The 57,671-nt window shown below is 34.0% G+C and carries 52 protein-coding genes, 1 tRNA gene and 5 pseudogenes (2 of these 58 running past the window's edge); 47 read left to right on the forward strand and 11 right to left on the reverse strand.

What is annotated here, in order from left to right:
* The 4 genes from STRUR_RS02045 to STRUR_RS02055 all read right to left on the reverse strand — a co-directional run.
* On the reverse strand, positions 1-314 hold the beginning of the coding sequence (locus tag STRUR_RS02045; RefSeq protein WP_006738958.1) for a glutaminyl-peptide cyclotransferase. The gene continues 406 nt to the left of window position 1, outside the view; 314 of the gene's 720 nt are visible here — the first part of the coding sequence; its start codon is at positions 312-314; its stop codon lies off the left edge, out of view.
* 151 nt (positions 315-465) lie between these two features.
* On the reverse strand, positions 466-618 hold the full coding sequence (locus STRUR_RS12080; protein ID WP_006739663.1) for a helix-turn-helix domain-containing protein: 153 nt from the start codon (positions 616-618) through the stop codon (positions 466-468).
* Positions 615-1,400: a CdaR family protein gene (locus STRUR_RS02050; protein WP_006740467.1), complete on the reverse strand. Its 786-nt coding sequence runs from the start codon at positions 1,398-1,400 to the stop codon at positions 615-617. Before STRUR_RS02050 ends, STRUR_RS12080 begins: the two co-directional genes overlap by 4 nt.
* A 177-nt stretch (positions 1,401-1,577) precedes the next feature.
* The gene (locus STRUR_RS02055; RefSeq protein WP_006738678.1) at positions 1,578-2,132 is read right to left on the reverse strand and encodes a PucR family transcriptional regulator ligand-binding domain-containing protein; all 555 of its coding nucleotides are present in this window, start codon (positions 2,130-2,132) and stop codon (positions 1,578-1,580) included.
* 119 nt (positions 2,133-2,251) lie between these two features.
* On the opposite strand from STRUR_RS02055, the pseudogene argF reads away from it, so the two are divergent.
* The 7 genes and pseudogenes from argF (at position 2,252) to STRUR_RS11185 (ending at position 9,307) form a co-directional block, all read left to right on the forward strand.
* Positions 2,252-3,190, forward strand: a pseudogene (gene argF, locus STRUR_RS12170) (ornithine carbamoyltransferase).
* Positions 3,191-3,254: 64 nt separating this feature from the next.
* Positions 3,255-4,760, forward strand: a complete 1,506-nt coding sequence (locus tag STRUR_RS02065; protein ID WP_006739624.1) for a YfcC family protein — start codon at positions 3,255-3,257, stop codon at positions 4,758-4,760.
* Positions 4,761-4,771: 11 nt separating this feature from the next.
* Positions 4,772-5,629, forward strand: a complete 858-nt coding sequence (locus STRUR_RS02070) for a dimethylarginine dimethylaminohydrolase family protein (RefSeq protein WP_006740214.1) — start codon at positions 4,772-4,774, stop codon at positions 5,627-5,629.
* A 19-nt stretch (positions 5,630-5,648) separates the two neighbouring features.
* A complete protein-coding gene (locus tag STRUR_RS02075) occupies positions 5,649-6,629 on the forward strand; it encodes an NAD(P)-dependent oxidoreductase (RefSeq protein WP_006738880.1) in 981 nt (326 codons plus the stop codon).
* A 152-nt stretch (positions 6,630-6,781) separates the two neighbouring features.
* Positions 6,782-7,909: a low temperature requirement protein A gene (locus STRUR_RS02080; protein WP_006739365.1), complete on the forward strand. Its 1,128-nt coding sequence runs from the start codon at positions 6,782-6,784 to the stop codon at positions 7,907-7,909.
* Positions 7,910-8,012: 103 nt separating this feature from the next.
* Positions 8,013-8,085, forward strand: a tRNA-Thr gene (locus tag STRUR_RS02085).
* Positions 8,086-8,215: 130 nt separating this feature from the next.
* Positions 8,216-9,307 (forward strand): annotated as a pseudogene (locus tag STRUR_RS11185) (NADH-dependent flavin oxidoreductase).
* Between the two features lie 27 nt (positions 9,308-9,334).
* Here STRUR_RS11185 and STRUR_RS02100 read toward each other — a convergent pair.
* Positions 9,335-11,847: pseudogene (locus STRUR_RS02100) on the reverse strand (YhgE/Pip family protein).
* Between the two features lie 129 nt (positions 11,848-11,976).
* On the opposite strand from STRUR_RS02100, the gene STRUR_RS02105 reads away from it, so the two are divergent.
* From STRUR_RS02105 to rbfA, 7 genes are all read left to right on the forward strand, one after another.
* Positions 11,977-12,531, forward strand: coding sequence for a TetR/AcrR family transcriptional regulator (locus STRUR_RS02105; RefSeq protein ID WP_006740659.1), 555 nt, complete (start codon positions 11,977-11,979; stop codon positions 12,529-12,531).
* A gap of 162 nt (positions 12,532-12,693) precedes the next feature.
* The gene (gene rimP / locus STRUR_RS02110) at positions 12,694-13,191 is read left to right on the forward strand and encodes a ribosome maturation factor RimP (protein ID WP_006739440.1); all 498 of its coding nucleotides are present in this window, start codon (positions 12,694-12,696) and stop codon (positions 13,189-13,191) included.
* 70 nt (positions 13,192-13,261) lie between these two features.
* Positions 13,262-14,419: a transcription termination factor NusA gene (gene nusA, locus STRUR_RS02115; protein ID WP_006738873.1), complete on the forward strand. Its 1,158-nt coding sequence runs from the start codon at positions 13,262-13,264 to the stop codon at positions 14,417-14,419.
* 20 nt (positions 14,420-14,439) lie between these two features.
* Positions 14,440-14,736, forward strand: a complete 297-nt coding sequence (gene rnpM / locus STRUR_RS02120) for an RNase P modulator RnpM (protein ID WP_006738503.1) — start codon at positions 14,440-14,442, stop codon at positions 14,734-14,736.
* On the forward strand, positions 14,729-15,031 hold the full coding sequence (locus STRUR_RS02125; protein ID WP_006740391.1) for a YlxQ-related RNA-binding protein: 303 nt from the start codon (positions 14,729-14,731) through the stop codon (positions 15,029-15,031). The genes rnpM and STRUR_RS02125 overlap by 8 nt, the downstream gene beginning before the upstream one ends.
* Positions 15,032-15,050: 19 nt before the next feature.
* Positions 15,051-17,882: a translation initiation factor IF-2 gene (gene infB / locus STRUR_RS02130; RefSeq protein WP_006739827.1), complete on the forward strand. Its 2,832-nt coding sequence runs from the start codon at positions 15,051-15,053 to the stop codon at positions 17,880-17,882.
* Positions 17,883-17,919: 37 nt separating this feature from the next.
* A complete protein-coding gene (gene rbfA, locus STRUR_RS02135) occupies positions 17,920-18,267 on the forward strand; it encodes a 30S ribosome-binding factor RbfA (RefSeq protein WP_006738673.1) in 348 nt (115 codons plus the stop codon).
* Positions 18,268-18,290: 23 nt separating this feature from the next.
* Here the strand turns inward: rbfA and STRUR_RS02140 are convergent, their stop codons facing one another.
* Positions 18,291-19,295 carry an alpha/beta hydrolase fold domain-containing protein gene (locus STRUR_RS02140; RefSeq protein WP_006739271.1) on the reverse strand — a complete coding sequence of 335 codons (1,005 nt, stop codon included), beginning with the start codon at positions 19,293-19,295 and terminating at the stop codon, positions 18,291-18,293.
* Between the two features lie 143 nt (positions 19,296-19,438).
* Here STRUR_RS02140 and STRUR_RS02145 point away from each other — a divergent pair, with 143 nt between their 5' ends.
* Positions 19,439-19,864: a CopY/TcrY family copper transport repressor gene (locus STRUR_RS02145; RefSeq protein ID WP_006739034.1), complete on the forward strand. Its 426-nt coding sequence runs from the start codon at positions 19,439-19,441 to the stop codon at positions 19,862-19,864.
* A gap of 32 nt (positions 19,865-19,896) precedes the next feature.
* Here the strand turns inward: STRUR_RS02145 and STRUR_RS02150 are convergent, their stop codons facing one another.
* Both STRUR_RS02150 and STRUR_RS02155 read right to left on the reverse strand, forming a co-directional pair.
* Positions 19,897-20,082: a hypothetical protein gene (locus STRUR_RS02150; protein WP_006740661.1), complete on the reverse strand. Its 186-nt coding sequence runs from the start codon at positions 20,080-20,082 to the stop codon at positions 19,897-19,899.
* A gap of 87 nt (positions 20,083-20,169) precedes the next feature.
* Positions 20,170-20,349 (reverse strand): hypothetical protein, encoded by a 180-nt coding sequence (locus tag STRUR_RS02155; protein ID WP_006740453.1) that lies wholly within the window; start codon positions 20,347-20,349, stop codon positions 20,170-20,172.
* A 161-nt stretch (positions 20,350-20,510) separates the two neighbouring features.
* Here STRUR_RS02155 and STRUR_RS02160 point away from each other — a divergent pair, with 161 nt between their 5' ends.
* Positions 20,511-21,137, forward strand: a complete 627-nt coding sequence (locus tag STRUR_RS02160) for a trimeric intracellular cation channel family protein (RefSeq protein ID WP_006738398.1) — start codon at positions 20,511-20,513, stop codon at positions 21,135-21,137.
* Positions 21,134-21,955, forward strand: a complete 822-nt coding sequence (locus STRUR_RS02165) for a Cof-type HAD-IIB family hydrolase (RefSeq protein WP_006739404.1) — start codon at positions 21,134-21,136, stop codon at positions 21,953-21,955. Before STRUR_RS02160 ends, STRUR_RS02165 begins: the two co-directional genes overlap by 4 nt.
* A gap of 27 nt (positions 21,956-21,982) precedes the next feature.
* Here the strand turns inward: STRUR_RS02165 and STRUR_RS02170 are convergent, their stop codons facing one another.
* On the reverse strand, positions 21,983-22,540 hold the full coding sequence (locus STRUR_RS02170) for a TetR/AcrR family transcriptional regulator (RefSeq protein WP_006739849.1): 558 nt from the start codon (positions 22,538-22,540) through the stop codon (positions 21,983-21,985).
* A 130-nt stretch (positions 22,541-22,670) separates the two neighbouring features.
* Between STRUR_RS02170 and STRUR_RS02175 the strand changes: the two genes are divergently transcribed.
* Positions 22,671-23,513, forward strand: coding sequence for a DegV family protein (locus STRUR_RS02175; protein WP_006740219.1), 843 nt, complete (start codon positions 22,671-22,673; stop codon positions 23,511-23,513).
* A 47-nt stretch (positions 23,514-23,560) separates the two neighbouring features.
* Here the strand turns inward: STRUR_RS02175 and STRUR_RS02180 are convergent, their stop codons facing one another.
* Complete coding sequence (locus tag STRUR_RS02180) at positions 23,561-24,259, reverse strand: RodZ family helix-turn-helix domain-containing protein (RefSeq protein ID WP_006740286.1); 699 nt, start codon at positions 24,257-24,259, stop codon at positions 23,561-23,563.
* Positions 24,260-24,467: 208 nt separating this feature from the next.
* Between STRUR_RS02180 and STRUR_RS02185 the strand changes: the two genes are divergently transcribed.
* The 13 genes and pseudogenes from STRUR_RS02185 to tkt all read left to right on the forward strand — a co-directional run bounded on the left by STRUR_RS02185 (position 24,468) and on the right by tkt (position 41,681).
* Entirely contained in the window at positions 24,468-26,099 is a 1,632-nt protein-coding gene (locus STRUR_RS02185) for a Na/Pi cotransporter family protein (RefSeq protein WP_006740257.1), read from the forward strand.
* Positions 26,100-26,200: 101 nt separating this feature from the next.
* Complete coding sequence (gene nagA / locus STRUR_RS02190) at positions 26,201-27,349, forward strand: N-acetylglucosamine-6-phosphate deacetylase (protein ID WP_006739508.1); 1,149 nt, start codon at positions 26,201-26,203, stop codon at positions 27,347-27,349.
* 118 nt (positions 27,350-27,467) lie between these two features.
* Positions 27,468-27,998: an isoprenylcysteine carboxyl methyltransferase family protein gene (locus tag STRUR_RS02195; RefSeq protein ID WP_006738987.1), complete on the forward strand. Its 531-nt coding sequence runs from the start codon at positions 27,468-27,470 to the stop codon at positions 27,996-27,998.
* A gap of 321 nt (positions 27,999-28,319) precedes the next feature.
* A complete protein-coding gene (gene glyQ / locus STRUR_RS02200; RefSeq protein ID WP_006739360.1) occupies positions 28,320-29,237 on the forward strand; it encodes a glycine--tRNA ligase subunit alpha in 918 nt (305 codons plus the stop codon).
* Positions 29,237-31,273 carry a glycine--tRNA ligase subunit beta gene (gene glyS, locus STRUR_RS02205; protein WP_006740483.1) on the forward strand — a complete coding sequence of 679 codons (2,037 nt, stop codon included), beginning with the start codon at positions 29,237-29,239 and terminating at the stop codon, positions 31,271-31,273. The genes glyQ and glyS overlap by 1 nt, the downstream gene beginning before the upstream one ends.
* A gap of 78 nt (positions 31,274-31,351) precedes the next feature.
* The gene (locus STRUR_RS02210) at positions 31,352-31,609 is read left to right on the forward strand and encodes a DUF896 family protein (RefSeq protein ID WP_006739771.1); all 258 of its coding nucleotides are present in this window, start codon (positions 31,352-31,354) and stop codon (positions 31,607-31,609) included.
* A 153-nt stretch (positions 31,610-31,762) separates the two neighbouring features.
* Positions 31,763-33,277, forward strand: a complete 1,515-nt coding sequence (gene glpK / locus STRUR_RS02215) for a glycerol kinase GlpK (protein ID WP_006739142.1) — start codon at positions 31,763-31,765, stop codon at positions 33,275-33,277.
* 26 nt (positions 33,278-33,303) lie between these two features.
* Positions 33,304-35,148, forward strand: a complete 1,845-nt coding sequence (glpO, locus tag STRUR_RS02220) for a type 1 glycerol-3-phosphate oxidase (protein WP_006738539.1) — start codon at positions 33,304-33,306, stop codon at positions 35,146-35,148.
* Positions 35,148-35,849: an MIP/aquaporin family protein gene (locus STRUR_RS02225; protein WP_006738548.1), complete on the forward strand. Its 702-nt coding sequence runs from the start codon at positions 35,148-35,150 to the stop codon at positions 35,847-35,849. The genes glpO and STRUR_RS02225 overlap by 1 nt, the downstream gene beginning before the upstream one ends.
* A gap of 97 nt (positions 35,850-35,946) precedes the next feature.
* Positions 35,947-37,283: pseudogene (locus STRUR_RS12035) on the forward strand (FAD-dependent oxidoreductase).
* Positions 37,277-38,758 (forward strand): AcpB/EbpR/MafR family transcriptional regulator, encoded by a 1,482-nt coding sequence (locus STRUR_RS02240; protein WP_006739561.1) that lies wholly within the window; start codon positions 37,277-37,279, stop codon positions 38,756-38,758. The pseudogene STRUR_RS12035 and the gene STRUR_RS02240 overlap by 7 nt, the downstream one beginning before the upstream one ends.
* A gap of 131 nt (positions 38,759-38,889) precedes the next feature.
* Positions 38,890-39,534, forward strand: a complete 645-nt coding sequence (fsa, locus tag STRUR_RS02245; protein WP_006739422.1) for a fructose-6-phosphate aldolase — start codon at positions 38,890-38,892, stop codon at positions 39,532-39,534.
* Positions 39,535-39,695: 161 nt separating this feature from the next.
* Complete coding sequence (gene tkt / locus STRUR_RS02250; RefSeq protein WP_006738811.1) at positions 39,696-41,681, forward strand: transketolase; 1,986 nt, start codon at positions 39,696-39,698, stop codon at positions 41,679-41,681.
* Positions 41,682-41,717: 36 nt separating this feature from the next.
* Here the strand turns inward: tkt and STRUR_RS02255 are convergent, their stop codons facing one another.
* On the reverse strand, positions 41,718-42,449 hold the full coding sequence (locus tag STRUR_RS02255; protein WP_006738830.1) for a DUF554 domain-containing protein: 732 nt from the start codon (positions 42,447-42,449) through the stop codon (positions 41,718-41,720).
* A gap of 262 nt (positions 42,450-42,711) precedes the next feature.
* Between STRUR_RS02255 and STRUR_RS11840 the strand changes: the two are divergent.
* The 16 genes and pseudogenes from STRUR_RS11840 to STRUR_RS02335 all read left to right on the forward strand — a co-directional run.
* Positions 42,712-43,452, forward strand: a pseudogene (locus STRUR_RS11840) (ABC transporter ATP-binding protein).
* Entirely contained in the window at positions 43,452-44,741 is a 1,290-nt protein-coding gene (locus STRUR_RS02270; RefSeq protein WP_006738648.1) for a permease-like membrane multi-spanning protein, read from the forward strand. The pseudogene STRUR_RS11840 and the gene STRUR_RS02270 overlap by 1 nt, the downstream one beginning before the upstream one ends.
* 50 nt (positions 44,742-44,791) lie before the next feature.
* Positions 44,792-45,055, forward strand: a complete 264-nt coding sequence (locus STRUR_RS11095; protein ID WP_006738509.1) for a hypothetical protein — start codon at positions 44,792-44,794, stop codon at positions 45,053-45,055.
* 61 nt (positions 45,056-45,116) lie between these two features.
* Complete coding sequence (gene proB, locus STRUR_RS02275; RefSeq protein ID WP_006740148.1) at positions 45,117-45,923, forward strand: glutamate 5-kinase; 807 nt, start codon at positions 45,117-45,119, stop codon at positions 45,921-45,923.
* A gap of 9 nt (positions 45,924-45,932) precedes the next feature.
* A complete protein-coding gene (locus STRUR_RS02280; RefSeq protein ID WP_006739648.1) occupies positions 45,933-47,183 on the forward strand; it encodes a glutamate-5-semialdehyde dehydrogenase in 1,251 nt (416 codons plus the stop codon).
* Between the two features lie 95 nt (positions 47,184-47,278).
* On the forward strand, positions 47,279-48,229 hold the full coding sequence (gene rsmH / locus STRUR_RS02285; RefSeq protein WP_006739281.1) for a 16S rRNA (cytosine(1402)-N(4))-methyltransferase RsmH: 951 nt from the start codon (positions 47,279-47,281) through the stop codon (positions 48,227-48,229).
* A 4-nt stretch (positions 48,230-48,233) separates the two neighbouring features.
* Positions 48,234-48,557 carry a cell division protein FtsL gene (gene ftsL / locus STRUR_RS02290; RefSeq protein ID WP_006738461.1) on the forward strand — a complete coding sequence of 108 codons (324 nt, stop codon included), beginning with the start codon at positions 48,234-48,236 and terminating at the stop codon, positions 48,555-48,557.
* Between the two features lie 3 nt (positions 48,558-48,560).
* Positions 48,561-50,810 carry a penicillin-binding protein PBP2X gene (gene pbp2x, locus STRUR_RS02295; protein WP_006740245.1) on the forward strand — a complete coding sequence of 750 codons (2,250 nt, stop codon included), beginning with the start codon at positions 48,561-48,563 and terminating at the stop codon, positions 50,808-50,810.
* 1 nt (position 50,811) lies between these two features.
* The gene (mraY, locus tag STRUR_RS02300; RefSeq protein ID WP_006740425.1) at positions 50,812-51,822 is read left to right on the forward strand and encodes a phospho-N-acetylmuramoyl-pentapeptide-transferase; all 1,011 of its coding nucleotides are present in this window, start codon (positions 50,812-50,814) and stop codon (positions 51,820-51,822) included.
* Between the two features lie 84 nt (positions 51,823-51,906).
* Positions 51,907-53,250: a DEAD/DEAH box helicase gene (locus STRUR_RS02305; protein WP_006739044.1), complete on the forward strand. Its 1,344-nt coding sequence runs from the start codon at positions 51,907-51,909 to the stop codon at positions 53,248-53,250.
* A gap of 118 nt (positions 53,251-53,368) precedes the next feature.
* Complete coding sequence (locus STRUR_RS02310; RefSeq protein WP_006739234.1) at positions 53,369-54,169, forward strand: transporter substrate-binding domain-containing protein; 801 nt, start codon at positions 53,369-53,371, stop codon at positions 54,167-54,169.
* A gap of 137 nt (positions 54,170-54,306) precedes the next feature.
* A complete protein-coding gene (locus STRUR_RS02315) occupies positions 54,307-55,110 on the forward strand; it encodes an amino acid ABC transporter permease (RefSeq protein ID WP_006738894.1) in 804 nt (267 codons plus the stop codon).
* A complete protein-coding gene (locus STRUR_RS02320; protein ID WP_006738969.1) occupies positions 55,110-55,853 on the forward strand; it encodes an amino acid ABC transporter ATP-binding protein in 744 nt (247 codons plus the stop codon). Before STRUR_RS02315 ends, STRUR_RS02320 begins: the two co-directional genes overlap by 1 nt.
* Positions 55,854-55,945: 92 nt before the next feature.
* Positions 55,946-56,170 (forward strand): DUF4059 family protein, encoded by a 225-nt coding sequence (locus tag STRUR_RS02325; protein WP_006740666.1) that lies wholly within the window; start codon positions 55,946-55,948, stop codon positions 56,168-56,170.
* Between the two features lie 25 nt (positions 56,171-56,195).
* The gene (gene trxB / locus STRUR_RS02330; RefSeq protein WP_006739091.1) at positions 56,196-57,110 is read left to right on the forward strand and encodes a thioredoxin-disulfide reductase; all 915 of its coding nucleotides are present in this window, start codon (positions 56,196-56,198) and stop codon (positions 57,108-57,110) included.
* A 112-nt stretch (positions 57,111-57,222) separates the two neighbouring features.
* Positions 57,223-57,671, forward strand: partial view of an amino acid permease gene (locus STRUR_RS02335; RefSeq protein ID WP_006738658.1) — the 5' portion only. Its footprint extends 934 nt past the window's final position; the window shows 449 of its 1,383 coding nt (coding positions 1-449); its start codon is at positions 57,223-57,225; its stop codon lies beyond the right edge, outside the window.

The following is a 57,671-nucleotide window of genomic DNA, read 5'->3' on the forward strand; positions in this document are numbered from 1 at the left end:
TGCCCTTGGTAAGAGACTTCTTTTATTTTTTGGAAAAGATCAATACTGTAAAGTGTTGCCAACTCTTCTTTGAATGAGAGTAGCCAGAAACAGTGATTAACAATTGTCAATCCTTCAGCAAAATAATCGTCATTAAAGGAAAGCATGTTTTTGTAACTTTTTTGATTTAACTGGTAAATACCAACTTTAGAATATCCATAACGTCCAGATGAAATCAGTATCTGATTATCATCGATATTTTCAATCCCTTGAGTGTATAGTGTATCATTGTAAGGGTATATTTTTTTTAATACAACTTGTCCTTCTGGAATCATTTTTCCTCCTGAATAGTAAATTATTCTAGAATATAAACAATCACTACAAGTCTATCAAAAAATAACTGTAATTTCTAATAGAATAACTAAGATATCTTGGAAACATTATCTTCTACTCTATCATCAAGTGTAATCTTAAAGTGTAATCTTATTATTTCTTATGATTGTAAACATGGTTTTTGTTAGCCATTTTGTTTTGATGAAGTCTAAGTGCTAAATGGATATTCATTAAGTGGTCGGTGTTTTTTAGACTAATTGATAAAATAGCTTCAATTTTTGCTAGTCTTGCTCGAAATGTATTCACGTGAATGAAGAGTGTTTGACTACTTGAGGTGTAAGAAAAATGATTATCAAAAAAAAAACAGATAAGGTTTTGTATAATTGTGTCTTGTTAGCGGCATCATATTGTATGACTGGTAATAGAAATTGTTCATAAAGTTCATCAACAAATAGATGATTAATAGAGCCTTGGTCATCGGTCAATAGTTTTAAAATGCCAATTTCTTGATAATATTGTAGATGATTTGATTTTTGGTTAGATTTTGCAAATCGGATTGCTTGCTTTGATTCGTCTAAAGCTTGACGTAATTTCCAGTAAGGTTTTTCAGTGCTTATTCCAATATAATAATGGTCGTGACCAATAAAGCTTGACACAAAAGTTTGTAATTTTTGAAGGTGTTTTGTTAGTGTTGAATGCCTACCAAAAACTAAGACCACTTGTTGGTTTCGAGAAAATAAGTGAAGGTCATTGGTATTTAGCGGACTCTTATCCAATTGTTTAGTAAACTTTAAAAATAGTTTTTCAAAAGAAATGATATCATCATGAGATAGTAAATCAGAAATCAGTAAGACACTTAAATGAGTGTCTATTTGTTTTCCCAGACTTAGACTGTAACGATTTAACAAAGCTTCATTAGGCTCTGTTAATTTAAGAAAGTCATCAAAAATGATGGATTTAAAATAATTATTATTTTTCTGAAATTCAATTTCTAACAGTTGCTTTAATTCAAAGACAGAACAGATATTTTCAATTTTACTTAAAACAGCAGGTTCTAGGATAGTTGTCTTATGATCAGTCTTTAGCACAAGGTAATAACTGATGGTTCTACGATTGTATATGGGTAAAAAGAAGAGATTGTAACCTAAATTATTTAGAAAAATACTGTGGTAGCAAAAGCCGTCTACTGACTTATTATTAAAATTATATCCAATTGAAGAAAGACGACCAATATTGTTAGCGCTAAAGTTTTCAAAATAATCTTTCTAAGACCAGTCGTTACTGTGATCAATTAAATTCATATCTTGGTTAACAATAGCGATGGAGAGTTTTGTCGTTTCATAAACGATTTGACAAAGATTATTTAAACTATGATTATCTGAAAAATATTGGATGATTTGTTTGATAAAATATTCAGATTCAATCAATGCTTGAGAATTTTTGGCAATTTGAACTTCTTGAAAAGTAATCGTAACATCACTCCATGAAAAATGATTATCAATTAATATTAAAGGAATATTGTAATACCGCAATAAATCAATCATATCTTCTGTTAAAAAGGGCCTGTATTTTTTCTTTGAAAGAATAGCACCAACATGACGATGTTTTAATTCTTCAATAAAGGTCTTATTGAAATGACTCTTCATAAACTTTCCGATGACAAGTAATTCTTCTCCTTTTAACCATTTTTCGATATCGGGAATGTCCATAATATTAATAGAACTAAGACGGTTTGTCATTCCGACTGATGTGGTAAATAATGTTTCTGTTTTCATCATTGGTGAAGATAAGAGACATTGTAGTGTTATTTTTGTAGCCATAATTTCCTCTTTGTATAAATGCACAATAAAAGCGCTTTCTTTTTTATATAATAACACAATTCACATTTTTTCTTCTCATTTTTATAATAAAATTATCAAATAATAAAGGAGCCAAGAAAATGAGAAATCGTTTTAAAGGAAAAGATTATCTTGCATTTAAAGATATGACCATAGAAGAAATTGAATTTATCACAGACTTAGGTCTAGAATTCAAGAAAAAATGGACTGCTAAAGAACCACATGAATATCTGAAAGGACAAGTGTGGGCAGCTCTTTTTGAAAAAAATAGTACGAGAACACGTAATGCCTTTGAACGTGCTGCAGCTGATTTAGGTGTTAAAGTTGTTTACCTAAGACCTGACGAAATGCAGATGACACGTGGAGAACCTTTGAAAGATACAGCACGCATATTGGACCGCTACTTCGATGGTCTCTTTATTCGTACATTTGGTAATTAAATTGTCGAAGAATGTGCTGCTTGGATGGAAAATCCTGTTATTAACGGCTTAACAGCACTAGAACATCCAACACAAGGAATTGCAGATTTGATGACAATCAAAGAGAAAAAAGGAAGTTATCAAGGACTAAAAATCTGTTATTCTGGCAATTTATATAACGTTGCCTATACGACAATGATTTTCTGTGCAACCCTAGGGATTGACTTGTCAATTGCTTGCCCTAAAGATATTGAACCTGATAAAGACATCTTAGCTGAAGCACAACGTCGTGCAAAAGCAACTGGAGCTAAAATTGAACTAACACAAGATTTTGAAGAAGCCTTAAAAGATGCTGATATTGTATATGGTATGTCTCAATATAGCATGGGACAAAGTGATGAAGAGATCGCATTCCTAAAAGAAGCATTTAAACCTTATCAAATAACTATGGATGCCATGAAAAAAGCAAAACCTGATGCCATCTTTATGCACTGTCTACCAGCTCACCGAGGTGAAGAAGTGACAGATGAAGTTATGGAATGTAGCCAATCAGTTATCTTTGATGAAGGCGAAAATAGAATGCATTCTATTAAAGCAATATTAGCGGCAGTTGCCAATTAAGAAGGTATTGTTTGGGAAATGATATCCTAAATAATTATTTCATATCATCAAACGGAGTTATGTTATGAATGTAGAAAAAAAGAAAAAATTTAAATCTCCCAATACCTATGTGATCATCTTCTTTGTCTTAATTTTTGTAGCCTTATTAACATGGATTATTCCTGGTGGTAAATATACATATGACAATTCAGGAAGAGCTATAGCAAATTCTTACCAACAGATTAAAGCAAATAGACAGGGTTTGTGGGATGTTATCATGGCACCGATAATTTGCATGGTCGGTAATAAAGAAGTATCAGGAGCAATTACAATATCTTTAAATGTCATGCTTTTTGGGAGTTTTTTAGAGATGATGGATGCTTCAGGTGCCATTAATATAGCCTTAAAAAATGTCGCCAAAAAATATCAAAGTAACTACTATGTTTTGATAACTGTCTTAACATTTTTAATGGGGATTTTTGGAACTGCCCAAGGGGCATATGAAGAAGGTTTTGTTTATCTGTTAATGTTTTTACCAATTGTATTGTCGCTTGGTCTAGATAGTATAGTCGCTCTAATGATTGTTATTTTGGGGACGCAAGCAGGTTGTGCAGCTTCCATCGTAAATCAATTTTCAACTGGAATTGCCTCTGGTATTGCAGGTATTAGCCTTGGTGAAGGTATTATTTTTAGAACATTAACCTTTATTGTCTTACTTTCATTTTGTTCAAGTATCATTTGTTTGTATGCCAAACATGTGAAAGAAAATCCTGAAAAATCAGTACAATTTTTTAGACGAAAAGAAGATCTAGAAGAATTTGCCGGGACAACAGGTGATGATCAAACTTTGGATAAAAGACAACGTAAAGTTTTTACAGTCTTCATTTTAACTTTTCTGATTATGATTTTGTCTTTAATTCCATGGACATCACTGAACAAAAATTGGACCTTCTTTGAATCCATTACCAACTGGGCAAACCATAATATGATTCTTGGGACCTTATTAGGTAGCAATCTAGTACCATTTGGGGAATGGTATTTTAATGAAATTAATGGGCTTTTGATTATCATGACCATCCTTTCAGGTTATATCATGGGCTTTAATATCGACAAAACCATTAGTATTTTTATCAAAGGCGCAGCTTCATTAGTATCAACGGCATTTATAGTTCCTTTAGCTCGTGGGATTCAAGTATTAATGACAAATGGTAGTATTACGGCTACCGTCTTAAATGCTACGGAAAAAACACTGGGATCATTACCTCCTATTGTCTTTGTTCTAGTTTGTTTCCTTGTCTATATTTTATTAGCTGTTTTTATTCCTAGTTCGACAGGACTTGCTGCAGCAACCATTTCAATTATGGCACCTCTAGGAACCTTTGCTCATATCTCAGAAGCTAATATGATTATTATCTATAATTTTGCATTAGGTTTTGTTAAATTATTAGCGCCAACTTCTATTATTGTTATGACATGTACACAAGCCGTGCATGTCGGTTATGGTGCTTGGTTAAAAGCAATTTGGAAATACGCTTTTGCGTATTTAGGAGTGCTCGTCATTATGTTAATTTTATCAATCTTTATGATGTAAAGGAGAAAAAAATGAGTCAACAATATTATGTTAGTAATGCAACAAATGAATTAAAAAAAGTTATTGTCTGTTCACCCAAATATTACAAGTTCAATGCGATAAATGAAATTACAAAAGCTTGGATGGAAAAAGGTGAAACGGAACAAAATGATCTCATGGTAAAAGAATGGCAAACACTAATTGATGCCTATAAGGAAAATGGTGTCAAAGTCATTGAGATGGAACCACAAGAATCATTAGAAGTCCAAACCTTTGCTCGTGACTTTGGTGCCATGATTAAAGAAGGAGCCATTATTGGAAAATTCCGCCATCCAGCCCGTCAAAAAGAAACAGCAGTTTATGAAGCTAAATTAAAGGAATTAGGAGTTCCAATTGTTGCGCGTTGTAATGCTGGTTGTTTTGAAGGTGGAGATTTCTGGATGATTGATGAACATACCATTGCTTTTGGCTTAGTTGACCGTACCGATCAAGCAGGAGTAGATAATTTAAGAGAACAACTCCAAAAATTTGGTTATACTGTTGTTGGCGTTCCTGTTGCTCCAGAACATTTACATTTAGACATGTGCTTTAATATTGTAGCACCTAAAGTTTGTTTAGCTTCAAAAAGTGTTCTACCATTCTGGTTTATTAAAATGCTTGAAAGAAGAGATTTCACAATAATCGATGTGCCTGAAGAACTGATTGAAAAACATGGTTGTAACGTTCAAGCTCTTGGCAATAATAAAGTTTTAGGTATTAAGAATAATGAATCAGTCAATAAAGATTTAGAAGCTGCTGGAGTTGAAGTCATCAAATTACCATTAGAACAAATTCTTAAAGCTGGTGGTGGACCTCATTGCATGACTTATCCAGTTGAACGGACATATTAAAAGTTAGGTTGTGATAGGAATGAAAATTGTCATTACAGATTATGCAGAGTCAATGATGCCAAGTCATGATTATGAAAAAGAAATTTTAAAAAATGGACTAGGTGATGATTTAGACATTGTTGTTTATGAGTACACAGATAATAAGGAAGAATTTTATCAAGTGATTAAAGATGCGGATGCTATTTTAACAGCATTTGTAAAAATTGATGAAGACATAATGGATCACGTGCCAGCTTTAAAAATTATCTCCATGAATGCTACTGGATATGACAATGTCGATTTAGCAGCAGCGAATGAAAGACACATTGGCGTTTGTCCTGTTGGTGAATATTGTACAAAAGATGTCGCCGAATTCACGATTACAATGATGTTAGCACTTGTTAAAAATTTGAAATATTATCAAAATGATATTGATCAGCATCATTTGTGGCGTTACGATTATGTAGCACCTAATAAACGATTATCAGAGATGACAATTGGAATATTTGGTTTAGGAAAAATTGGGAAAACAGTAGCCAAAAAAGCATTGGGACTAGATATGACTGTTATTGCTTGTGATCCATTTATAGAGGCACCCACAGATATCAATGTCAAGATGGTTTCAAAACAAGAATTGTTTGAAAAAGCAGATGTGATCACCAACAATATGAATCTAAATGAAACCAATTACGCCTACTTTAATTTGGATGCTTTTAATGCAATGAGTAAAAAACCATACTTTGTCAATATGGGAAGAGGAGCTAGTGTCGTTGAGACAGACTTGATAGAAGCATTAGACAAAGGCTTTATCAAAGGTGCAGCTGTAGATGTTTTAAAAGACGAAACTCCGGACTTAGAACACCACCCTTTAGTTAACAGAGAAAATGTCTATATTACACCACACGCGGCATTCTACTCAGTATCATCTTTAAAGGATCTCCAACGTATCTCAACAGAAAATATCGTTAATTACCTAACTGGCCACAAAGAAAAAGTGTTTAAATTAGTAAGTGAATTTTGAGGGAGAGGAATAAGAAAAAGTATCTAGTTTATGACTAGATACTTTTTTAGTGGAGAGTGACTATCAATTTCTACTCAACTTTTTACAAAAACCTTATGTTATAATATGAGTTGTATGTGCAATTTAATAATTTTTGAAAGAGGAAAGTTTCTTTGAAACCTAAAAAAGTAGAATTAACAGAGTTATTTTATGATCTTGTCTATGTTTACGCCATTAGTCAGATTACCAGTTTAATTCGCCATTTACATCATGGGTTAGTGACGCCATTTGGATTTTTATCATTTGCCATTGGGTTAATTATTTATGTTAATTCTTGGATGGTGCAGACTGTTTTTACCAATCATTTTGGAAAGAATAGTTTGACAAATATTTTATTCATGTTTGCTCAAATGTTATGTTTAATGATTTCCTCAACAGCTATTACGAACAATTGGTCAGATTCTTTTGTCTCATTTATTTTACCAGTAGCAATCATCTCATTGCTGTTACTGGGACAATACTTTTTGACTTACAAAAAGAGTCATCGTGACTCCGAAAGGTTATTTATCAAACAATTCTTTTACATTTTGGGTTTAAGAACGATATTATTGTTAGTGGCTTCATTTCTTCCTCACAGATTAGGTTTACTTGTAGCAGTTGTTGGGATATTTTTGACTTGGCTAATGCCAGGATTTTTGACAGACCCCAAACGTCACAATCAATTAAGTGATGTTGATCCAATCAATTTTCCACTTTTGATTGAGCGACTATCTTGTTTGGTTATTATTACTTTTGGGGAAATGATTATTAGTATTGCCAAGTATTTTACCGTTTCTACCTTTTCTCTTTTTTCAATTTTAATTTTTGTGATTGTATCAAATCTTTTTATGATGTATATTGTCGAAATGGATCATATGATTAATACTGAAAAAGCCTTCGTCACGGGGAATGGTGCCATTTACCTTCATTATTTTATCTTTTTTGGTCTTAGTTTGATTACAGTTGCCCTAGGATTTGTGGGTGAAGATGGGGCTAATATCATTTTTGTTCTTATATTACTCTACCTAGGAATACTTGCTCTATTAGTAGGTTTGCTCTCACACGTTATTTATAATCACAAGATGTTTCAATTTACAAGTCATGTTTATTTTGTTGAATTTGGCTTGTTACTAGTTGGCTTTTTAGTAAGTTTTGCATTTTTGAAATCCCTCTTTTCGCTAATTGTGATTGCTACAGTTATAACAACTGTCATGATGTGTTATTTTATTTATTATAGGATAAAAAATAGTAAAGAGTCGTAAAAAATTTATCATTCACTTAATTAGTAGCATGTTTCCCATATCTTATCTCGAAAAAGAACAGCTTGACATTTACTAATAGCGTGCTAAAATATTGGGTGTAGTCGCCGATTTAGCTCAGTTGGTAGAGCAACGCACTCGTAACGCGTAGGTCACAGGTTCGATCCCTGCAATCGGCAAAAAAGCACTGATATTTCAGTGCTTTTTTTCTTTTCTTAAAGTTATTTGAAATTAGCATTTTGGAAGTTTGAAAGGATTAAAAACAAATGCTATAGTTAAATTAAGAATAGCTATCAGGAGGAAAATCAGATGGAAAAGTTAGAACAAGTTGTCTTGCCAAATGGAGTGACGTTGAGAAATCCTTTAATCATGGCACCAATGACGACACAACTAAGTTTTTTTAATGGAGAGTTAACGCAAGATGAAATCACATACTATACCAATCGTTCTCACCATATTGGAGCTATCATAACTGCAGCTGCTAATGTTCAACCAGTCGGAAAAGGATGGGAAGGTGAGCTAGGCATTTTTGATGATAAATTTATTCCTAAATTAAGTCAATTAGCATCTGAAATCAAGCCTAATGGAGCAAAAGCTATTGTACAAATTTTTCATGCTGGCCGTATGACGAGTCACTTAACTAATGGTGGATTAACACCAGTTTCTGCCAGTGCTGTGGCGGCAGAAAGGGAAAATGCAGAAATCCCACGTGCATTGAAGGATGAAGAGATTCTTCAAGTAATTGAAGACTTTAAATTCGCTACTAAACGCGCTATTCAAGCTGGTTTTGATGGTGTTGAAATTCATGGTGCAAACACTTATTTAATACAACAATTTTTCTCTCCTCATTCAAATAGACGATAAGATAAATGGGGAGGAAGTCTTGAAAAACGATTTACTTTTATCAACACTTTAGTTGATGGCATTATTGATACCGTTAAGAAAAATAGTTCAAAACCATTCATCATTGGCTATCGCTTCTCACCAGAAGAGTTTGAAAATCCAGGTATTCAGCTTTCTGATACCTTGTACTTGGTAGACAAATTGTCTGAAAAAGAATTGGATTATCTCCATATTTCTTTAAATGATTACAAACGTCTTTCTGTTTCAAAAGACTACCAAGAAAAAACGATTCTAGCCTATGTTCATGATAAAATTGCAGGTAGATTACCATTAGTAGGTGTTGGTAGTGTTGCAAATCAAGAAGATGTTAAAAATGTATTGAATGATGCTGAATTAGTGGCTGCAGGTCAAGCATTGTTACATGATCTAAATTGGGGACAAAAAATATTAAAGAATCAACCAACTGAAGACTTACAAGCCTTAAAAGATAATCCTCGTCATCAAATGGCAGATGGCTTGTTTGGCTTTGTTAAAACATTTAGAATGGATGACCACTAAAAAAACAGTTGCTATGCAACTGTTTTTTTAGTTTGACTTAGCTAATTTATCGTGTCTAGTTTTTATGGTCTTTGGTTCTCTGTAGATAAAGTAACCAATAATCATAGCTCCTATTGTAAAGAGCACTAACATACCTGCTTGACTTCTGATGTTACCTGTTAGGGAAATGGTTTGTCTTAATCCTGAAACAGAATAATACATTGGTAAGAAGTGACTGATCTTTTTAAAGAAATGAGGGATGATTTCCAAAGGATAAGTTCCAGCACTTGAGCCAAGTTGTAATAATAAGAAGATAAGTGATGCAAATGACCCAAATCGTCTATCCCAACCAAGTAGTGCAGTCACAACTCCCATTGCTGTCCATGCCATCAGTAATATCATTAGGAATGTCCGCAATGGATAATTTGGATTAATACCCATGAGAAGAATTGTGGTGAATAAAACGATACTTGCTAAAGTTGAAATCATCCCATTCGTTAATAATTTTGATTTTGCCCATTCTTTTCGATTTTTTAATGGTAAACCTGAAAGTGAATCTGCGAATATAATATTTGTTGAGAGAGCAGCCACAATTAATGATACAGAAATCATATAAGGTGCCATACCTACACCATTAGTTTTGACATTATCATTATCTTTATGAGCTATTTTAATTGGACTTGAAAGATTTGTAGCATTATCTTTTTTGAATGATACGGTATTTAAACTTTTATCGGCATAGGCTAATTTTTCAGCCAGTGTCGTTGCACCTGTTGATAGTGACCCAACACCACTGTTTAAGGTATCAGCACCAACAGCTAGTTTACCAGCACCATCAGATAATTTCGCTGCGCCATTAGCTAATTGTGATGCACCATCATTTAATTGAGTGTTTTTACTTGTTAATTGATTGCTACCATCAATTAGTTTAGCAGTACCTGTAGTGATTTGACTGCTATTTGATGCTAATTTATTTGCCCCACTAGTTAAGGTAGATACCCCATTTGTGTAAGCAGTGATACCATTGTAAAGTTGTGTTCCACCAGATGTTAATTGACTTTGAACGGTTGTCACGCCTTGAGCAACTTGTTGACTACCAGGGATGATTTGTGAACTTAATGCACTATTGACACTTGATACACCTGAAGATAATTCAGTAATTGCAGTTGTCGCACCAGGGAGAGCTTGATTTGCAGCAGTATTAATTTGAGCAACGGATGATTTTAACATGTTAAGTTGTCCAGCAGCGCTTTGTAATTGTCCAGCAGCTGTTGAAAGTGCAGACAATGTTTGTCCCATAGATTGAGCATCTGCAATAATGGCTTGTGCATTAGTAGCTACAGTAGATGGGGAATTTGTCACAGCATTAGAAATTTCAGCTTGTTGATCAGATGTCATAGCTGCATATGCAGCTGTACTTTGTACGGCTTGCAAGGTGCTTGTTTTATCTGCAGCTGCAGCTTCTGAAATGGTTTTTGCTTTTGTCACAATATCAGTAAGGTTAGATTGGATACTTGAAGTATCTATAGAAGTTTGACTGCCTGTTGACATATTTGAAACAGCAGTGTTTAATTGATTGATACCAGCTTGTAATTGTGGTAGTCCTGTTGTTAAAGCTTGCATTTGCGCAGATTTTTCTTGTGAAACAGTCGTTGCATTTTGAAGTTTTTGGAGGCCAGCTGTTAAACTATTAGCACCATCAACTAATTTTTGGATATTTTGAGAACTATTTTTGAGTTGAGCGGCACCAGAAACGAGTTGTTGTGAATTACTGTTTAAGGTATTTGCCCCAGAAGCTAATTGATTAACACCTGAAGTGTAAGTGTTTAAACCACTAGATAATGTTGAAATACCAGCACCAAGAGTAGATACTCCGTTAGTGTATTGGTTAATACCACTATTCAAAGTGGAAGCACCGCTAGAAAGTGTACCTGTTGAACTAGATAATACATTTAAATTATCCGAAATTTGTTGGCTACCGTCTTTAAGTTTATTTGAGCCATCAGAGAGTTTCTTACTACCATTGGCAGCTTGTCCCATACCCTTTTTAAGGGTTTTTAAATTTGAGAACAATTCTTGATTATAAGTTTTAGTAATTTTTTTTGAAACCTTTGACTCTAATTTTGTCATCGCGGATTGCCCCATTTTTGAAGATGTAAAATTATGTCCTTTTGAAGTTTGGTAATGAATGGTTGCTTTCTCAGGATGATTACTTAAAATGGTAACGGCTTTTTTTGAAAGGTTGGTAAAGTGATAATCATGTAATACTTACCATTTTTAAGACCTTCTTGTGCTTTCTGTTGACTAGTAAAATGAAAATCTAAATTTTTAGATTCAGACATACTGTCCACCATTTTGTCACCAACATTGATGGTCTTATTTTGAAAAATTGCTGACTTATCTTGATTTACAACTGCAACAGGCAACTTGTCCAAATTCCCATATGGATTCCACATAGAACTTAGGAATACCAGTGCATAAAGTGCAGGGACTAAGGAGATACCAATGATGGTAACCCAAAGATTTGGACTTTTAAAAAGCATTTTTAAATCTTTTTTCATTATTTCTCCTCTATACATTTTGTCTAAATATGTTACAATAATTTATTATACAAACCTAAAAATTTTTTACAAGTTATTAAACCACTTTTTAGACAAAGTGTTTAAATGTGTACAAAGGTGAAAAAGAAAATGGATAAACGAAAAGAAAATACAAATAAAAATTTGGAATTGACACTTGCAAACTTACTTGAAACGTGTTCTTTTGATGATATTACAACAACCCAATTAGCCGAGGCAGCTGATATTAGTAGAAGTGGTTTTTATACGCATTATAAAGATAAGTATGAAATGATTGATATTTATCAAAATAAATTGTTTTCTCAGTTGGAGTATATTTTTGACAAACACAATGATAATACAAAAGGAGCTGCCTTAGAGATATTTGAATTTCTTTATAGAGAGCCTTTGTTTGCAGCTTTATTGTCCCAAAATGGAACCAGAGAAATTCAAGAATACATCAAAAATAAATTTAAAAGATTGCTTGTAAAAGATATCAATCTTGGTGTTTCTAAAGATATTCAATATCGTTTTGAAGTGAGAAATTTATCTGAGTCTGAAATGCAATATGCCATTACTTACTTAGTAAACGCCTTGTTTGGCGTTTGTCAAATGTGGATTGAGCGTGGGAAAAAAGAAAGTCCAGAACAAGTCACAAATGTTATTTTTAAAATGATGCATAATTAAGTTTAAGACTTTATGAGAAGAAACTTTACTTAGAACCTTAAGTTATCTCTTTGCAAAAGTTTTGAAATATGCTATAATGAAGGAATAAATACGGAAAGGTGGTGAGAAGTATCTCGCCACTTTTGTATTGAATATTAAAAAAATGAAGGTGAGTTGCCTTTTTTGAATGAGGGAGGAGATATTATCGCTAACACAACTATTGTTGATTTAGTCACAAAGCTTGTTGAGCTAGTTATTAGGGAACCTTATGAGCTAGTTGATGTGGAATATGAAAAAATGGGTAGTGATTATATTTTAAGTATTTTAGTTGATAAACCTGGTGGAATCAGTGTAGATGATACAACGGAATTAACTGAAATAATTAGTCCATTGCTTGATACCATTCAACCTGATCCATTTCCAGATCAATACATGCTTGAAGTTTCAAGCCCAGGTTTAGAACGTCCTTTAAAAACGAAGGAAAGTCTTGAAAAAGCTGTTGGTTCCTATATAAATGTAAGTTTGTATAAGGCTATTGATAAGGTGAAGGTTTTTCAAGGTGATTTGGTTTCTTTTGATGGAGACCAATTAATTATAGATTATCTAGATAAAACAAGAAAAAAAACTGTTTCTATCCCATATCAAACTGTTGCAAAGGCTCGTCTTGCAGTTAAAATATAAGGCCGTCTGTAAAAAAAGAGAACAATCAGAAAGGAATCATGCTTTTGCGTGAAGCAAAGCATCATAAACTATGAGCAAAGAAATGCTAGAAGCCTTCCGAGTATTGGAAGAAGAAAAACACATCAATAAAGATGATATCATTGAAGCTGTTACAGAGTCACTAAAATCAGCTTACAAACGTCGTTATGGTCAATCCGAATCTTGTGTTATTGAATACAATGAGAAAACTAGTGATTTCCAAGTTTTCACTGTGAGAGAAGTTGTTGAAGAAGTCTTTGACAGTCGTTTAGAGATTAGCTTGAAAGACGCTTTAGCCATTAGCTCAGCTTACGAATTAGGTGATAAAATTCGTTTTGAAGAGTCTGTGGCTGAATTTGGACGTGTTGCTGCACAATCTGCTAAACAAACTATAATGGAAAAAATGCGTCGCCAAATGCGTGAAGTTACTTTTAATGAGTATAAAGAACATGAAGGTGAAATCATGACTGGAACGGTTGAGCGTTTTGACCAACGTTTCATTTATGTAAATCTTGGTTCACTTGAAGCACAATTGTCACATCAAGATCAAATTCCAGGTGAAACATTCAAATCACATGACCGCATTGAAGTCTATGTCTACAAAGTTGAAAATAATCCAAAAGGGGTTAATGTTTTTGTTAGCCGTAGCCATCCAGAATTTATCAAACGCATTATGGAACAAGAAATTCCAGAAGTATTTGATGGAACAGTTGAAATAATGAGTGTATCACGCGAAGCTGGTGATCGTACCAAGGTTGCTGTAAGAAGTCACAATCCTAATGTGGATGCTATTGGTACCATCGTTGGTCGTGGCGGGTCAAACATTAAAAAAGTCATCAGTAAATTCCATCCAAAACGTATTGATGCAAAAACTGGACTTGAAATTCCAGTTGAAGAAAACATTGACGTTATTCAATGGGTTGATGATGCGGCTGAATTTATCTACAATGCTATTGCACCAGCAGAAGTTGATATGGTTTTATTTGATGAAACAGATAACAAACGCGCAACGGTCGTTGTACCTGATAGCAAATTATCATTAGCTATTGGTCGTAGAGGACAAAATGTTCGTTTAGCTGCCCACCTAACAGGTTATCGAATTGATATCAAATCTGCTAGTGAATATGACCAAATGGAAGCTGAAAGAGAAGCACAACTGAGTGAAGAAAGCTCAGATTCAGTTGAAACACCAGAAAGCGATTCAGAATAATAAGGAAAAAGAGGTGTTTAATGGCAAAGACAAAGAAAATACCTTTAAGAAAGTCTGTTGTATCAGGTGACGTTATTGACAAACGTGATTTACTTCGTATTGTTAAAACAAAAGAAGGTGACATCTCAATCGATCCAAGTGGAAAGAAAAATGGTAGAGGAGCTTATATCAAACTTGATAATCAAGAAGCTCTAGAAGCCAAAAAGAGAAAAGTTTTTAATAGAAGTTTTTCAATGGATATACCTGAGACATTTTATGATGAACTGATTGCTTATGTTGACCATAAAGTAAAAAGAAGAGAGTTAGGACTTGAATAATCGAGAACGTTTATCTCATTTACTAGGTCTGGCACAGCGTGCTGGAAAAGTTATTACAGGAGAAGAATTAGTTGTTAAAGCAATTCAATCTCAAAAAGGAAAACTGATTTTTCTAGCAAATGATGCAGGACCAAATCTAAGTAAAAAGATAACTGATAAAAGTCATTATTATAATGTAGAAGTCTCCACAGTGTTTACAACACTGGAATTAAGTTCTGCATTAGGTAAACCACGAAAAGTGGTTGCCGTTGCAGATGCTGGATTTTCAAAGAAAATGAGGACTCTTATGGAATAGACGAATAGGAGGACACCAATTGTCAAAGAAAAGATTACATGAAATTGCCAAAGAAATTGGTAAAAGTAGTAAGGAAGTTGTTGAGCGTGCTCAATCACTTGGAATGGCTGTTAAAAGTCATGCTTCTAGTGTTGAAGAAGCGGATGCTCAACGTATCACAGCTAGCTTTAACGATGGAAATTCAACGGTAACAAAAGAATCATCAGAAAAGCCTAAGCCAAAAAAAGAAGTAAACGAAAAAACGCAAACAGCTACAAATTCGACAAAAGAGCAAAGCGAAAAAACAAATCAAACAGTTGTTGCTAGACCAAAAAGTCGTAATTTTAAAGCAGAACGTGAAGCGCGAGCTAAAGAGCAAGAAGCAAGACGTCAACAAAATGCTAATAAGCGACAAACTGATCGTAGACGTGATAATCATCAAAATCAACAAGGTCAGTCTTCGTCACAAAATGGCAATCGCCAGTCAGGTTTTAAATCTGATCGTCGATCATCGAACCGCACTTTTGATAATAGTAGAGATTCACGAGGAAACCAACAACATGATTTCCGCAAACAAAGGAATCAACAGTCGTCGCAAGCAGACAATAAAAATCAAAGTAGACAACAAAGTGGTCAACGTATTGATTTCAAAGCAAGAGCAGCTGCATTGAAGGCAGAACAAAACGCAGAATACTCACGTCAAAGTGAAAAGCGTTTTAAAGAGCAAGAAGAAGCAAGACGACAAGCGAAAAAAGCTCAAGAAAATGCGCGAATTGAACGAGAAAACGCTAAAAAGCAAGAAGCGGTTAGAAAGCAAAAAGCTTCAGAATCCAAAGTTCAAAATACTGTTGCGCCTGAATCAGTTGCCAAACAAGTTACTGATACAAGACGTAAAAAACAAAATCGTCCAGAAAAATCACGTGATTTTAGTCATGAAAATGAAGATGGACCAAAACAAACTAAAAATAAGAAAAGCTGGAATAATCAAAACCAAGTGAGAAATCAAAGAAATAGTAACTGGAACAACAATAAGAAAAACAAAAAAGGTAAAAACAACCGGAATAATAACAATACTCCAAAACCAGTAACGGAGCGTAAATTCCATGAATTACCAAAAGAATTTGAGTATACTGAAGGAATGACGGTTGCAGAAATTGCAAAACGTATCAAACGTGAACCTGCAGAAATTGTTAAAAAACTCTTTATGATGGGAGTTATGGCAACTCAAAACCAATCACTAGATGGTGATACAATTGAATTGTTAATGGTAGATTATGGTATTGAGGCTCATGCTAAAGTTGAAGTTGATAATGCTGATATTGAACGTTTCTTTGAAGCTGATGACTATCTACAAGCTGAAAACTTAGTTGAAAGAGCACCTGTTGTTACAATCATGGGACACGTTGACCATGGTAAAACAACATTACTTGATACCTTAAGAAACTCACGAGTTGCAACTGGTGAAGCAGGAGGTATTACACAACATATTGGTGCTTACCAAATTGTTGAAGCTGGAAAAAAAATCACTTTCCTAGATACTCCAGGACATGCTGCCTTTACAAGTATGCGTGCACGTGGCGCTTCAGTTACAGACATTACAATCTTAATTGTTGCCGCTGATGATGGTGTTATGCCACAAACAGTTGAAGCAATTAATCATTCAAAAGCTGCTGGGGTTCCTATTATTGTTGCTATCAATAAGATTGATAAACCAGGTGCCAATCCAGAACGTGTTATTGGTGAATTAGCAGAGCACGGTATCATCTCAACAGCATGGGGCGGTGATAGCGAATTTGTTGAAATTTCTGCTAAATTTGGTAAGAATATCCAAGAATTACTAGAAACTGTTCTCCTTGTTGCTGAAATGGAAGAATTAAAAGCTGATCCACAAGTAAGAGCTATTGGTACTGTTATTGAAGCTCGCCTTGATAAAGGAAAAGGTGCCGTCGCAACACTCCTTGTACAACAAGGTACTTTACACGTTCAAGATCCAATAGTCGTCGGAAATACATTTGGTCGTGTTCGTGCCATGACAAATGACTTGGGTCGTCGTGTCAAATCTGCTGAACCATCTACACCAGTATCAATTACAGGTTTAAATGAAACACCAATGGCAGGAGATCATTTTGCGGTTTATGAAGATGAGAAAGCAGCGCGTGCAGCAGGTGAGGAACGTGCTAAACGTGCCCTTCTTAAACAACGTCAAAACACACAACGTGTCAGCTTAGAAAATCTATTTGATACCCTTAAAGCTGGTGAAGTTAAAACAGTTAATGTAATCATCAAAGCAGATGTTCAAGGTTCTGTTGAAGCCTTAGCAGCATCATTACTTAAGATTGATGTTGAAGGTGTTCGTGTAAATGTTGTCCACTCTGCAGTGGGTGCGATTAATGAGTCAGATGTTACACTAGCCGAAGCTTCAAATGCTGTTATTATTGGTTTTAATGTTCGTCCGACACCTCAAGCGCGTCAGCAAGCAGAAAGTGATGAAGTTGAAATTCGCTTACACAGTATTATTTACAAGGTCATTGAAGAAGTTGAAGAAGCTATGAAAGGTAAACTTGATCCAGAATTTGAAGAAAAAATTCTTGGTGAAGCGGTTATCCGTGAAACCTTTAAAGTATCTAAAGTTGGTACAATTGGTGGATTTATGGTTCTTAATGGTAAAGTAACACGTGATTCAAGTGTTCGTGTGATTCGTGATGGCGTTGTTATCTTTGATGGTCAGTTAGTCAGCTTGAAGCATTATAAAGACGATGTCAAAGAAGTCGGAAATGCACAAGAAGGTGGTTTGATGATTGATAAATTTAATGACCTTCAAGTAGATGACAATATTGAAGCTTACATTATGGAAGAAATCAAACGCAAATAATCACTTCCTAATCAAATAAAAATTGAGGAGGCCAATCATGGCAAATCATCGCGTTGATCGTGTTGGTATGGAGATTAAACGTGAGGTCAATGAAATCCTTCAAAAGAAAGTACGTGATCCACGAGTCCAAGGAATTACCATAACTGATGTTCAGATGCTTGGTGATTTATCTGCTGCTAAAGTATATTACACTATTATGAGTGAGTTAGCCTCAGATAATCAAAAAGCACAAACAGGCTTAGAAAAAGCAACTGGAACCATTAAACGAGAACTTGGTAAAAACCTAAAAATGTATAAAATTCCAGATTTAACATTTGAAAAAGATAATTCGATTGAATATGGTAATAAAATTGATCAAATGTTGCGCGATTTGGATAAAGATTAAAAAAGAGCCAGTTGGCTCTTTTTTTAAGTACTTGATTTGATAATCTCTTGTCTAATCTGTTCTTTTGCTTCATTTGCTTCAGAAATTGGATAAATTGGATAAACATGATTCATTCCTGCTTTTTCGTAGTAAGTGACATCATGATTTCTTTCTTTTAACAGTTTAGCATAATCACGGATATCAGGATAAAAAATTTCTCTAGTCCCTGTAAAGAGAGAGATCGGTGCTAAATGATCAGTTCTTCCATTTTTGGGACTAACATATTCATGTGTCATTAAATCTTTACTTCTTGCCCAATATTCACCGACGCGTTTTAAACCCCAAGCAGATAAGATAGGATCCGTTTTTTCATAATCTTTTATTTCTGGGTGTGACATGGTGACATCAAGCCAAGGCGAAAGCAGGATTATTCGTTTTGGTTGAAGCAAAGTGTAGGGTTTTGCTTCATAATTTAAAGCGTGTCCCAAACCCAAAGCCAATCCACCACCAGCTGAATCTCCCATTAAAAAGAAATTTTCCTGATTTTGTTGATGGAAATGACGGTAGACATTGACTACCTTAGGCATAACGGTATAGTAAGTGTTTCTAGGTGTCTTTGGATAAATAGGAAACACAATTTTTGCATCTAATGTTTGAGACAGTTCTTTTAACATGCTGATATGGTATGAAGTAGGATTATTTAAATAAGAACCACCATGCAGGTAAAAAATTGTCTTTTGTTTGGGATTGTGATGGTCATTCCAACTATATACTTGCATTCCTTCAAGTGATTCACTCTTTAGTTGACCATAGACATCATTATTAGTTAGGCTATAACCTTTGTCAGTTTCCGCTTGAGATTCATCAAGGTATTTCTTAAAGTCAACATCATCTTGTGGTTTGTAATAGCTCTTATCACCTTTTAACCAGAAGTACTGTTCAATAAGCCAGCTTTTCCATGATCTAGAACTGGCATAAGTGGTTTGACCAAGAGACATAAGAACAAGAACAGTCAAAAATAGTAAACATTTTTTCTTAATGGATAACATAAAAGTCCTTTCATATTACTGATATAATACAATAATACTAAATAAGAAAAAATTGTCAAGGTAATTTAGTTTAATTAATTCAAAAAATCTAGAAAATTTGATATTATATATTTACAAATGTAGATTCAAAAGGAAGTGATTAAATGACAATTTCCGCATCTGAATGGGAAGTTATGCGTGTTATTTGGGCAAAAAAAGATATCAAAAGTTCAGAAATTATTGAAATTCTTCAAAAAAAGTTTGCTTGGAGTGATTCAACGATTAAAACATTGATTTTAAGACTTGTTGAAAAACAGGCTATATCAAGTCACAGACAAGGTAGAGCATTTCTTTATACCGCTGAGATAAATCAAGATCAATTTCAAGAAGAAGAAATAGATAATGTGTTTTCTAAAATCTGTGTGACTAATCATAGTAAATACATTGCAAAATTAATCTCAGAAACGCCGATGACTAAAAGTAATATTGAACAGTTAAAACAGTTATTAGATAAAAAAGAAGCTGTAGACACAGTCGTTTGTCATTGCTTACCAGGGCAATGTCAATGTCATCATCATCTTCAAGCTTAAAAAGTAGCTAACTCTTTTAGCTACTTTTTTTATTAACGTTGACTATTTGGAATTGCAAACCGGTGGTTTCCCCATTGACGGTCATGAGTTGCTTTCGCTTCATTTAGAATACGTTCAATGGATCCAAATGTGTAATATCCTTCTTTATAATCACTTAACTTTTTGAGATAGGAATCTACTTGTGAATCTGATAGTCCACCATACTTGCCGTCTTTCATATTTTGAATTTCAGATACAGCCTTAGCATAGACGTCATCTAATTGTTTGTTACTCTCAATATCACTTGTTACTTTGCTTTTTTCTTCTTATTGGGCAAATGCTTGACGACTGGTTTTTTCAGCATTTCTTTTATCAGCTTGTTCTTTCTTCCATTTTTCGTATCTTACTTTAAAACTGTCAGTTTGTTTAGCACTTACCTGTGTAGCTGTTGCAAAAGTGGTTGCAGTTAAAAGAGTTACTGCAGATGTTAATAATAATTTCTTCATTATTGTAACCTTTCTTTAATAAAATAATGAATTAATCATACTAAAAATAAGTCATTGTGTAAATATTGTATCAATAAAACAACACTAAAGTTATTATCAATATACTTTACACATCATTTTTTCGTGATAAACTAGTATTAGAAGAAGAGTTGGAGGGGAAAATGGCCATTAATGTTTGGGATATTCTCAGTATCATTGGCACAATTGCTTTTGCACTTTCAGGTGCTATTGTAGCAATGGAAGAAGAATTTGATATCTTAGGTATATTTGTTTTAGGATTTGTCACAGCTTTTGGTGGTGGTGCTATTAGAAACGTTCTAATTGGTCTTCCTATAAATGCATTATGGGGACAAGGTCCAGAGTTTCATTTTGCCTTAGGTGCAATGATTATTATTATGTTATTCCCGAAAGTTGTTGCAAAAGGTTGGGTCAGAGCAGAAGTCTTAACTGATGCTATTGGTTTAGCAGCCTTTAGTGTTCAAGGAGCTCTTCATGCGGTTAGATTAGAACAGCCTCTTAGTGCAGTTATTGTTGCTGCTGTTTTAACAGGTGCTGGTGGTGGTGTCGTAAGAGATGTTTTGGCAGGTCGAAAACCAAATGTTTTACGAAGTGAAGTTTATGCTGGATGGTCGATTATTGCTGGTTTAGTACTTTTCTTTAAAATAGCGACAACGGACATCGAATACTATGTATTGGTAGTAGTTTTAACGGCTCTTCGGATGATAGGTAATAAGAAAAAGTGGCATTTGCCTAAAATTAATTGGAAACAAGATAAGGAGAACACATGATTAAACTCATTGCAATCGATTTGGATGGAACATTATTAAATTCTGAGAAAAAAATTCCTAAAAAAAATAGTGAAGCTATTAAAGCAGCTGTAGAAGCTGGTGTCAAAATTGTTCTTTGTACTGGTAGACCAAAATCAGGAACAAAACCATTCTTTGAACAACTAGGATTAGGATTACAAAATGAAGAATATGTTATTTTAAATAATGGCTGTTCCACTTATAGTACTAAAAATTGGGAGCTTGTTGCTTATCACCAATTAACGCCACGCCAGATAGAAGCACTTCAAAGCCTGACTCTTTCTTTTCCAGAAATAGAATTAACGGTAACTGGTGAAAATACTTATTTTTCAGTATCTGAAAGAGTCTCTAAGCTTGTATCTGATGATGCAAAATCTGTTTTTACAACATGTCAAGCTGCAAGTATTGAGGCTATTGAAGCATCACAAGAAATTCTTTTTCAAGCAATGTATATGGGGCCAGAAGAAGCTTTAGATGTTTTTGAAAAACAATATGGTCCAGAATTAAGAAATGCCTATAGTCCAGTTCGTAGTCAAAAACATATCTATGAAGTGATGCCAAAAGATGTGACCAAAGCTACTGGACTAAGAGAATTAGCAGTTGTACTAGGTATTGATCCAGAAGAAATTATGGCATTAGGTGATGCTGCAAATGATTTAGAAATGTTGCAATTTGCAGGTTTAAGTGTAGCAATGGGAAATGCAAGTCAAAAGGTAAAAGATAACTGTGACGTCATCACACTTGATAATGATCAAGCTGGTGTTGGAGAGGCCATCTATAAGTACGTTTTAAATAACTAAAAAAAACTCTAGTAAACTAGAGTTTTTTTAGGTTAATAATGGCAATCCTAAATTTGCCATTTCTTCAGCTGGAATGACCATATCATCAGAAATCCAATTTGACAAAACAGAAACGACAGCATTGCTCCAAAATGAACTTTTGTATTTAGAAATGACGTGTTGACTTAATCTTTGGTATGCTTTAAGTCGTTTGGCAACTAAAGAAATTAAGACTGGCTGTAGATGTTGCTCAGTAATGATTTTTAAGAGACTAGCCTCTTTTTTAGCTTCCTGAAATAAAAAAAGCCAAACTTGATCGTGCTGTGTTTTTAAATCAAAGGTTTTGAGTTGTTTAAAAAGTCTTCTAATGACTGATTTGATGATGCTTTCTAAAATACTTAATTTTGATGAGTAATTTCTGTAAAAAGCATTTCTTGAAACACCAGCTTTACGAACTAATTCTGAAATTGAAATAGCATCAAAAGTTTTTTCTTTTAGAAGCAATAGTAAAGAAGTCTCAATAGCTTCACATGTTAGTTGTCGAGATATTTTATTGGCCTTAGTGAGGTTGTCTAATGACTTTTCAGATATAACTTTTTCAGGCATGACAAATTCTCCTCTTTTGTGACATCAGATTAGACAATACAGTAATATCTGTCTATTAATGATATAATTTTAAGTGAAAATAGTTTGTTTGTCAAATTATTTTTGAGAATAGAAGACGAGGAAAAAGAATATGACATGGAAAATTGTTGTTGATTCAGGTTGTGATTTAAAAGCTTTGACACAAAATGTTCCACATTTACACTTTGAAAGAGTCCCTTTAACATTGCAAGTTGGAAATTCAGTTTATGTTGATGACTATGGTTTGGATATTGAAGATATGATGAATTCAATGTATGCCAATGATTTACCGACAAAATCTAGCTGTCCAAGTCCAGATGCTTTTCTTAATGCTTATCGTGGCTATGATAAGATTATTGTCATCACTATTACGAGTAATTTATCCGGAAGTTATAATAGCGCTAGTCTTGCGAAAAATTTATATTTAGAAGAGCGTCCAGATACCCAAATTCATATAATTGACAGTCTTTCAGCTGGAGGTGAAATGGATTTACTAGCCATGAAATTAGAGAATCTCATAGCTGAAGGTCTCATATTTGAAGAAGTGGTAGAGAAAATTAAGGCTTATCAAGAAAAGACAAAACTCATTTTTGTTCTTGCCAAAGTGGATAATTTAGTGAAAAATGGTCGACTCAGTAAACTAGTTGGTAAGGTAGTTGGTTTATTAAACATCAGAATGGTAGGACAAGCTAGCTCGGAAGGAACTTTGGAACTTTTGCAGAAAGCAAGGGGCCAAAAAAAGGCAGTCAAAGCAACCTATGAAGAAATGTTAAAATCTGGCTACAAAGGTGGAAAAGTGTTTATTGGGAACCAAAAAAATGAAAAAATTTGTCAGCAGTTAGAAGAATTGATAAAACCTCTGTTTCCAAATGCTGAAATCATTAGACAAGACCTCTCTGGCTTATGTAGTTTTTATGCTGAAAAAGAAGGAATCCTAATGGGATATGAAATATAAAAAAAGAGCAGTCGCTCTTTTTTTTATGGATTTGTTTCTGTAGCAGATTACGAATCAGTATTTGGATTGGGTTGTTCATTACTTGATGCTGAAGGTGTCGTTTGAGATTCACTTGGTGTAGGGGTTTGAGGTGTAGATGTATTTGGAATAGTAACTGAGGGTGTTGTTGGCTGTTGATTTTGAATGGTTGGTGTGCTTTGTGAATTACCAGCTGTTGCTTGACTATTATCAGCCGTGTTATTGTCTTCTACAGCACTGCTTTCTGGAACAGAAATATCTTCTGATTGGTCAACTGAAGCATTAGTGCTTGGAATAACGATTGCATCTAAACGTTTTTGAAGCTTGGTTTTTCTATCACCGTCTGCTAACTGATTAACAGCTTCTTTAGCAGTATCTAAGTTTCCTTGTGTTGGATTGGTCTCAACAGCAGACACTAATTCTTGTGCCTTGATAAATTCGGAGATGGCTGTAATTCTTTTTTGAAGGCTATCTTTTTTAGGATTATCAACTTTATCCAATGCGGCTTGAGCTTTTTCCAGTAATTCTTTACTTGGGTTTGCTTCTAATTCTTTAATTAGTTTTTCTGCCTCTTTTGTTGATTGATTTTTGGTCACAGCATTTGAACTTGAAGTTGTTACAGAAGTACTTGATGATTCCGTTCCATATAAAAGGTAAACCATACCTCCAACGGCTATTAAAATAATACTTAACATTAAATAGATGGTTTCATTTTTTTTCTGTTTCATAGTAACTCCCTTTCATAACTCATTACTATTATAGCTTTTATTTTAAAAATTGAAAATAGTACTTTTGAAACAACTGCATTTATTATTTTACCCAATAAAAATAATAAAAAGATGATAAAAATTAAAAACAACTTGTCATAAATGAGTATATCATTTAAAATAATAATATCATTTTATGACAAAATTATAATAAGTTGAGGAAATTAAAGTGTCTATTAATTGGCAAGAAGTCATCTTTTATTTTTTAGGAGGTTTAGGTCTATTTTTATTTAGTATCAAATATATGGGTGATGGCTTACAGCAGGCGGCGGGTGATAAGTTAAGGTATTACATTGATAAATACACTAGTAATCCATTATTAGGCATTTTAGTGGGTCTTGCTATGTCTGCATTAATTCAATCAAGTTCTGGTGTGACTGTTATTACTGTAGGATTAGTCTCAGCAGGTTTATTAACACTTAGGCAGGCTATAGGTATTGTTATGGGTGCCAACATTGGGACAACAGTGACATCATTTTTAATTGGTTTTAAGTTAGGTGATTATGCCTTACCAATGCTATTTGTTAGTGCACTCTTTCTTTGTTTTACAAAAAACCGTAAGTTAAATCAAATCGGCCGTGTTATCTTTGGAATTGGGGGGATTTTTTTCTCCTTAAACATTATGGGAGATGCGATGGAGCCTTTAAAATCTGTCGAAGTCTTTCAAACTTACTTAGCAACCTTGGGTGGAAAACCTTTTCAAGGTATCTTTATCGGAACTGGTTTAACCATGCTGATCCAATCTTCTGCAGCTATCATAGGTATTATTCAAGGTTTATTTTCGAGTCACTTATTAGATTTACAAGGTTCTATTCCCATACTACTTGGTAGTAATATTGGGACCTGTATTACAGCAGTGTTAGCTGCTATTGGAGCAACAGCTTCAGCCAAAAGAGTTGCTGCAGCACATGTTCTTTTCAATGTTATTGGCACAATTATTTTTATGGTGTTTTTAGTACCCTATACAAGTCTAATTGACTGGTTGGAATTTCATTTAACCTTAACTCCAGAGATGACGATTGCTTTTGCACATGGTCTCTTTAATATTGCAAATACAATTTTATTGTTCCCGTTTATTGGAGCATTAGCACTTTGTGTTGAGAAAATAATTCCAGGTCAAGATAAGACTCCAAAGTACCATACTATTTTTCTGGATCCCCTTTTAATCACACAAGCACCTTCAATTGCTTTAGGAAATGCCAAAAAAGAATTAATACAATTAGCATCGTATGCAATACAAGCTTTTGAAGCATCCTACTATTATATTAATCACAAAGATATAAGGTATGCTAAGAAGATTGCAACTTTTGAAGCAACAGTAGATAATATAGATGAAGCTTTGACTTCTTATCTTGTTAATATTTCAAATGAAAGTTTAAGTCCTAGAGAAAATGAACTATTAGCTGGTGTTTTAGATGCAACTAGGGATTTAGAAAGAATTGGAGATCATGCTGATGCATTGGGTCAATTAATTCATAATATGATAAAGAAAAAAGTGGGTTTTTCTGATATAGATCAAGAAGAGATGGAAATGATGTATCAGCTAACTCATCAAATTGTATTAGATGCCATAAAAGCTATTGTAGACGAAGATGTTAGCCTTGCTAATGATATTATTATTCGTCATAAAAAGGTCAAACATTTAGAACGAAAATTACGGAAAACACATATTTCAAGGTTAAACAATGGTCAGTGTAGTGCTCAAGCTGGAATTAGCTTTATTGATATCATGTCACACTACACTAGAATTACTGACCATGCTTTAAATTTAGCCGAAAAAGTTACTCTCTCTCAAATTTAAATTGGTGATTTTTATCGCTAATTTATTTTTTATCTAAAGTGGTATATACCATTTACAAATGAAAAAATAAGGCGTATAATGACAATAGTGGAGGAAATAAAATGACAAAATATATACATGCAGATCGTTTTTATTACCTTGAAGGTGTAAAAGAAGGGGGTTACTTAGAAATAGTTGATGGTAAATTTGGCCAATGGACTAAAGAAAAACCTTCTGAAGGAGTTATTATTGATTATAGTGGTTTTCAAATTGCTCCTGGATTAGTTGACACTCATATTCATGGTTTTGGTGGTGCTGATGTTATGGATAATTCAGCTGATGGGATTCATACAATGAGTGAAGGCTTGCTGTCTACAGGTGTCACATCATTCTTACCAACAACTTTAACCTCATCGTCTGAAAGACTCGAAGCTGTTTCGGCTACAGTCGCTTCTGTTGCTGGTAGTGAAAAAGGCGCAAAAATTCGTGGTATTTACTTCGAAGGACCTTACTTTACTGAAGAGTATAAAGGTGCCCAAAATCCAATCTATATGAAAAATCCTAGTTTGGTAGAATTTGAAAAATGGCAAAAAGCTGCCAATGGACTAATAACTAAAATTGCCTTAGCACCAGAAAGAGAAAATGTTGCTGAATTTGTTTCAACTGTTACAAAACAAGGAGTTACAGTGGCACTAGGCCATTCTAATGGAACTTATAATGAAGCAAAGGAAATTACCGAGGCTGGGGCATCAGTTTGGGTGCACGCTTATAATGGAATGAGAGGCCTTACACACAGAGAACCAGGAATGGTTGGTGCTGTATACAATATTCCAGATACCTATGCAGAGCTTATCTGTGATGGTCATCATGTATCACCAGTAGCGTGTGAAATACTGATGCACCAAAAAGGTCACGACCGTGTCGCAATGATTACTGACTGCATGCGTGCAGGTGGTTCTTCAGATGGTGATTATATGCTAGGTGAATTTCCAGTTATTGTAGAAAATGGGACTGCTCGTCTTAAAGATAGTGGAAATCTTGCTGGTTCAATTTTAAAATTAAAAGATGGGATAAAGAATGTTGTTTCTTGGGGTATTGCAACACCAGAACAAGCGATTCATATGAGTAGCTATGTACCAGCTGTATCAGTTGGGATTGATGATGTTTGTGGGCAAATCAAAGAAAATTATGACGCAGACTTTATTGTTTTAGATAAAGACTTGGAATTAGTATCAACCTATTTGAACGGTGAGGAAGTTTGGAAAGCCTAAAAAGACTATTTATTTAGTCTTTTTTAATTTATTAAAGTAAGATGACAAAAAGATTTGACATAAAACCAATTATTTTTTATAATATTGTACTATCATATAAATACAATAGGAGATAAAAATGTCAATTATTATTTGTAGCATGCTTATCATGTTTATTATCCGTTTAGCCTACTTAAAATTATCAATCAAGAATGAAAAAGCACTAAGAATGAACGGTGCTACAGAGTACGGAGTAGGTGTCTCAAAAGCCATAACTATTTTGCACATAATTCTATATTTTTCGGCATTAACCGAAGCTATTGTTAAGAAAGCATCATTTACTCACATCAGTCTTTTAGGTTTGTGTCTTATGATTTTTTCTGTGATTGTTTTACACACTGTCACGCGTTTATTAGGTAGTATCTGGACGGTTAAATTAATGCTAGCTAATAATCACCTTTACGTGGATCACTGGTTGTTTAGAGTTGTAAAGCATCCAAATTATTTTTTAAACATTGGTCCTGAATTAGTAGGAATAGTTTTACTATGTCATGCTAAATATACTGCTATCATTGTTTTACCTCTTTATTGTTTTGCCATTTATTTGAGAATTAAAGAAGAAAATCGTCTATTGAGGACAATTATTATTCCAAATGGTATTAAACGTTAATTTAAAATAAAGACTACTATAATAGATAGTAGACAGCTTTATTATTTTTTGTTATACTGTCTCAATAAGAAGAGGTACTTAAAAAACTATTTTTAGAGCGAGCTCATGTTAGTGAAAGATGAGTAAAATAATTTAAGTATTGGCACTTTTTAATGAACTAATGTAAAATCAAAATGAAGTAATAAATTAGGGTGGAACCGCGTCTTTGACGCCCCTATGCCAAAAGGTATAGGAGGTTAAAGATGTGGTTTTTCTTTTATCCTATACTGTTTTATCAATTTAGTTAACTCAAATTGCCATAAGGTCAGAAGGAGAATGATGATGTCAAAAAAATTAACGTTTCAAGAAATAATCCTTACACTTCAACAATATTGGAATGATAAAGGTTGTATGCTTATGCAAGCCTATGATAATGAAAAAGGTGCTGGAACAATGAGCCCATATACATTTTTACGAGCTATTGGTCCAGAACCATGGAATGCCGCTTATGTTGAGCCTTCACGCCGTCCTGATGATGGGCGTTATGGTGAAAATCCAAATAGACTTTATCAACATCATCAATTTCAGGTTGTGATGAAACCCTCACCAAGTAATATTCAAGAACTTTACTTAGAATCACTTGAAAAATTAGGTATTGATCCTTTAGAACACGATATTCGTTTTGTAGAAGATAACTGGGAAAACCCATCAACTGGATCTGCCGGCTTGGGCTGGGAAGTTTGGTTAGATGGGATGGAAATCACACAATTTACCTATTTTCAACAAGTTGGTGGTTTAGCCACTTCACCAGTGACATCAGAAGTAACCTATGGTTTAGAACGTTTAGCATCTTATATCCAAGAAGTTGATTCTGTTTATGATATTGAGTGGGCGCCAGGTGTTAAATATGGTGAAATTTTTCTACAACCCGAATATGAGCATTCAAAATATTCTTTTGAAGTATCAAATCAAGAAATGCTACTTGATAATTTTGAAAAATTTGAACAAGAAGCAAAACGTGCTTTAGAAGAAGGACTTGTTCACCCAGCATATGACTATGTCTTGAAATGTTCACACACCTTCAATTTATTAGATGCTAGGGGTGCAGTTTCTGTAACAGAACGTGCAGGTTATATCGCTCGTATTCGTAATTTGGCCCGTGTAGTTGCGAAGACATTTGTTGAAGAACGTCGAAAATTAGGATTTCCATTATTAGATGAAGAAACAAGAGCACAATTACTTAAGGAGGATGCAGAATAATGACAAAGAATTTATTAGTTGAATTAGGTATAGAAGAATTACCAGCTTATGTCGTTACAGCCAGTGAAAATCAACTTGGTCAAAAAATGGCAGACTTCTTAAAAGAAAATCGCTTATCTTATGAAACTATTGAGACATTTTCAACTCCACGTCGATTAGCAGTTCGTGTTAATGGTTTGTCAGACAAACAGTCTGATTTAACGGAAGATTTTAAAGGGCCGTCTAAAAAAATTGCACTTGATCAAGATGGTAATTTTTCAAAAGCAGCACAAGGATTTGTCAGGGGTAAAGGGTTAACGGTCGATGATATTGAATTTCGCGAGTTAAAAGGCGAAGAATATGTTTATGTAACAAAACATGAAATTGGAAAAGATGTAGAAGAAGTTCTTAAGGCGATACCAGACGTTTTAGCTTCATTAACGTTCCCAGTAACAATGCATTGGGCAAAAAATAGTTTTGAATACATTCGACCTGTGCATACTTTAGTTGCTTTGTTAGATGAAAAAGCATTAGACTTAGATTTCTTAGATATTCATTCAAATCAAATAAGTCGTGGACATCGGTTCCTTGGAAAAGAAGTCAAGATTACGAGTCCAGAAACTTATGAAGAAGACATGCGTTCTGTGTTTGTCATTGCTGATCCTAAAGAACGTCAAGATTTGATTGTGCAACAAATTAAAGAAATTGAAACAAAAGAACAAGTTCAGGTTGAAATTGATGACGATTTACTAAATGAAGTTTTGAACTTAGTTGAATACCCAACAGCATTTATGGGCAGTTTTGATGATAAGTATCTTGATGTACCAGAAGAAGTGCTTGTCACATCAATGAAGAATCATCAACGTTATTTCGTCGTTCGTGATCTAAATGGAAACTTAAAACCTAACTTTATTTCAGTTAGAAATGGGAATGCAGAGCATCTAGAAAATGTTGTCAAAGGAAACGAAAAAGTTTTAGTTGCTCGACTCGAAGACGGGGAATTTTTCTGGAGAGAAGATCAAAAATTAAATATTGCTGAATTAGTTGAAAAATTAAAACAAGTAACTTTCCACGAAAAGATTGGCTCTTTATATGAACACATGGAAAGAACACAAGTTATTGCAGATTACTTGGCTAAAAAGGCCAACCTAAGTACCGAAGAAACAAATTCTCTTGATCGTGCCGCTCACATTTATAAATTTGACTTGTTAACAGGTATGGTTGGAGAGTTTGATGAACTTCAAGGGATTATGGGTGAAAAATATGCTTTATTAGCTGGTGAAGATAAAGCTGTAGCAACTGCAATTCGTGAACACTACCTTCCTAATTCTGCTGATGGTCAATTACCTGAAACAAAAGTTGGTGCCATTCTTGCGCTAGCAGATAAATTAGATACCTTGTTCTCATTTTTCTCAGTTGAACTGATTCCTTCAGGTTCTAATGATCCATATGCATTACGCCGTGCCACACAAGGTATTGTAAGAATTTTAGATCAATTTGATTTGGATATTCCAATGGATAAGTTAGTTGATGATGCTTATGACTTGACGTTTGCAAGCTTAACCTACGACCACAAGAAAGATGTGATTGATTTTATCAAAGCACGTGTGGATAAGATGATGGGGAAAACTCCAAAAGATATTAAAGAAGCTGTTCTCAATAGTTCAACATTTATTGTTCCTGAAATGCTGGAAGTTGCAGATGCTTTAGTCGCTGCAAAACAAAGTCCAGAATATAAAGAAGCTGTTGAATCATTATCACGTGTCTTCAATCTAGGGGAAAAAGCATCGGAAAACACCCCAATTAATCCTGATTTGTTTGAGAATCATTACGAAGAAGAATTAGCAAATGTAACAGATAATCTTGTTTTAAAAGGAAGTGCTAAAGAAAAACTAAATCAACTATTTGAATTGAGAACTATTATTAATGCTTTCTTTGATAACACGATGGTTATGGTAGATAATATTGAAATTAAAACAAATCGTTTGGCAATACTTTCAGCACTAACACAAAAAGCTAAAGCAATTGCAGCATTTAACAAACTTAACAGCAAATAATCAGTCATTGTCTAGGTAAGTACTGAAACGTTGTTCATAAGGGTATCTGAAATTTATCTAAGTTATGGAGGGATCAGAATGACGCCTGAAAAAATTGCTCGTATAAATGAGCTTGCTAAAAAGAAAAAAAATGAAGGATTAACGGCTGATGAAAAAATAGAACAAGAAAAACTTCGTGAAGAATATCTTGAAGGCTATCGCCGTTCAATTCGTCATCATATTGAAGGCATTAAAGTTGTAGATGAAGAAGGTAATGACGTAACTCCTGAAAAACTTCGTCAAGTTCAAAGAGAAAAAGGAATACATGGTCGTTCATTGGACGATCCAAATTCTTGAAAAAAGCTAGAGTACTCTAGCTTTTTTTAGTTTAAAAGATTAAACTTGTCATCTTTTTTTAAAAGTATTGAAATTTATGATAAGGAAAATATAAGAAAATTGGTTATAATAGAAACACAAAAGGAAAACGCTTACTTAAATAGGAGGAGATGTATGACAGAAGAAAAGTACATTATGGCAATTGACCAAGGAACGACAAGTTCAAGAGCTATCATCTTTAATAAAAAAGGTGAAAAAGTTAGTAGTAGTCAAAAAGAATTTCCCCAAATCTTTCCTCAAGCTGGCTGGGTGGAACATAATGTTAATCAAATCTGGAATTCAGTGCAATCTGTTATTGCTGGGGCATTTATTGAGTCAAGTATTAAACCAAGTCAAATTGAAGCAATTGGTATAACCAATCAGCGTGAAACTACTGTAGTTTGGGATAAAAAAACAGGTCAACCAATCTATAATGCAATCGTTTGGCAGTCAAGGCAGACAGCTCCAATAGCAGATCAATTAAAACAAGATGGTCATACAGATATGATTCATGAAAAAACAGGTCTTGTCATTGATGCTTACTTTTCTGCAACAAAAGTTAGATGGATTTTGGATCATGTCCCAGGAGCACAAGAACGTGCTGAAAATGGAGAACTCCTCTTTGGAACAATTGATACATGGTTAGTCTGGAAATTAACTGATGGTGCAGTCCATGTAACTGATTATTCGAATGCCGCTAGAACCATGCTATATAATATAAACGATTTAAAATGGGATGATGATATTTTAAAATTACTCAATATTCCTAAAGTTATGTTGCCTAATGTAAAATCTAATTCAGAAGTTTACGGAAAAACAGCAACTTTCCATTTTTATGGTGGTGAGGTACCTATTTCTGGAATGGCTGGTGACCAACAAGCAGCTTTATTTGGACAGTTAGCATTTGAACCTGGTATGGTAAAAAATACTTATGGGACAGGTTCATTCATTATTATGAATACTGGGCAAGAAGTTCAATTATCTCATAATAATCTTTTAACAACTATCGGATACGGTATTAATGGAAAAGTAAATTATGCTTTAGAAGGCTCAATATTTATTGCAGGTAGTGCGATTCAATGGCTTCGTGATGGTCTTAAAATGATTGAAACTTCCGGAGAATCTGAACAATTAGCTAAAGAGTCAACCAGTGACGATGAAGTTTACGTTGTTCCTGCTTTTACAGGTCTTGGAGCCCCTTATTGGGATTCAAATGCCAGAGGTTCTGTCTTTGGTTTAACACGTGGAACAAGTAAAGAAGACTTTGTGAAGGCAACGCTACAATCAATTGCATATCAAGTCCGTGATGTTATTGATACTATGCAGATTGACTCAGGAATTGACATTCAACAACTTAGAGTTGATGGTGGAGCTGCCATGAATAACTTATTGATGCAATTTCAGGCTGATATTTTGGGAATTGAAATAGCGCGTGCACAAAATTTAGAAACAACAGCTTTAGGTGCAGCCTTTTTAGCAGGGTTATCAGTTGGTTATTGGAAAGATATGGATCAATTAAAAGAGTTAAATGCTACTGGTCAATTATTCCAACCTACCATGAATGAAGCGCGTAAAGAAAAACTTTACAAAGGTTGGAAAAAAGCAGTTAAAGCAACACAAGTCTTTGCTGAAATTGACCAAGAAGACTAGGGAAGTCTTAGAACAGGGGATTTATTATGGAATTTTCAAAAGAAACAAGACGATTAAATCTACAAAAGATGCAAGATCGTACACTTGATCTTCTTATTATTGGAGGAGGAATTACAGGTGCGGGTGTTGCATTACAAGCAGCGGCAAGTGGACTTGATACTGGCTTAATCGAAATGCAAGATTTTGCTGAAGGAACAAGTAGTCGCTCAACAAAATTAGTCCATGGTGGTTTACGCTACCTGAAACAATTTGATGTTGAAGTTGTCTCTGATACCGTTTCGGAAAGAGCAGTTGTTCAACAAATTGCACCACATATTCCAAAACCAGACCCTATGTTATTACCAGTTTATGATGAATCTGGTAGCACATTTAGTATGTTCCGACTCAAAGTTGCTATGGATCTTTATGACTTGCTAGCAGGTGTTAATAATACTCCTGCTGCTAATAAAGTCTTGTCTAAAGAAGAGGTCTTAAAACGTGAGCCAGATCTCCAAGAGAAGAATTTGCTAGGTGGCGGTGTTTATCTTGATTTTAGAAATAATGATGCTCGTTTAGTTATCGAAAACATCAAACGTGCCAATCGTGATGGTGCCTATATTGCAAGTCATGTTAAAGCTGAAGATTTTCTTTTTGATGCTACTGGGAAAATTATAGGTGTTTTAGCAGAAGATTTGATTTCTGGTCAAAAAATTGAAATCAAGGCAAGGACTGTTATTAATACAACTGGTCCTTGGAGTGATGATATTCGTAATTTTTCAAATAAAGGAAAGGCAATTCACCAATTACGACCAACAAAAGGTGTCCATTTAGTTGTGGATCGTCAAAAGCTTAAGGTCTCACAACCTGTTTATGTTGATACAGGACTAAATGACGGGCGTATGGTTTTCGTGTTACCACGTGAAAATAAAACTTATTTTGGAACGACTGATACTGATTACCATGGTGATTTAAAACACCCAACAGTAACACAAGAAGATGTTGATTACTTATTAGAAATTGTTAACCGTCGTTTCCCAGAAGCACATTTGACGATTGATGATATTGAAAGCAGTTGGGCTGGTTTAAGGCCACTACTTTCAGGTAATAGTGCATCTGATTATAATGGTGGTAACAGTGGTAAATTAAGTGATGATAGTTTTGAGAATCTCATCGAAACAGTTCAAGCTTATGTAGCACATACAAAACAAAGAGAAGATGTTGAAGATGCAATCAAGCATGTTGAAGCAAGTACTTCAGAAAAAGAACTTGACCCTTCTGCTGTATCAAGAGGATCAAACTTTGAACGTGATAAAAATGGTCTTTTTACCTTAGCTGGAGGAAAAATTACAGACTATCGTAAGATGGCTGAAGGTGCCTTAATGACAGTTATTAAGGTCTTGAATGAAGAATTTGGACGTTCATTCAAACTTATCAATTCCAAAACCTATCCGGTTTCAGGTGGAGAAATTAATCCTGCAAATGTTGATTCAGAAATTGAAGCTTATGCACAACTAGGGACATTGAGTGGACTTGATATGGATGACGCTAGATATCTAGCTAATTTATATGGATCAAATGTACCAAAAGTTTATGCTTTAACAAGAAAAATCTCTGCAGCTGAGGATTTGAGTCTTTGTGAAACGCTATCATTACACTATGCAATGGATTATGAAATGGCTTTAAGTCCAGCTGACTTCTTGTTACGTCGAACTAACCATATGTTGTTTATGCGTGACCAATTAGAAGAACTTATCGAGCCTGTGGTCAATGAAATGGCTAAACATTTAGAGTGGACAGAAGACGAAAAGGAAAAGAAACGGACTGAACTACGCGAAACAATGAGTGATAATGATTTAGTGTCACTTAAAAAAAAGCTGATTAGGAGATTATAATGGATATTTTCGGAGAATTTATTGGAACAGTCATTTTAGTATTACTTGGGAATGGCGTAGTAGCTGGGGTTGTTCTACCTAAAACAAAAAATCATGATGCCGGTTGGATTGTCATTGCGACTGGATGGGGCTTAGCAGTTGCATTAGCGGTTTTTGCATCAGGACACATTTCACCTGCACATTTAAATCCAGCAGTCAGTTTGGCATTCGCATTACAGGGGACAATTTCATGGGGTACAGCAATTCTTTATATGATTGCACAAGTATTAGGTGCAATGTTGGGGTCATTATTAGTTTACCTACAATTTAAACCACATTATGATGCTGCTGAAAATCCTGCTGATATATTGGGAACCTTTGCAACAGGTCCAGCTATTAGAAATACAACTTCTAACTTAATTAGTGAAATTTTGGGAACCTTTGTCCTCGTCATTGTTATCTTATCATTTGGGCTATACCATATGCCTGATGGCATTGGTACGCTTAGTGTAGGAGCACTTGTTTTTGGGATTGGACTTTCACTAGGTGGTACAACAGGTTATGCCATTAATCCTGCACGTGACTTTGGACCCCGTTTATTACACGCCTTATTACCTATTAAGCAAAAAGGTGATTCTGATTGGTCTTATTCATGGATTCCAATTGTTGGACCATTTATTGGCGCTGTATTGGCAGTTATTCTATTTAACATCATGTCTTAATACTTACAATTTTGGTTACTTCTAATAAGGTTCAATTATTAATTGGACCTTATTTAAACGTTTTCAATAATAAAAGAAAATTGATATAATTTTTATGATGAAAAAAGAATTAAAAACAACGTATTTAATATTAGGAGCTTCATTTGCTGGATTTTCATGTGCTAGTAAATTGAAAGAGATTGAACCTAACTGTGAATTATTAATTGTTGATAAGAATAGTCAAATCTGTTATTTACCAAATGGTTTAAATTATTATTATCGTCATCAATTAGATGATTTGGAACAAGCAATAGGAACTTTAAAGTCTGATTACTTAGATAAAGATGACTTTTTGGAAGCTACTGCGGAAAAGATTTTACCAGAAGAAAAAAGTGTTATCGTCAGAAAAAATGATGGCGAGATTCTTACTATTTATTATAACTATTTGATTTGTGCTATGGGGGCTAGTGCGGATTCTTTATATATTAAAGGGACGGATTTTAAAAAAGTTGTGACCACAAAATACTATCAAAATAGTCAAGTAGCTAAGAAATATCTATCCGATGCAAAACGAATTCTTATCGTAGGTGGAGGACCGATTGGGTTGGATATGGCATATAGTTTAACTCTTCAAAAAAAGAAGTTACCTTAGTTGAAGCTATGGATAGGCTTGATTATAGACAATTTGATAGCGCTATGCTTAATCCTTTAGAAGCAGCAATTGCTGAAACTTCTGTAACTCTCATTAGAAATGAACGTGTTGAAGAGATAAAAGAATGTCAATCAGGGATTAGAGCCATTACAAAATCACAGAGAATCATAGAAGCAGATGTCGTTTTGTTAGCTGTTAATTTTAGACCCAATAGTCATTTATTGGATGGTATTTGTGAAAAACATTCTGATTTGACGATTAAGGTCAATCAGAACATGCAAACTAGTCAATCAACTATTTATGCAATCGGAGATTTAGTTAGTTGTCCAATGTTTAGTTTAGATGAAAATTATTATGCTCCATTAATTAATCATGTCATTAGGACTGGTCAAAAAGTTGCTTATCATTTTTTAGGAGTTAAAACACCTCCCTTGAGAACGACTAAGGTTATGGGAAGTCATCATTTTGGTTTTTATCGTTCTAGTATAGGATTAACTGAAGAAGAAGCTAGTTTATACCAGGATACAATTAGCTATGTCTATCGTAATCTAGAAAAAGGAAATATATTCTGCCTTAAACTCATTGCAAGCAAGAAAGAAGGGAAACTTTTGCGGGCTCAGATCCTTTCAAAGGAAACTAATTTGATGCTTGCTAATCAATTGTCACAGGCAATAAGTTATTCTTTAACAGATCAAGATTTAGCTTTCCAAGATTTTATTTATTCAAAAGGGAATGCAGATATGGCCGACTACCTTCATAAAGCGTCACTTAAGTTATTTGAAAAGAGGCATGGTCTATGTTAGTTGAAAAATTGATGGACAAAGAAAGACGATGTCAATTTCGGATTTTGTATCTGATGCAAGATCATTTTGGAGCATATGCTATTAGAGATTTGACAGAAGAATTACAACTTTCAAAAGTAACCTTACTAAAATACATTGATCGCTTAAATACAGATTTTGAAAATGAAGATTTTGATATTCAGATTGAACTAAAAAATGAAGAAGCACTCTTAATAAATCAAAATCAGATGGCTTGTCAAAAAATTGTCAAATTCTTTTTAAAAGATTCTATTCCTTACCAAATTATCATACGACTTTTTAGTGAAAAACAATTTAGTATCTATGAATTATCACAAGAATTACTTGTTAGTGAGGCGACACTAAATAGACATTTGGCTCATTTAAATAAGCTTTTAACTGAATTTAAGATTGGAATTTCTAAGGGTAAGCAGGTTGGCAGTGAGTTACAATGGCGATATTTTTATTTTGAGTTATTTCAATTAACCATGACTTTTTCAGAAAAGCGTCAATTGAGAAATGAGATGAATCAATCCTCATTTGAGGAGATGATTGAAAGACTTTGTGGTGAAAAATTATCAGAAACAAAATTATCAAAGTTAAATTTATGGTTTTATATCTGTCAAAAAAGACTTTTTTTCTTTAATCATCGAAATAGGCCTCAAGAAAAGGAACTCCTAGCATTAGATATTAATGTTTTTTATCAAAGGTTAATAAGAGCTTTGCTTCATTATTTTAATCGATATGCTATTGAGTTTGACCAAAGTGAAGTTTATGCTTTGTTTGCTTTTTTAATGAGCCAATCAGTCCTTCCAATTCAGACAACTCAATACATTTTGGGATTTGGAGGAATTATTGCTGATAATATAACAGAAAGTTTATGGTTAATAGACCAAACTCATTTAGTTGGAGATAATCATCGTGAACTTTTAATCTATGGGTTAAGTCAGTTTTTTTGTCAATTCACTTTCTTTGAGGGAATTATTTTAAGCAATTATCAATTTGAAAATTCAATTAAACTTGTGGATAACTCTAAAAATAAAGAGATTATTTCAATTACATTGAGTCGATTATTGCATCTTGCTGAAAAAGGCCATTTTCAGAATAATGATACGGTAAAATATCAAAGGTGTCAGTTATTAGAATTACTACTTTTTTCAATGGCTAAAAGCTTTAAGACAGTTCAAATAGCTATTGATTTTGATGATGACATCGTTGCTTACTTTATCCTTGAAAAAAAATTAGAATCCATTATCAAAAATAATCGCTATATCCATTTTCAAATGTTTAGCACTGAAAAAAAGTATGATGGAATCATTAGTTTTGAAAAACGTGATATTTATGGACATACGCCTTTTATTCAAGTTAACAAAGAAACAAGTATGCAAGAATTAGTAAGAATTGAAATGTTTGTGACAGAACTATTTGAAAAGTTAAAAGTTAATCAAAAGCAGGAAAGACAAATCAACTATACCTAGCTAGTCTATAATTGAACACTTTCATGTGTAATACTTGGTCTTTTTAATTTTGAATGAGGTTACTATAATATTATTCGAAAAGACTTTTTAAAATTTAAAAGTTTAGTTATTTTATAACAAAGGAGCATAAAATGAAATTTTTCTTAGACACAGCCAATGTTGATGCCATCAAGGAAATCAATCAATTAGGAGTTGTTGATGGTGTTACCACAAACCCAAGTATCATCGCACGAGAAGGACGTGACTTTGAACAAGTCATTAAAGAAATCTGTCAAATCATAGATGGACCAGTCAGTGCAGAAGTAACAGGCTTAAAAGCCGAAGAAATGGTAGAAGAAGCAAGAACTATTTCAAAATGGGCACCAAATGTTGTTGTTAAAATTCCAATGACAACAGAAGGTCTAAAAGCCACACATCAATTATCATCAGAAGGGATTAAGACCAATGTCACATTGATTTTCAGTGTTTCTCAAGGCTTGATGGCAATGAAAGCAGGAGCCACTTATATCAGCCCATTTATAGGTCGTTTAGAAGATATTAGTGCCGATCCTTACCAATTGATAGCTGATTTACGTGAGATCATAGATACCTATGGTTACCAATCAGAAATTATTTCCGCAAGTATCAGAAGTCGCAGTCACGTAGAAGAAGTGGCAAAATTAGGGTCACACATTGCGACTATTCCAGATAGCCTATTTTCAAAGATGACCGAACACCCATTAACAACAAATGGTATTAAGACCTTTATGGATGATTGGGCTTCTTTCAAAAAATAATAAGAGAACCTAGTTTTTGGGGCTAGGTTTTCTATATTAATTAAAGATAAGATTTTCATTCAGAAATCATACTGTGAATTCTGTAAAAAAAAAGTTAATTTATGTTACAATAGAAAACAGAAAACGTTTAATTTTACTTGTTATAACAGAAAGGTAAGAACATGACATTTGATAGTGTAGATCAATTAGCTGTAAACACCATCCGTACCTTATCCATGGATGCTATCCAAGCAGCCAACTCAGGCCATCCAGGCTTACCAATGGGAGCTGCTCCTATGGCCTATGTGCTATGGAACCACTACATGACCATCAATCCCAAAACCAGTCGCCAATGGAGTAACCGCGACCGCTTTGTTTTATCAGCTGGGCATGGTAGTGCCATGCTTTATAGCTTGCTTCACTTAGCTGGTTATGATTTAAGTATTGAGGACTTAAAACAATTCCGTCAATGGGGTTCAAAAACACCAGGTCACCCAGAAGTGAACCATACTGATGGCGTTGAAGCCACAACAGGCCCACTCGGACAAGGGATTGCCAATGCCGTTGGTTTAGCCATGGCAGAAGCTCATCTCGCAGCGACTTATAATAAACCTGATTTTCCAATTGTCGATCATTTCACCTATGCTATCAATGGTGATGGTGACTTAATGGAAGGTGTCAGTCAAGAAGCAGCCAGCCTTGCTGGTCATTTGAAATTAGGGAAATTGATTCTCTTATACGATTCAAATGATATCTCACTCGATGGTCCAACCAGTATGGCCTTCACAGAAGATGTTAAAGGTCGTTTTGAAGCCTATGGTTGGCAACATCTTTTAGTAGAGGATGGCAATGATTTAGACGCTATTGCCAAAGCCATTGAAGCAGCCCAAGCTGAAACTCAAAAACCAAGTATTATTGAAGTGAAGACCATCATTGGTTATGGTGCGGAAAAACAAGGTACTTCGGCGGTTCATGGTGCACCACTAGGTGCAGAAGGTATTGCTTATGCCAAGAAAGCCTATGGCTGGGATTATGAAGCCTTTAGTGTGCCAGAAGAAGTTGCTAGTCGTTTCCAAGAAGGACTTCAAGCACGCGGTGAAGCAGCTCAAGCTAAATGGCAAGACTTGTTTGCGGCTTATAAAGCAGCTTATCCAGAGTTAGCGGCAACTTATGAAAAAGCATTTGCCAATGAAGCAGTTGAAGTTGAATTAACCGCACATGATTTGGGCACAGCCGTAGCCAGTCGTGTGTCAAGCCAACAAGCCATTCAAGAAATTTCTGCGCAAGTTCCACAATTTTGGGGAGGATCGGCAGATTTATCAGCGTCAAATAATACGATGGTAAAAGCTGAGACGGATTTCCAACCGGGTCACTATGAAGGACGTAATATCTGGTTTGGTGTACGGGAATTTGCCATGGCAGCAGCGATGAATGGGATTGCCCTTCATGGTGGCTTACGTGTTTATGGTGGTACTTTCTTTGTCTTTTCAAATTACCTTTTACCAGCCGTTCGTATGGCAGCACTACAAAATTTACCAACTGTTTATGTGATGACGCATGACTCAATAGCTGTCGGCGAAGATGGTCCAACGCATGAGCCAATCGAACATTTGGCTTCTGTTCGTTCTATGCCAAACTTAACGGTTATTCGCCCAGCAGATGGTAATGAAACGAATGCAGCATGGCAACAAGCTTTAGCTGAAACCACTAAACCAACGATGTTAGTCTTAACCCGCCAAAATCTTCCAGTATTAGAAGGAACACAAGCTTTAGCTAAAGAAGGTGTTGGTAAGGGAGCTTACATCTTGTCAGAGGCGAAAGGAGACTTGGATGGGATTCTTATCGCGACAGGTTCAGAAGTGGCTTTAGCTATGGCAACACAAGCTGCTTTGGCTGAGGAAGGAACACATGTTCGTGTGGTTTCAATGCCATCTCAAAATCTTTTTGATGCACAATCAACAGCTTATCAAGAGAGTGTCTTACCGTCTCATATTACGAAACGTATGGCCATCGAAGCAGCATCAAGCTTTGGATGGGCAAAATATGTTGGCTTAAGTGGTAGAACATTGACCATTGATAGATGGGGCGCATCAGCACCAGGAAATCGTATTTTTGAAGAATATGGCTTTACGGTTGAGAATGCCAAAGCTATTTATCACAGTTTATAAAAAGAAAAAGTATCTAGTTTATGACTAGATACTTTTTTAGTGGAGGAGTGGGATAATAAAATGTACCCAAATCCAAGACAAAGGCATAACGATGACCATGGAAGGAATCATCTCGGCAATTGGAAAATTTTTTAATCTAATCATTCGAAAACCTGTTGCCAACATTAAAAAACCACCACAGGCTTTAAAATCAGCAAGCATAGTTGGACTTGTCAGAGGTATAATGAGTTTAGACAGATAAAATAAACTTGCAAAAATAATAAATTGTGGAATTGCAACAAAGGAGACAACATATCCTAACTGACATGCAAAAATAGCTGCCGTGAAAAAATCAAGAATAGACTTTGAGATCAATATCGTCGCATTTCCTGATATACCAGCATCTAATAAACCATAAATACCAGTACCACTGGCACAAAACAATACAATAACGGTTAATAAATTAGCTAAATAAGCTTCGTGTGCTAGATTGTGATCTTCATTTGGAAAAACTTTAGAGACCCCTTTTTGCATAAGTAAGCCACCTTCATTTATCCATCGACCAAGGTGTAAAGCCATCCCAATGCTTGAGCCAAGAACTAAAGCGAAAATAACTGCTGGCATATTAGTCATTAATTGAATGGAAGTTATTCCCATCCCCATAGAACACAGACCAAATACAAGATTTATTTCTTCTTTATAATTGTCAGATAAATGATGTCCTAAGAGAGCCACTAGAATACCACCAAAAATAATAGCAAATGAATTAATAATGACACCAGTTGGCATGAAAAAACTCCTTTTTAAGACAAACTATAGGTAGTTTAACATAGTAAAATGAGTTGTCAATCATTTGTACTTTGAGAATTATAGATAATAAATAGTATTTGGATTATCTGAATAGAGTATCTTAAGATAAAATAAGATCCTTTTATTACTAAATTCTCACCATTGTTAAATTTATGATAACATTATAATATTGTTGACAATTATTTTAGAAAACGTTAACATGACATAAAAAGTGTTTAATACATGATGTTAGGAGAACAATATGATTACATTTAAGGAAATTAAAAAAAGTTATGGTCAAAAAAATGCATTAAAAAATCTTAATCTAACTATTAATGATGGTGAAATTTTTGGTCTAATTGGACATAATGGAGCAGGAAAAACGACAACTATTAGTATTTTGACATCTATTATTGATCCAACCAGTGGTCAGGTTTTTGTTGATGATGACTTATTAAAAGAAAATAGAGATAGGATCAAACGTAAGATAGGCTATGTTCCTGATTCACCTGATATCTTTTTAAATCTAACTGCAAATGAATATTGGCATTTTTTAGCCAACCTCTATGAGGTATCAGATGAACAAACTGAAAGTAGAATTAAAGAATTAAGTGAACTTTTTGATATCGATCAAGAAATTGATAATCCTATTTAAAGTTTCTCACATGGAATGAGACAAAAAGTTATTGTTATTGGTGCCTTAATTTCAAATCCAGATATATGGATATTAGATGAACCCTTAACAGGTCTAGATCCACAAGCATCCTTTGACTTAAAAGAAATGATGAAAAAACATGCACAAGAGGGAAAAACAGTGTTATTTTCAACACATGTTTTATCTGTAGCCGAAGAATTATGTGATCGTATTGGGATTTTAAAAAAAGGGGAATTAATATTTGTTGGTACATTAGATGAGCTAAGAGAAAAACACCCAGAGCAAACATTAGAATCAATTTACCTTGCTTTAGCAGGACGCAACTCTAAAGAAGAGGAGGAAGGCTAATGAATTGGAAAAACGTATGGGAACTTTTCAAAATTAATATTTTGTATTCTAATCCTCAGACCTTATCAGCTTTTAGAAAAAAACAAAGTAAAAATCCTAACAAAAATAAATCTGCATATAAAAATATGTTAAAACAACAAGCTTTAACAATACTTTTATTTCTATTTATTTACTTGTTTATGTTTCTAGGGATTGATTACAAAGCCTATCCAGGAATGTTTTCATTTTACATAGCTGTATTTTATGTTATTTCTTTGATTTACACTTTCTCAGCTATGTATTCGATTTTTTATGATAGTAATGATCTTAAGCTTTATGCTTATTTACCTATAAAACAAATGGAACTCTATATGGCTAAGTTACTGTCGGCCATTGGAATGGGAGCTGTTTTTATGGCTCCAGTTTTCTCACTGTTCGTAATAGCCTATTGGAAAATTCTGGGAAATCCCTTATCTCTCTTGTTAGCTATTATTAATTTCACTATTCTTTTTATAAGTTTGATTGTTGCCTCAACAGTTGTCAATAGTTATTTAGGAAAAATCGTAGAGAGAAGTCCTCATAAAAAATTGATATCAACCTTAATGATGACATTTTCAACGATTACTGCAATGGGAGTCATCTTTTACTTAAATTTCAGTAATCAAGCCAATATGAATCATCCAAACCAAATTGTAGATAAGTTAAAAGTTCCTTATTTTAGAGGTTTTTACGATGTTATAATAAATCCTTTCTCACTTTCTAGTTTCCTAAATTTTTGGCTTGGTTTAGTTGTTATTATGTTCCTTTCCTATTATATTGTTAAACTATTGGTACCTCGTTATTATCAAGAAACGCTTTACACTGATAAGTCACCAAAGAAAATGACTAAAACAAGAACTTTTAAATCTGAGAAACAGCAAAATGTATTGATAAAACATCATCTTTCAACATTACAAAATGCTACTGTTATTATTAATTCCTTTATCATGCCCTTTATTTTTGTCTTTATTTTTATTGGCCCGGCACTTTCTGGAGGGTTATCATTATCATCTGTTGGTCTGGAATCTTTTGGTATTTTTATGATTGTTGGTTTATCTTTAGGTACGATGGTTGCGCTACCCACATCTTTGTTTTCAGTTGCTCTATCCCTAGAAAGAGAAAATTATCTATTCTTAAAAACCTTACCCATGAATTTTAAAGGATTTATAAGGCAGAAATTTCTTGTATTCTATAGTTTACAGGCTGGTATTCCAATCTTGGTTTATTTCTTCTTAGGCCTATTCATCCTAAAAATAAATTTATCCTTATGATATTTACATGCCTTGGTGTCGCGATAGCCGCTTATATAGAAGGTCAATTTATGTATCGACGTGATTATTATCTTTTAAATTTGCATTGGCAGAATATTAATCAATTATACACAAGAGGTAGCACACAATGGATTTCAATGGGATTAATGTTTGGAAATTTAATTCTTGCGGGAATTTTAGTTTTTCTTTTTGTCATTATTTCAACAATGATAAATCCTAGTCTGGTCAGTATCTTAATGATTATGATTGTCGGTGTTCTTACTTTCTTTGTTCAGAAATACCTAAATAAGCATTTTTGGAGTCAATTTGAATAATATGAGAAACGAAAAAAGAAGAAGACTATGGCCTTCTTCTTTTTTGTGCTATAATTTGGCTATGGTAAAACGAGATTTTGAAGACATAAAACGAATTGTGATAAAGATTGGAACCAGTTCTTTGGTTCTACCAAATGGAAAAATCAATTTAGAAAAAATTGACCAACTTGCTTTTGTTATTTCGAGTTTGATGAATAAAGAAAAAGAAGTTGTTCTAGTCTCCTCAGGTGCTATGGGGTTTGGACTTGATTTGTTAGGAATCGACAAACGACCAGGAGAATTAGCTAGCCAACAAGCAGTATCAAGTGTTGGTCAAGTTGCTATGATGAGTTTATATTCTCAAATTTTTTTACATTATCAAACTACTGTATCTCAAATATTATTAACGAGAGATGTGGTTGAATTTCCAGAAAGTTTATTAAATGTCACTAATGCTTTTGAAAGTTTGATTGAGATGGGTATTTTACCAATCGTTAATGAGAATGATGCAGTTAGTGTTGAAGAAATGGATCACACTACTAAATTTGGTGATAATGATAGATTATCTGCAGTTGTTGCCAAGATAATTAAAGCTGATTTGCTAATCATGTTGTCAGATATTGATGGACTCTATGATAAAAATCCAACCATCTATGATGATGCTACTTTATTGAATGAAGTTAATGACATTACAGATACTATTTTAGCTTCTGCTGGAGGTGCGGGTAGTCGTTTTGGAACTGGTGGTATGCTCAGTAAATTAAAATCAGCTCAAATGATTTTTAATCAAAAATCTCAAATGATCTTGATGAATGGTGAAAATCCTAGAGACATTCTGAAAGTATTGAATGGTGACAAAATTGGGACTTATTTTATTGAACAAAAATAGGAGATCAAAATGATAAGTATTAAAGAGCTTGGGCAAAATGGAAAAAAAGCAAGTAGTGCTTTATTAGCTTTATCAAGTCAAGAAAAAAACAAAGTGTTATTAAAAGTTGCTAGCGACTTATTAAAATCAAGTGCAGAGATACTTTATGAAAATAAAAAAGATCTTGAGGCAGCAAAAGAAAATGGTATTACAGATGTCATGCTTGATAGACTTAGATTAACAGAAAATAGGATAAAAAGTATAGCTGAAGCTGTTAAGCAAGTCTCTAAGTTAGAAGATCCGATTGGACAAGTCATCAAAGGATACACAAATCTAGATGGATTGGATATCATTCAAAAAAGAGTTCCATTAGGCGTTATCGCAATGATTTTTGAAAGCAGGCCAAATGTTTCAGTCGATGCTTTCTCTTTAGCTTTTAAGACAAACAATGCCATTATTTTACGTGGTGGAAAAGATGCCATTCATTCGAATAAAGCACTTGTAAAAGTCATTCAAAAGAGTTTATCAGATAGTCAAGTTACCCCCTTAGCAGTTCAACTTGTAGAAGACACTTCTCATCAGTTTGCTGAAGAATTAATGAAAGCAAGTGACTATATCGATGTTTTAATTCCTCGTGGAGGATCAAAACTTATTCAAACAGTAAAAGAAAAATCAAAAGTTCCCATTATTGAAACAGGAACTGGAAATGTTCACATATATGTTGATGAAAGTGCCGATTTAGATATGGCTACAAAAATTGTGATAAATGCAAAAACTCAAAGACCAAGTGTTTGTAATTCAGCAGAAAGTTTAGTTGTTCATGAAGGCATTGCTGAAACATTTTTGCCACATCTTGAAAATGAAATTACTAAAGTTCACCCAGTGGAATTTAGAGCTGACGAAAAAGCATTCGACATCATGACTGATGCTAGTCTTGCAAATCAAGAAGATTTTGGAACGGAATTTTTAGATTATATCATGTCAGTTAAGGTTGTTAACTCAGTTGATCAGGCCATTAATTGGATAAATACCTACACAACACATCATTCAGAAGCAATCATTACAAAGTCTCTTGAATCAGCACAACAATTTCAAAATCAAGTCGATGCTGCTGCTGTATATGTAAATGCTTCAACAAGATTTACAGATGGTTTTGTATTTGGATTAGGTGCTGAAATTGGTATCTCAACTCAAAAGATGCACGCGCGAGGACCAATGGGCTTAGAAGCCTTAACAAGTACCAAATATTATATCAATGGAACTGGACAAATAAGAGAATAATAATTTTTTAAAAGAGGAGGAAATATGAGATATGGAGTCGTTTTCTCTTCTTTTTTGCTTTCAAATTATGACTGAATTATGGTACAATTAAAGTTATGATGAGAGAATTTCACCATGTAACTGTACTACTAAATGAAACTGTTGATATGCTTGACATAAAACCAAATGGCGTTTATGTTGATGCCACTCTAGGTGGTGCTGGACATAGTTCTTATTTATTATCAAAATTAGGGAAAGATGGACATCTTTACTGTTTTGATCAAGATCAAAAAGCAATTGATAATGCTAAATTAAAATTAAAAAAGTATATTGATAACAATCAAGTAACATTTATCAAAGATAACTTTAGACATTTAAAATCAAATTTAGAAGCTTATGGTGTGACTGAGATTGATGGCATCCTGTATGATCTTGGTGTATCTAGTCCACAGTTAGATGAAAGAGAACGTGGGTTTTCTTATAAACAAGATGCACCTCTTGATATGAGGATGAATCAAGAGCAATCATTTTCTGCATATCATGTCGTTAATGACTATAGTTATCATGAACTAGTGAAAATTTTTTATAAATATGGTGAAGATAAGTTTTCAAAACAGATTGCAAGAAAAATCGAAAAAGCTCGGAGTCAAAAACCAATTGAGACAACCACGGAGTTGTCAGAAATTATTAAGTCAGCTAAACCTGCCAAGGAATTAAAGAAAAAGGGGCATCCAGCGAAGCAAATATTCCAAGCAATTAGGATTGAAGTGAACGACGAACTTGGTGCTGCAGATCAATCTCTTCAAGAAGCAATTGAATTGTTAGCAGTAGATGGACGAATTTCCGTGATTACATTTCACTCTTTGGAAGATCGTTTGACGAAACAACTTTTCAAAGAAACTTCTACAGTAGAAGTTCCAAAAGGATTACCTTTTATACCAGATGATTTGCAACCAAAGTTAGCTTTAGTAAATAAAAAGCCAATCCTGCCAAGTCAAGAAGAGTTAGAAATCAATAATCGAGCTCATTCTGCAAAGCTTAGAGTAGCTAAAAAAATTAGGAAATAATGATATGAGTAATGAAAAACGTACACAAGCAGTTTCAAATGCACTGCAAAAAAGAATAAGAACTTTCTCGAGAATAGAGAAAGCTTTTTATGGTGTCATTATTGTTACTGCCATTACAATGGCTATTAGTATTATCTTTATTCAAAGTCGAAATTTACAAGTACAACAGGATATTTCAGACCTCAATAGTAAAATTAGTCAACAAGAAACAAAATTAAATAATGCCAAACAAGAAGTTAATGAGCTCTCACGACGTGATAGAATTGTCAAGATTGCTCAAGATGCTGGTTTAAGCAATCAAAACGATAATATTCAGAAAGTTGAGTAATCGATGAAAAATATAAAGAATCGTTTTCTAGATTATGTCATAAGGGATCGTAGATCAGCACCAGAAAACCGTGAGCGTGTTGGCCAAAATATGATGCTTTTAACAGTATTCATATTTTTTATTTTTATGATCAATTTTGTCATTATTATAGGAACAGATAAAAAATTTGGTGTCAATCTTTCTCAGGGAGCAAAGAAAACATACCAGCAGACTGTGACTGTACAAGCAAAACGCGGGACTATATTTGATCGAAATGGTACGGCTATTGCCGTTGATTCGACAACATATAGTGTTTATGCCATTATCGATAAATCCTATAAATCAATTGATGGTAAAAAACTATATGTGCAACCTACACAGTATGATAAAGTTGCTGAAATCCTAAATAAAAATCTTGGAATCAAAAAGAAGGAAGTATTAAAACAACTAAAACAAACAAAACTGTTTCAAGTGTCATTTGGGACATCTGGTTCAGGTATTTCTTATAGTACAATGACGACTATAAAAAATGAAATGAAAAGTGCTGGTATCCAAGGAGTCGCCTTTAATACAAGTCCAGGAAGAATGTATCCAAATGGGACATTTGCTTCAGAATTTATTGGATTGGCAAGTCTTGTTGACAACCATGATGGCACAAAGAGTTTAGTTGGTAAATCAGGTTTAGAGTCTTCTCTTGATAATATTTTATCTGGTCAAGATGGTACCATAACTTATGAAAAAGATAAGAATGGTAATACTTTATTAGGGACTGGAAAGACAGTCAAAAAAGCTGTTGATGGAAAAGATGTTTATACAACTATTTCAGCACCAATTCAAACTTATCTTGAAACTCAGATGGATGTTTTTCAATCAAAAACTAATGGTAAACTGGCTAGTGCAACATTAGTTAATGCAAAAACTGGAGAAATTCTTGCAACAACACAAAGACCAACTTATAACGCTGATACGCTTCAAGGTTTAGGTGGAGAAAATTATAATTGGAGTACCGCCTTATTCCAAAATAATTTTGAACCTGGTTCGACCATGAAAGTAATGACTTTGTCTTCAGCAATAGATGATAATGTTTTTAACCCTAATGAATATTATAGTAATGCAAATGGTTATACTATAGCAGACGTCACTGTTAATGACTGGGGTGTCAATGAAGGTATTTCTTCTGGACAAACTATGTCGTTTGCTCAAGGTTTTGCATATTCCAGTAATGTTGGAATGCTAAAATTAGAAGAGAAAATGGGAAATGATAAGTGGTTGAATTATTTAAGACTCTTTAAATTTGGAACACCAACTTATTTTGGAGTTGCAGATGAGTCATCTGGAGGCCTTCCTGATTCAAATAAAGTTTCAACCGCCATGTCAGCTTTTGGACAAGCCATTGATGTCACTCAGGCACAAATGTTAAGAGCATTCTCAGCTGTTTCAAATAATGGTGAAATGCTGGAACCACAGTTTATAAGCCAAATAAGTGATCCAAATACCAATACTTCTAGAGTTTCAAGAAAAGAAGTCGTTGGAAAGCCAGTTTCAAAATCTGCAGCCAGTCAAACGCGTAATTATATGGTAACTGTTGGGACTGATCCAACATATGGAACATTAGTAGATTCAACTGGTACGCCAATTATTCAAGTTGGGAACATGTCAGTAGCGGTTAAATCTGGGACAGCTCAAATTGCATCGCCTGATGGTAGTGGATACTTGACAGGTAGTTTGGACACAATAAATTCAGTAGTTGCTATGGTACCTTCTAACAATCCTGATTTTATGATGTATGTTACAGTTCAACAACCAGAACACTGGAGTGCAATGTTCTGGCAAGATGTGGTGAATCCAGTTCTTGAAGAAGCTTATTTGATGAAAGATACTTTAAATGCTCCAGCTACTGTTTCAAAAAACATGCAGACAAAATATCAATTGCCAGATATTGTTAATAAATCTATTAGTAAAGCAGCAATAGAATTAAGACAAAATCTTGTGCATCCTGTTATTTTAGGTAGCGGAAGTAAAGTCAGTAAAGTTTCTCAGAAAGTTGGAACCAATTTAAACGAAAACCAACAAGTCTTATTGCTAACAAATAAATTAACAGAATTACCAGATATGTATGGCTGGACAAAAGCCAATGTTAAGAAATTCTCTGAGTGGACAGGAATATCTGTTTCATTTAAGGGAGCTGGTTCTGGAAAAGTTGTTAAACAAAATGTTAAAATAGGTAAGAATATCAAAAAAATTAAAAAAATAACCATAACTTTAGGAGAATAACATGTTAATTAGTATCATTGCAGGTGTCATTGCCTTTGCATTAACCATTGTGGCTATGCCCTACTTTATCAGATTTTATCAGATAAAAAAGATTGGTGGCCAGCAAATGCATGAGGATGTCAAACAACATCTTGCCAAGGCAGGTACTCCTACAATGGGAGGGACTGTATTTTTGACAGTCTTTACTTTAGTTACTATTGTGACGTCATTCTTTTTACCGCAACATGGACCACTTGGCGCAATTATCGGAATTCTTTCGGTAGTTGTCATTTACGGGATTATCGGATTTTTAGATGACTTTCTTAAAATATTTAAGCAAGTCAATGAAGGATTAACTCCTTGGCAAAAAATGTCTTTACAGATTATTGCAGGTCTTATCTTTTATTTTGTACATCTAAAACCAAGTGGAACAGATTTTATTTCTATAGGTGGCTTAAATATTCATTTAGGAATTTTCTATATCTTATTTGTCTTATTTTGGGTTGTTGGTTTTTCAAATGCAGTTAATTTGACAGATGGTATTGATGGTTTAGCCTCTATTTCTGTCTCAATTTCCTTGGTAGCCTATGGGTTAATTGCCTACATGAAAAATCAATTTGATGTTCTCTTGATGATCGTCATTTTAATTGGAGCCTTACTTGGTTTCTTTGTCTTTAATCATAAACCAGCAAAAGTATTTATGGGTGATGTCGGCTCTCTTGCTTTAGGGGCAATGTTAGCAGCTATTTCCATCGTTTTACGTGTGGAATGGACACTTTTGTTTATTGGATTTGTTTATGTTTTAGAAACTTCTTCCGTTATGCTTCAAGTAGCTTATTTTAAATATACAAAGCGTAAATATGGTGAAGGACGACGAATTTTTCGTATGACACCCTTTCATCATCATCTTGAATTAGGTGGTCTTTCAGGAAACTCTAAAAAATGGTCTGAATGGAAAGTGGATGCTTTCTTATGGACTCTTGGTGCTATCATGAGTCTTTTAACACTTTTGGTAATCTGGAATAATCTTTAAAGCTGGGGGAAACCCAGCTTTTCCTATGTCATTGCTACATACAGGATGTTCATGCTATAATATTAAAAAGAAAACGAGGTACTTATGTCATTCAAAGATTTTAATTTTAAATCCTATATTCAGAAGGCGCTTGATGAAATTCATTTCGAAAATCCAACTGAGGTGCAACAAAAATTAATTCCGATAGTTCGTTCTGGTAAAGATTTGGTTGGAGAATCAAAAACTGGCTCAGGAAAAACTCATACGTTTTTGTTACCTATTTTTGAAAAATTAGATCCTAATTCTGTAGATGTTCAAGCACTAATCACTGCTCCAAGTAGAGAATTAGCCACACAAATCTATCAGGCATCAAAACAAATTGCTGATCACTCTGAAGAAGAAATTAGGGTTGTTAATTATGTAGGTGGTACAGACAAACTTCGTCAAATTGAGAAGTTAAAAACATCACAGCCACATCTTGTAATCGGGACACCTGGTCGCATTTATGATTTAGTCAAATCAGGTGATTTAGAAATTTACAAAGCAAACACATTTGTTGTTGATGAAGCTGATATGACACTAGATATGGGATTTCTTGATACTGTTGATAAAATGGCATCTCGTCTACCCAAAGATGTCCAAATGTTAGTTTTTTCAGCTACCATTCCACAAAAATTACAACCATTCTTAAAAAAGTATCTCTCAAATCCAGTCGTTGAACAAATTAAAACAAAGACTATTATTTCGGATACAATAGATAATTGGTTATTATCAACTAAAGGTCGCGATAAAAATGCTCAAATTCTAGAAGTAGTTCAACAATTACAACCTTATTTAGCGATGATTTTTGTTAATACCAAAGAAAGAGCTGATGAACTGCATCATTATTTAATTTCAAATGGTTTAAAAGTAGCTAAGATTCATGGAGGTGTACCACCACGGGAGCGTAAACGTATTATGAATCAAGTGAAAAAACTTGATTTTGAGTACATTGTAGCCACAGATTTAGCTGCTAGAGGTATCGATATTGAAGGTGTTAGTCATGTCATCAATGATGCCATTCCACAAGATTTGTCCTTCTTTGTTCATAGAGTTGGAAGAACAGGTAGAAATGGGTTATCCGGAACAGCCATAACGCTTTATCAACCAAGTGATGACTCAGATATCAAAGAACTTGAAAAGCTTGGCATTCATTTTATCCCTAAACAATTAAAAAATGGGGAATTTATTGATACTTATGACCGAGATCGAAGACTCACACGTGAAAAATCATATGAAAAATTAGATACTGAAATGATCGGTTTGGTTAAAAAGAAAAAGAAAAAAATTAAACCTGGTTATAAAAAGAAAATTCAGTGGAAAGTTGATGAAAAGCGTCGTAAAGAAAGACGTGCCGCCAACCGAGCAAAAAGTCGTGCAGAAAGAAAAGCAAAAAAACAAACATACTAAAAAGATGAGGGTGGCCTCATCTTTTTTGATAACTATTTTTTAGTGAAGTGATAATTTATTAGTATTACCCAATGAAACAATCATTTGTTACAATGAATAATCATAAGGGGGATGACTAATGAAAAAAACAATTTTAGGGTCACTATTTTTAGCATTGGTGACATTTTTTTTGGTAACAATTTTGAATGTTGTTTCAGCAAATGAGAAAAAAACGATTGTTGTAGCAACAGATTCAGATACCAAGCCTTTTACATATCGTGATAATGATTCTTTTAAAGGTTATGATATTGATGTCTTAAAAGCCATTTTCGAGAATTCAAAAGATTATCAACTTGAATTTCAAACAACAGCATTTTCTTCTATTTTAACAGGGATTGACTCTGGAAGATATCAAATTGCAGCAAATGACTTTAATTATAACAGTGATAGAGCAAAGAAATATTATTTTTCAAAGCCGATTTCACAATCACATTATGCAATTGCTAGTAAGAAAAAAAGTGTTCCGACACATTTGAAAAATCTATCTGGAAAATCAACAGAAGGTGTAGCTGGTAGTAATTATGTTCAGGTTTTAGAGAACTGGAATAAAAACCATGATAATGAAAAACCAATTAAAATAAAATACGTATCAGCATCGTCACCTTTCACACAAAGGATTCAAGACTTAGAGCAAGGAAAAATAGATTTTTTGATGTATGACAATATCTCTTTAAATCAAGCAATAGATGACCAAGGTTTTCAGCTATATACAGCCATTTTAAAAGATAAGGTAAGTCATAAAAAAGAAGGAAAAGAATATCTTCTTTTTGTAAAAACAAAAGAAGGAAAAGAACTTCAAAGAGTTGTCAACAAAGGTATTTTAAAACTTCAAAGAAATGGAAAATTAGCATTACTTCAAAAAAAATATTTTAAAAAGTAAAAATAAAATTAAGTCATTTACGATATGCCTATCAATGTGATAGGTTTTTTCTATCACAAGACAAGACTCGTTTTATTTATAGAAGTGAACTAGAATGATAGAATATTAGAATAGAAAGAAAAGAGAAGGAAACTATAATGATTCAAAATTCAATTCTAATTGGGGCTAGTTTGTATAATCAGTTCCTAACATTAATTCCTGAAGGAAGACTGTTTAGTTGGCGAGCAGTTTTTGATGCTATTCCAAGTATTTTAAAACATCTACCAACGACCTTAACCTTAACCATTATTGGTGCACTAGTTGGATTAGTATTAGCACTCTTGTTTGCTATTGTTAAAATCAATAAAGTCAAATTCTTATATCCCATTCAAGCTGTATTTGTTAGCTTTTTAAGAGGAACACCTATATTGGTTCAATTGATGTTAACCTATTATGGTATTCCTTTGTTTCTAAAGTTTTTAAAACAACAATATGGACTTGATTGGAATATCAATGCTATCCCAGCCTCTGTTTTTGCAATTACTGCTTTTGCTTTTAATGAGGCAGCTTATACTAGTGAAACTATAAGAGCAGCAATTTTATCAGTAAATTCTGGAGAAATAGAAGCTGCAAAAAGTTTAGGGATGACTTCAAAACAAGTCTATAGTCGTGTTATTATTCCAAATGCAGCTGTTGTTGCTACACCAACTCTTATTAATACACTTATTGGCTTAACTAAGGGGACGTCATTAGCATTTAATGCTGGTATTGTTGAAATGTTTGCGCAAGCTCAAATTTTAGGTGGTTCAGATTACCGTTATTTTGAACGTTATATTTCGGTAGCTTTAATTTATTGGGTCATTTCTATACTCATTGAACAATTAGGTCGTTTTATTGAAAATAAAATGGCAATCAAGTCTCCAGAAAATATAACGGATGAAGTAGCAGGAGGTATTCGCTGATGATCAAAATTTCTCATTTAACAAAGTCATTTTCAGGACAAAAAGTTCTAGATGATATTGATATCGATATTAATAAAGGTGAAGTTATTGCTTTAGTGGGTGCTTCTGGAGCTGGGAAATCAACGCTTTTACGGAGTATGAACTATTTAGAAGAACCAGATAGTGGGACGATTGAGATTGATGATTTTAAGGTTGATTTTAAAACAATAACAAATGATCAAATGTTAACGTTAAGACGGAAACTAGCTATGGTTTTTCAACAATTCAATTTATTTGAACGTCGTACAGCATTAGATAACGTTAAAGAAGGTTTAAAAATAGTCAAAAAAATGTCTGATAGTGAAGCAACTAAAATTGCAAAAGAGGAACTGGCCAATGTAGGCCTGTCAAACCGTGAAAATCACTATCCAAGACATTTATCTGGTGGTCAAAAGCAACGGGTTGCTATTGCGCGTGCTTTAGCTATGAAACCAGATGTCTTACTTTTAGATGAACCAACTTCAGCTCTTGATCCAGAACTTGTAGGTGAGGTAGAAAAGACAATTGCCAATGCTGCAAAGTCAGGTCAAACAATGGTCCTCGTTAGTCATGATATGAAATTTGTATATGAAGTTGCCGATAAAATTCTCTTTTTAGATAAGGGTCATATTTTAGAATCTGGGACACCAGATCAAATTTTCAACCATCCAACGCAAGAAAGAACGAAAGAATTTTTTGCGAGTTATTCAAAATCATTTCTATAACATTCTAGATTTGATATAATAAAGAAGTCTGGTTTTACCAGACTTTTTATGACAGAATGTAATGAATAAATTAATAGAATAATGGTTAGAATATGTTTATAGAAATATTTGGTTTGTATGTACAAGGATTATTGTTATCTTTTGTTTCAGTGTTTCTTTTTTGTGTTTTTTGGCTATTATATCGTGTCCGTCAAAAAAAGGATAAGACACTAAAAGAAAGACAAGCCTTTTTGTATGATATAATGATGATTATGATAATGACTATTCCAATATTGGCTTTTGCATTTATGGCTATTTTATTGGTACTTAGGTCATAAAACGTGAAATAGTTAAGGAGAAATCATGTACGATACTTTAATAGTTGGTTCAGGTCCTGCAGGCATGACTGCTGCATTATACGCAGCAAGATCAAATTTAAAAGTAGGACTCATTGAACAAGGTGCACCAGGTGGCCAAATGAATAATACTTCAGATATTGAAAATTATCCCGGCTATGATTTAATAACTGGTCCAGAACTATCCATGAAAATGTTTGAACCATTGGAAAAATTTAATGTTGAACACCTATATGGAATTGTCCAAAAAATTGAGGTTGATGGGGACATTAGAAGAGTAGTCACAGAAGATGAATCTTATGAAGCTAAAACAATCATTCTAGCGACAGGATCTAAAAATCGTCTTTTGGGAGCACCTGGAGAAGAAACCTATAACAGCAGAGGTGTTTCTTATTGTGCAGTCTGTGATGGTGCTTTCTTTAGAAATCAAGATCTCTTAGTTGTTGGTGGTGGTGATTCAGCTGTTGAAGAAGCTGTTTATCTAACACAGTTTGCTAATTCTGTGACTATTGTTCATAGACGTGACCAACTGCGAGCACAACAAATTTTACAAAATAGAGCTTTTAATAATGAAAAAGTAAAATTCATTTGGGACTCAGTCGTCAGTGAAATAAAAGGGAATGATATGAGAGTAACTTCAGTTGATATTCAAAATGTTAAGACTGGTGAAGTAACAAATCATGCTTTTGGCGGTGTCTTTATTTATGTTGGGACATTTCCACTTTCACAAATGGTTTCAGAATTAGATATTACCGATCAAGAAGGATGGGTTATTACTGATAATGAAATGAAAACAAGTATACCTGGTGTTTTTGCAGTAGGAGATGTACGTCAAAAACATCTACGTCAAATAACGACAGCAGTTGGTGATGGTGCAATCGCTGGCCAAGGCGTCTACCAATATATCATTGAGAATAATTGATAAATGAAAATCTAGAGTTCGTCTAGCTTTTTCTAATAGAAAAAATTATTAGAAAATTCAGATATTGAAAATTGATATATAATAAATAGAATTTTAATGAATGGAGAAAATAATGTCTGAAAATGAAAATAAGGACCAAACTGAATTAGAAAATGGGATGGTTCGTGGTTTACAGAATCGACATGTCCAACTCATTGCTATTGCTGGAACAATCGGTACCGGACTATTTTTGGGTGCCGGTAGATCAATTGCATTAACAGGACCGTCAATCTTAATAGTCTATTTAATTACTGGCTTTTTCATGTATATGATGATGAGAGCTATTGGAGAAATGCTTTATTATGATCCTGACCAACATACTTTTATTAATTTTATAACAAAATATGTTGGATCTGGTTGGGGATTGTTTGCAGGATTTTCTTATTGGATTTCCTTGATTTTCCTTGGAATGGCTGAAATTACAGCAGTCGCAACCTATGTTCAATATTGGTTCCCAACATGGCCATCTTGGATCATTCAGATTGTCTTTTTAATTATTTTAAGTGCCGTCAATTTAATTGC

The sequence above is a fragment of the Streptococcus urinalis 2285-97 genome, from assembly GCF_000188055.2.
GTDB lineage: Bacteria > Bacillota > Bacilli > Lactobacillales > Streptococcaceae > Streptococcus > Streptococcus urinalis.

Coding starts and splice junctions, on each gene's coding strand:
- glpK (WP_006739142.1), top strand. CDS start 31,763: ATGACAGAAGAAAAGTACATTATGGCAATTGACCAAGGAACGACAAGT.
- ftsL (WP_006738461.1), top strand. CDS start 48,234: ATGAGTAATGAAAAACGTACACAAGCAGTTTCAAATGCACTGCAAAAA.
- proB (WP_006740148.1), top strand. CDS start 45,117: ATGGTAAAACGAGATTTTGAAGACATAAAACGAATTGTGATAAAGATT.
- nusA (WP_006738873.1), top strand. CDS start 13,262: ATGAGCAAAGAAATGCTAGAAGCCTTCCGAGTATTGGAAGAAGAAAAA.
- STRUR_RS02150 (WP_006740661.1), bottom strand. CDS start 20,082: ATGAAAGACGGCAAGTATGGTGGACTATCAGATTCACAAGTAGATTCC.
- fsa (WP_006739422.1), top strand. CDS start 38,890: ATGAAATTTTTCTTAGACACAGCCAATGTTGATGCCATCAAGGAAATC.
- STRUR_RS02180 (WP_006740286.1), bottom strand. CDS start 24,259: ATGAAACAGAAAAAAAATGAAACCATCTATTTAATGTTAAGTATTATT.
- mraY (WP_006740425.1), top strand. CDS start 50,812: ATGTTAATTAGTATCATTGCAGGTGTCATTGCCTTTGCATTAACCATT.
- STRUR_RS02210 (WP_006739771.1), top strand. CDS start 31,352: ATGACGCCTGAAAAAATTGCTCGTATAAATGAGCTTGCTAAAAAGAAA.
- STRUR_RS02105 (WP_006740659.1), top strand. CDS start 11,977: ATGGATAAACGAAAAGAAAATACAAATAAAAATTTGGAATTGACACTT.
- tkt (WP_006738811.1), top strand. CDS start 39,696: ATGACATTTGATAGTGTAGATCAATTAGCTGTAAACACCATCCGTACC.
- STRUR_RS02155 (WP_006740453.1), bottom strand. CDS start 20,349: ATGAAGAAATTATTATTAACATCTGCAGTAACTCTTTTAACTGCAACC.
- STRUR_RS02055 (WP_006738678.1), bottom strand. CDS start 2,132: ATGGCTACAAAAATAACACTACAATGTCTCTTATCTTCACCAATGATG.
- pbp2x (WP_006740245.1), top strand. CDS start 48,561: ATGAAAAATATAAAGAATCGTTTTCTAGATTATGTCATAAGGGATCGT.
- glpO (WP_006738539.1), top strand. CDS start 33,304: ATGGAATTTTCAAAAGAAACAAGACGATTAAATCTACAAAAGATGCAA.
- STRUR_RS02310 (WP_006739234.1), top strand. CDS start 53,369: ATGAAAAAAACAATTTTAGGGTCACTATTTTTAGCATTGGTGACATTT.
- STRUR_RS02255 (WP_006738830.1), bottom strand. CDS start 42,449: ATGCCAACTGGTGTCATTATTAATTCATTTGCTATTATTTTTGGTGGT.
- STRUR_RS02270 (WP_006738648.1), top strand. CDS start 43,452: ATGAATTGGAAAAACGTATGGGAACTTTTCAAAATTAATATTTTGTAT.
- STRUR_RS02280 (WP_006739648.1), top strand. CDS start 45,933: ATGATAAGTATTAAAGAGCTTGGGCAAAATGGAAAAAAAGCAAGTAGT.
- nagA (WP_006739508.1), top strand. CDS start 26,201: ATGACAAAATATATACATGCAGATCGTTTTTATTACCTTGAAGGTGTA.
- STRUR_RS11095 (WP_006738509.1), top strand. CDS start 44,792: ATGTATCGACGTGATTATTATCTTTTAAATTTGCATTGGCAGAATATT.
- glyS (WP_006740483.1), top strand. CDS start 29,237: ATGACAAAGAATTTATTAGTTGAATTAGGTATAGAAGAATTACCAGCT.
- glyQ (WP_006739360.1), top strand. CDS start 28,320: ATGTCAAAAAAATTAACGTTTCAAGAAATAATCCTTACACTTCAACAA.
- STRUR_RS02175 (WP_006740219.1), top strand. CDS start 22,671: ATGACATGGAAAATTGTTGTTGATTCAGGTTGTGATTTAAAAGCTTTG.
- STRUR_RS02075 (WP_006738880.1), top strand. CDS start 5,649: ATGAAAATTGTCATTACAGATTATGCAGAGTCAATGATGCCAAGTCAT.
- STRUR_RS02325 (WP_006740666.1), top strand. CDS start 55,946: ATGTTTATAGAAATATTTGGTTTGTATGTACAAGGATTATTGTTATCT.
- STRUR_RS02140 (WP_006739271.1), bottom strand. CDS start 19,295: ATGTTATCCATTAAGAAAAAATGTTTACTATTTTTGACTGTTCTTGTT.
- STRUR_RS02195 (WP_006738987.1), top strand. CDS start 27,468: ATGTCAATTATTATTTGTAGCATGCTTATCATGTTTATTATCCGTTTA.
- rbfA (WP_006738673.1), top strand. CDS start 17,920: ATGGCAAATCATCGCGTTGATCGTGTTGGTATGGAGATTAAACGTGAG.
- STRUR_RS02320 (WP_006738969.1), top strand. CDS start 55,110: ATGATCAAAATTTCTCATTTAACAAAGTCATTTTCAGGACAAAAAGTT.
- STRUR_RS02160 (WP_006738398.1), top strand. CDS start 20,511: ATGGCCATTAATGTTTGGGATATTCTCAGTATCATTGGCACAATTGCT.
- STRUR_RS02305 (WP_006739044.1), top strand. CDS start 51,907: ATGTCATTCAAAGATTTTAATTTTAAATCCTATATTCAGAAGGCGCTT.
- STRUR_RS02225 (WP_006738548.1), top strand. CDS start 35,148: ATGGATATTTTCGGAGAATTTATTGGAACAGTCATTTTAGTATTACTT.
- STRUR_RS02165 (WP_006739404.1), top strand. CDS start 21,134: ATGATTAAACTCATTGCAATCGATTTGGATGGAACATTATTAAATTCT.
- STRUR_RS02070 (WP_006740214.1), top strand. CDS start 4,772: ATGAGTCAACAATATTATGTTAGTAATGCAACAAATGAATTAAAAAAA.
- STRUR_RS02145 (WP_006739034.1), top strand. CDS start 19,439: ATGACAATTTCCGCATCTGAATGGGAAGTTATGCGTGTTATTTGGGCA.
- trxB (WP_006739091.1), top strand. CDS start 56,196: ATGTACGATACTTTAATAGTTGGTTCAGGTCCTGCAGGCATGACTGCT.
- rsmH (WP_006739281.1), top strand. CDS start 47,279: ATGATGAGAGAATTTCACCATGTAACTGTACTACTAAATGAAACTGTT.
- STRUR_RS02065 (WP_006739624.1), top strand. CDS start 3,255: ATGAATGTAGAAAAAAAGAAAAAATTTAAATCTCCCAATACCTATGTG.
- STRUR_RS02170 (WP_006739849.1), bottom strand. CDS start 22,540: ATGCCTGAAAAAGTTATATCTGAAAAGTCATTAGACAACCTCACTAAG.
- STRUR_RS02240 (WP_006739561.1), top strand. CDS start 37,277: ATGTTAGTTGAAAAATTGATGGACAAAGAAAGACGATGTCAATTTCGG.
- rnpM (WP_006738503.1), top strand. CDS start 14,440: ATGGCAAAGACAAAGAAAATACCTTTAAGAAAGTCTGTTGTATCAGGT.
- STRUR_RS02315 (WP_006738894.1), top strand. CDS start 54,307: ATGATTCAAAATTCAATTCTAATTGGGGCTAGTTTGTATAATCAGTTC.